Genomic DNA, 56007 nt, shown 5'->3' with positions numbered 1-56007 from the left:
TCGTACGACGACAGCTTGCGCACGAAGCCGAGTGCCTCGGGCGCCCCGACCAGGCGGTCCATGCCCGCGTCCTCCCACTCGACCGACAGCGGCCCGTCGTAGCCGATCGCGTTGAGCATGCGGAAGGCGTCCTCCCACGGCACGTCGCCGTGGCCGGTGGAGATGAAGTCCCACCCGCGGCGCGGATCGGCCCACGGCAGGTGCGAGGCCAGCCGGCCGTTGCGGCCGTTGGTGAGGCGCTTCTTCGTGTCCTTGCAGTGCACGTGGATGATGCGGTCGCGGAAGTCCCAGAGGAAGGCAACCGGGTCGATGTCCTGCCACACCATGTGCGAGGGGTCCCAGTTGAGCCCGAACGCCTCGCGATGGCCGATGGCCTCGAGGGCGCGCGTCGCGGTCCAGTAGTCGTAGGCGATCTCCGAGGGGTGCACCTCGTGGGCGAAGCGCACGCCGACCTCGTCGAAGACATCGAGGATCGGGTTCCACCGGTCCGCGAAGTCGCGGTAGCCGGCCTCGACCATCTCTTCGGTGGCGGGCGGGAACATCGCGACGTACTTCCAGATGCTCGAGCCGGTGAACCCGGTCACGATCTTCACGCCGAGCTTCGCCGCGAGCCGCGCGGTGTTCTTCATCTCTTCGGCCGCGCGCTGCCGCACCCCCTCGGGGGCGCCGTCGCCCCACACGCGATCCGACACGATGTCGCGGTGGCGCTGGTCGATCGGATCGTCGCAGACGGCCTGGCCCTTGAGGTGGTTGGCGATGGCGAACACCTTCAGCCCGTGGCGCTCGAGCACCTCGAGCCTGCCCTGCACGTACGCCTCGTCGTCCCAGCGCCACGGGTCGAGGTGGTCGCCCCAGCAGGCGATCTCGAGGCCGTCGTAGCCCCACTCTCCGGCGAGGCGCGCCACCTCCTCGAACGGCAGGTCGGCCCACTGGCCGGTGAACAGCGTGATCGGTCGCGTCATTGCGTTCGTCCTCTCGGTCTCGGTCAGGATGCCGCGTAGGCGCGGTCGTCGGCGGGAACGTCTGCGGGGGCGGGGTCGGCCTCGACACCGGTCCAGACGCCGTCGGCGTCGGAGCTGCGTGTGACGGCGTCGAGCACCTGCTGCACGTGCAGGCCGTCGGCGAACGACGGCCGCGGGTCGTGGGAGGCCGCGACGGCCTCGACGAAGTCCTTCGCCTGGTGCGAGAACCCGTGCTCGTAGCCGATCATGTGACCGGCCGGCCACCACGCGCTCATGTAGGGGTGCTCGGGCTCGGTGACGAGGATGCGTCGGAACCCCTGCTCGGTCGCGGGGGCGGTCGCGTCGTAGAACTGCAGCTCGTTGGGGCTCTCGAGATCGAACGCGAGCGAGCCGAGCGCGCCCGAGATCTCCACGCGCAGGGCGTTCTTGCGCCCCGTGCGGAAACGGGAGGCCTCGAACGAGGCCAGGGCTCCGCCGTCGAAGCGGCCGAGGAACAGAGCGACGTCGTCGACCGTGACGGCGGCGCGCTCGGCACCGGCCGACCCGGAGAGGCCGGAGCGCTCCGCCAGCACGGGGCGTTCCGAGACGATCGTCTCGACGACGCCGGCCACGCGGGTCAGGCGGCGTCCGGTCATGAACTCGGCGATGTCGATCGCGTGGGCGCCGATGTCGCCCAGGGCGCCCGAGCCGGCGCGTTCCTTCTGCAGGCGCCACGTGAGCGGGGCCTCTGCGTCGCTGAGCCAGTCCTGCAGGTACTCGGCCCGCACCTGGCGGATCTCGCCCAGGCGGCCGTCGGCGATGAGGTCGCGGGCGAAGGTGGCCGCGGGAACGCGGCGGTAGGTGAAGCCGACCATCGAGCGCACGCCTGTCGAGCGAGCGGATGCCGCGGCCCCGGCCATGCGCCGCGCCTCGGCGACGGTGTTGGTGAGGGGCTTCTCGCACAGCACGTGTTTTCCGGCTTCGAGGGCGGCGATGGCGATATCGGCGTGCGAGTCGCCGGGGGTGACGATGTCGACGACGTCGATGTCGTCGCGCGCGATCACCTCGCGCCAGTCGATCGAGCTCTCGGCCCAGCCCCAGGTGTCGGCGGCGGATCGGGTGCGCTCGGCGTCGCGGCCGACGAGCACGCTCATGCGGGGAGTGAGGGGGAGGTCGAAGAAGCGGGGTGCGACGCGCCATCCCTGGGAGTGCGCGGCGCCCATGAATCCCGCGCCGATCATGGCGATGCGAAGGTCCTGGGTCACGGTGGGGTCTCTCTCTGCGAAAGGGTGCGGGGCGCCCGCGGTTGCCGCGGGCGCCCCACGGTGGTCAGGACTCGAACGAGAGGTCGATGAAGTCCGCCACGTTGTCCTTGGTGACGACGGGCGCATCGAGCACGATGCGGTTCGGCACGCTCGGGGTGATGAGGTCGCCCGCGGTCTTACCCTGCGCGATGAGGCGGGCCAGCGCGATGCCGTCGGCGGCCTGCGTCGACGGGTAGATGACGGTGGCCTGCAGGGGAGTGTCTCCGGCCTGGATCGCCTCCATGGCGTTGCGGCTGCCCGCGCCGCCGACCATGAAGAACTCGTCGCGACCGGCGGCGGTGATGGCCGCCAGCACGCCGATGCCCTGGTCGTCGTCGTGGTTCCAGATCGCGTCGATCTTGGGGTTGGCCGACAGCAGCTGCGAGGTCACGGACTCGCCGCCCTGCACCGTGAAGTCGGCGGCGACGCGGGGGCCGACCTTCAGGCCGCAGTCGTCGAGGGCGTCGGCGAATCCGGCCGAGCGGTCCTGCGTGAGCGGGAGGGAGTCGATACCGGCGATCTCGGCCACGACGGCGTCGCTCTGGCCGCTGAGCTGACCGCAGATGTAGGTTCCGGCGCTGACGCCCATGCCGTAGTTGTCGCCGAGCACGGTGGAGCGGGCGGCGAAGGGGCTCGAGAACTCGCGGTCGACGTTGATGACGGGGATGCCCGCCTCCATCGCCTTGGTGGCGACCTCGGTGAGGGCCGCGCCGTCGCTGGGCAGCAGCACGATGGCATCCACCTTGTTGTTGATGAAGGTCTCGACCGCGGCGATCTGCGCGTTGACGTCGTTGGTACCCTCCGCGACCTGCAGGTCGACGTCGGGGAAGCTGTCGGCGGCGGCGAGGGCGCCGGAGTTGATGGCACCGAGCCAGCCGTGGTCGGCGGCGGGGCCCGAGAAACCGATCGTGACGGTGTCGCCGGTGGCGGCGTTCTCTTCGGTGGTGGTGCCCTGGTCGACGATGTTCTCGGCGTCGTCGTTCGAGCCGGTGCAGCCGGCGAGCAGGGTGGCCGATGCGAGTACGGCGACGCCGGTGAGAACCAGACGCGAGCGCGACTTCAGCTGTGAGCGCATGTACTTCCTCCTTGAAATGTGATGCGGCAGGCGCCATCGCAGGCCCCCGAATCGAGGAGGTGTCCACGGTGACGCGGCTCACGCTAGCAGAAAGGTTTTGAAAGCAGTCAACTTTTGTTCGCTAAATGGCAGAAGCAGAAAGACGGGCCGCGTCGGGTGTTTTCTCGTTGCGTATTGCGGCCTTCGCGCCGTGATAACGATCCTCGCCAGGCGATGACGGGCGTGTTATGGTCGCCGCGTGATCAAAGTTGACCATGAACCGCCATTACTCGCCGTGCGAGGCGTGACGAAGTCCTTCTCCGGGGTCCAGGCGCTCCGCGGCGTCGACCTCGAGGTGCGCGCGGGCGAGGTGCACTGCGTGCTCGGCCAGAACGGTGCGGGCAAGTCGACGCTCATCAAGACGCTCGCCGGCGTGCACCGCCCCGACGGGGGTGAGATCAGCTGGCAGGGCGAGGGCGTCGAGATCGCCGACCCGCAGGCGGCCATCGACCTCGGTATCGCCACGATGTACCAGGAGCTCGACGTCGTCGACGGCCTGACCATCGCCGAGAACATCTTCCTGGGCCACGAGATCGCGCGCGGAGGGTTCACCAAGCGCTCCGCGGCGGCCAAGCAGACCACCGAGCTGCTGCGCCGGCTCGGGCATTCGAGCCTCTCGCCGCACACCGAGGTCGGCTCGCTGAGCGCCGCCAACAAGCAGATCGTCAGCATGGCGCGCGCGCTGTCGCACGACATCAAGCTGATCATCATGGACGAGCCCTCGGCCGTCCTCGACAGCGAAGAGGTCAAGAACCTCTTCGCCGTCGTGCGCGAACTCACCGCGGAGGGCATCGCGGTGGTCTACATCACGCACCGCCTCGAAGAGATCCGCGCGATCGGCGATCGCATCACGGTGCTCAAAGACGGGCGCACCACCGCGGTGGGGCTGCCCGCCGCCGACACCCCGACCTCCGAGCTCATCCGTCTGATGACCGGCCGCGAGATCACCAACGTCTTCCCCGAGCGCGTCCCGGTCGCCGTCGATGCGCCCGTCGTGCTCGAGGTGAGCGACCTCGCCCTCGCCGGGGTCTTCTCCGACGTGTCGTTCTCGGTGCGCGCGGGAGAGGTCGTGGGGCTCGCGGGCCTGGTCGGCTCGGGACGGTCCGAGATCCTCGAGACGGTCTACGGCGCGCGGCGCTCGAGTGGCGGCAGCGTGAGCGTCCGCGGCCGGACCCTCACGCGCGGGTCGGTGTTCGACGCCGTGAAGGCGGGCGTCGGTCTCTCGCCCGAGGAGCGCAAGAGCCAGGGTCTGGTGCTCGACGAGCCGATCTTCGTCAACGCGACCCTCGCGACCATGACGCGCTTCGCGAAGGGCGGGTTCCTCGACGACCGATCGGCACGGCGCGCCGCGCGCGAGCAGCTCGAGACGCTCGAACTGCGCCCGGCCGACCCCGACCGCCCCGCGCGCACGCTCTCCGGCGGCAACCAGCAGAAGATCCTGCTCGCGCGCTGGCTCATCCACGGCACGAACGTGCTGCTGCTCGACGAGCCGACCCGCGGGGTCGACGTCGGCGCCCGCGCCGAGATCTACGCTCTCATCCGCGACCTCGCCGCCGCCGGCAATGCCGTCGTCGTGGTCTCGAGCGAGATCGAAGAGGTGCTCGGACTGGCCGACGTCGTGCTCGTCGTGGCCGACGGCCGGATCCTCCGCACGCTCCCCTCCCACCAGATCGATGAGCACGGTGTGCTCGACCTCGTCATGAAAGGATCCGCCGCGTGAGCGAGCCGACCACCCCGACCCGTGCGCGCACGGTTCCCGCCGAGGCCGGCCAGGCGCCGTCCTCCTCGTCCGCGGGCTCTCCCGTGCGGGCGTTCTTCTCCGGCTCCGCCGGCCGCAACATCGGTCTCGTCGTCGCCCTGGTGGTGATGCTCATCGTCGGCGCCATCACGGCTCCCGGAACCTTCCTCACGGTCGACAACGTCTTCGTGATCCTCCGCCAGGCCTCCATCACCGGGGTCGTCGCGATCGCCATGACGCTGGTGATCATCGCCGGCGGGATCGACCTCTCGGTCGGGTCGGTCGTGGGCCTGGCATCCGTCGTCGGCACCCTCGCCGTCGTGCAGGACCTGGCCGACTCGATGCACTGGATCGTGTTCGTGATCTTCGCGCTCGCGGTGGGGGCGGCCGCCGGCCTCATCAACGGCATCGTCATCGCCTACGGCAACGTCGTCGCCTTCATGGCGACCCTCGCCATGCTCGTCGGGGCCCGCGGTCTCGCCGAGATCCTCGCCGAGCGCCGCACCCTCGTGGTCGAGGACCGCAGCTTCATCACCTTCATGAACGCCGACATCCTCGGCGTCAACATGCTGATCTGGATCTTCGCGATCGTCGCGGTGCTCGGGTGGGTGCTGCTGAACCGCACCACCTTCGGCCGTCGCACGGTCGCGATCGGCGGCAACCGCGAGGCCGCGCGCCTGGCCGGTATCAACGTCAAGCGCCACGTCATGTGGCTCTACGTGCTCGCGGGGCTGGCCTCCGGCATCGCCGGGGTGATGTTCCTGGGCCGTACGACCGCCGGGAGCTCCACGAACGGCCAGCTGCTCGAGCTCGACGTCATCGCCGCGGTGGTCGTGGGCGGCACCCTGCTCGTCGGCGGACGCGGCACCATCACCGGCACCGTGTTCGGCGTGCTGATCTTCGCCACCCTCACCAACGTCTTCATCCAGAACAACCTGTCGTCGTCGGTGCAGGCCGTGGCCAAGGGCGTCATCATCGTCGTCGCGGTGCTGCTGCAGCAGCGCTTCTCGAGGCCGCCCGGGCGCGGCTGACGAACGTCGACCGGCGGCGGCTGCGTAATGTGCGCAGCCGCCGTCGGCCTATGGATGGAACGCATGTCTGGTGATGGTGTACTGAGGGCGTGAGAAGGATGACCACAGATGCGGTGCAGACGGGCAACGGCGTGAGCCAGCTGTTCCAGCTGCTGCGAGACGGGGTTCCGCGCACGCGCGCGGAGCTGGCGAAGTCGACAGGTCTCGCCCGCTCGACCGTCGCGGTGCGCGTCGACGAGCTCATGCGCATGGGCCTCATCACCCCCGTGGCCGAAGCGGCCTCCACCGGGGGGCGCCCGCCGTCGCAGTTCGCGATCAATCCCGCCGCGAAGGTGGTCGTGGCCGCCGACGTCGGCGCCTCGCACGCCACCGTCGCCATCTCCGACCTCGCGGGAACGGTGCTGGCCGAGAAGACGACCGACCTCGACGTCGCTCTCGGTCCGGTTCCCGTGCTGACCTGGTTGGTCGAGGGGGCGCTGCAGCTGCTCGCCGACTCCGGGCGCACCTCCGCCGACGTCGCCGCGATGGGCATCGGCGTCCCCGGCCCCGTCGAGCACTCCACCGGGCAGCCGGTGAACCCGCCGATCATGCCGGGGTGGGACCGCTTCGACATCCCCGCGTGGGTCTACCAGCACCTGCCGGTTCCCGTGCTCGTCGACAACGACGTCAACATCTCGGCGCTGGGCGAACGCGCGACGGCATGGCCCGCGGTCGAGCACCTCTTGTTCGTCAAGGTCGCCACAGGCATCGGCACCGGCATCATCTCCGACTCCCGTCTCCTGCGCGGGGCGCAGGGCATCGCCGGCGACATCGGTCACGTGCAGGTCGCCCGCGGCGCCGACATCCCCTGCCAGTGCGGCAATCGCGGATGCCTCGAGGCCTTGGCATCCGGCCCCGCCATCGCCCGCGCGCTGCGCGCTCAGGGCATCGAGGCGCACACCGGCTCCGACGTCGTCGACCTCGTCAAGCGCGGCAACGTCGACGCGATCCAGGCCGTGCGCCAGGCGGGCCGCGACATCGGCGAGGTGCTCACGACCTGCGTCAGCGTGATGAACCCCTCGGTGATCGCGGTGGGCGGCTCGATGGCCCGGGTGGGCGAGCACCTCATCGCGGGCGTGCGCGAGGTTGTCTACACGCGCTCGACGCCGTTGGCCACCGAGTACCTCTCGATCGTGCAGTCGGTCGCCGCCCAGCAGGCCGCCGTGATCGGGGCGAGCATGCTCGCGATCGAGCACGCCCTGTCTCCCGAGTCGCTGACCGCCGCCTTCCTCTCGGCCTGAGCCGACGCCTCGCTCCTCGCGAGGACGTTTCCGGATGCCGTTCGGCCGGCGTCCCGCCGACGGCGCGGTGTTCTGGCGCCCGCGGACTCGTCAGCGGGCGGCGGTCTCGACGGAGGTCGGGATCCCGCCGGTCGTCCCCGAGCGCTCCGCCGCGCGCGCGACCGCGACCAGCGCCGCCAGCACCCGGCGCACTGCCGCGTAGGCGAGCGCGTCGGGGCGGGTCAGGGCGTCGACGTGGCGCACGAGGTCGAGGTCGACCAGCGGCCGCAGCACGAGGCCGTCGACGGCGAGGGGGGTCGAGGTGGTGCGCGGCATGATGGCGATCGCGGCGCCCGCGCGCACGACCTCGGCCGTCACCGAGAACTCGTTGATGCGGTGGGCGATGCGCAGCGGCCGCCCCACGTGGGCGGCGAGGTGGTCGAGCACTCCGGCCAGGGGGAAGCCCTCGTGCACCGACACCCAGGCCTCGTCGGCCACATCGGCCGCGTGCAGCACGCGGCGCGCGGCGAGGGGATGCGTGGCCGGGAGCGCGACGTCGAGCGGTTCGGTCAGCAGCGGGGTCGTCACCACGCGATCGGCCGGCCAGGGCTCGTCGTGCGCGAGGCGGTGCGCGAGCACGATGTCGTGGTCGGCGGTCAGACCGGGAAAGTCGCGGTGCGCCACGTCGGCGTCGGCGAGGTGCAGGGGCGGTGTCCCGGCGAGCTCTCGGAGCAGCGGGCCGAACAGCGCGAGCCCCGCGCTGTGGAACGCCGACACGCGCACGGGGCGGTCGGCGCTCTCGACGAAGGCGCCCACCGCCTCGCGGGCCTCGGTCAGCGCTTCGTCGACGCGGGTGCCGGCGGCCGCGAGCGCCTCACCGGCCGAGGTCAGAGCGAGCACGCGACCGCTGCGGGTGGTCAGCGGCACGTTCACGCGCGCCTGCAGCGCGGCGAGCTGCTGCGACACGGCCGACGGCGATACGTGCAGGGCGGCGGCGACGGCGGCCACGCTCCCACGGTCGCGGAGCTCGCGCAGCAGGCGCAGGTGGACGACATCCATAAGTCCGAACTTACGACACAATGAAGAAGCTTGGCGTTGTTCTTCCGGGTGGCCTCCCGCACGCTGGAGGCGTGACCCGCCGAACACCCGAACTCCTCGTCGACATCCTGCTGATCGCGGTCGCCGCGGTGTGGGGCGCGAGCTTCCTCGCCGCCAAAGACCTCGCCGCCGAGACCGGGGTCGCCGCGGCGGTGTCGCTGCGCTTCCTCGTCGCCGCGCTCGCCCTCGGCGTCATCTGCCTCGTGAGGAGAGAACGGATGCCGCGCGGTCGCGGCCTCGCGATCGCCGCCCTCCTGGGCTGCTCGCAGGCGGCGGTCATCGGGCTCGAGACCGCCGGCGTGCACCTCACCTCGGCGACGAACGCGGGCCTTCTCATCAGCCTCGCGCTCGTGTTCACCCCCGTGCTCGAGAGCGTCGCGGCACAGGCCTGGCTGCCGCGGTCGTACTTCGTCGCCGCCGTCGCCGCGATCGTCGGCGTCGCCCTGCTGGTGTCGGGCGGAGGGCTGCGCACCCCTTCGATCGGCGACGCGCTCGTGATCGCCGCCGCGGTCGTCCGCGCCGTGCACGTCACCGCGAGCGCGCGTCTCATCCGCGGACGCCACGACAGCACCCTCGCGGTCGTCTTCGTGCAGATGCTCGTGTGCGCCGCGACCTCGTCGGCCGTGGCCGGCGCGCAGCTGCCGCGCGCGGTCGCCGGCCTCACGGCATCCGGATGGCTCGACGTCGTCTTCCTCGGCGTGATGTGCTCGGTCTTCGCCTTCGTGGTGCAGCTGTGGGCGGTGCGGCGCACCTCGGCGACCCGCGCGAGCATCCTCATGGGCACCGAGCCGGTGTGGGCGCTCGCCGTGGGCGTCGCGATCGGCGGCGAGGCCGTGGGCCTGCCCGGCTACCTCGGGGCCGCGCTCATCATCGCCGCGTCGTACGCCGGCCAGGCGATCGAGCGCCGCCATCGCCGCTCCGTCGCCGCGGCCGCCTCCCGCCCCACCCCGCCCGCCGGTTCCGCCGCGCCCGCCGCCCCGCGGGCGGCCTCGACCCCCGAGACTGCATCTTGCTGACATCCCCGCGTCAACCTGACACGGACTCGTCAGCGAGATGCAGTCTCGCGCTCGCCGGCGGTGCCTCGGCGGCGCCCCGGCCCGGCCCGCTCCGGCCCCCGCGCGGCGACCGCCGCCGTGGTCGGGCCCCCGCCGCCGTAGGCTGGAGGCATGCACGGCGAGTACAAGGTCCCCGGCGGAAAACTGGTCGTCGTCGACCTCGAAGAGCGCGAGGGCCGCATCCACGGCTTCCACCTGGCGGGTGACTTCTTCCTCGAGCCCGACGATGCCCTCGACGACATCGATGCGGCCGTCAACGGCATGCCGGTCGAGTCCGACGTCCCCACGCTCGCCGCGGCGATCCGCGCGGCGCTGCCCGAGGGGGCGCAGCTGCTCGGATTCACCCCCGAGTCGGTCGCCACCGCGATCCGCCGCGCCCTCGTCACGGCCCCCGGCTGGGGCGACTTCGAGTGGGAGGTCGTGCACGACGGCCCCGTCTCGCCCCGCATGAACCTCGCGCTCGATGAGGTGCTCACCGCGCGCGTGGGTGCGGGGCTGCGCAAGCCGACGCTGCGCCTGTGGGAGTGGAACGAGAACGCCGTCGTCATCGGATCGTTCCAGTCGCTGCGCAACGAGGTCGACCCCGAAGGCGCCGCGAAGCACGGCTTCGACGTGGTGCGCCGCATCTCGGGCGGGGGCGCCATGCTCATGGCCGCCAACTCGATCGTGACGTACTCGCTGTACGTTCCCGCGTCGCTGGTGGCGGGCATGACCTTCGCCGATTCGTACGCCTTCCTCGACGACTGGGTGCTGCAGGCCCTGCGCTCGCTCGGCATCGACGCGGTCTACCAGCCGCTGAACGACATCGCCGGTCCTCACGGCAAGATCGGCGGCGCAGCGCAAAAGCGCCTCGCCAACGGCGGAGTGCTGCATCACGCGACCTTGAGCTACGACATGGACGGCCAGGTGCTCACCGAAGTGCTGCGCATCGGCCGCGAGAAGCTCAGCGACAAGGGCACCGTGTCGGCCGCCAAGCGCGTCGACCCCCTGCGCAGCCAGACCGGTCTGCCGCGCGACGAGGTCATCGACCGCTTCATCCAGACCTTCACCACGCTCTACGGCGCGACCGAGGGTCACATCTCCGACGAGGAGTACGCCGAGGCCGAAGCCCTGGTCGCCTCCAAGTTCTCGACCGAGCAGTGGCTGCAGCGCGTCCCGTGAGCGTCGACGCCCTGCCCGACGCCCCCGCCCCCGGCAGCGTCGCGATCCACCACGCCGACAACCTTGCGGTGACCCCGGGCCTGGCCGACGGCAGCTTCGCCCTCGTCTACCTCGACCCGCCGTTCAACACCGGCCGCACGCGCTCCAAGGCGGTCGAGTCGGCGACGCGCAAGCTCTCGGCCGAAGAGGCTCCGGATGCCGAGGAGCCCGACGCCGCGCCCGAGACCGCGGCATCCGTCCACGATCCCAACATGCTCGACTTTCCCGAAGAGGAGCCGCCCCCGCCGCCGGTGGTGCAGCGCGGCTTCCACGGCCGGGAGTACGCGCGCCTGCGCGGCGACCTGCGCACCTACGACGACCGGTTCGACGACTACTGGGGCTTCCTCGAGCCGCGGCTCGTCGAGGCCTGGCGCCTGCTCGCCGACGACGGCACGCTCTACCTGCACCTCGACTACCGCGAGGTGCACTACGCCAAGGTCATGTGCGATGCGCTGTTCGGTCGCGACCACTTCTTGAACGAGCTGATCTGGGCCTACGACTACGGCGCCAAGACCAAGCGCCGCTGGCCCACCAAGCACGAGACGATCCTCGTCTACGTCAAGAACCCGTCGGCGTACTTCTTCGACTCCGACGCCGTCGACCGCGAGCCGTACATGGCCCCGGGTCTCGTGACGGCCGAGAAGGCCGCGCGCGGCAAGATGCCCACCGACGTCTGGTGGCACACGATCGTGCCGACCACGGGTCGCGAGAAGACCGGCTACCCGACGCAGAAGCCCGAGGGGGTGCTGCGCCGCATGGTGCAGGCCTCGTCGCGCCCCGGCGACAGGGTGCTCGACATGTTCGCCGGCAGCGGCACGCTGGGTGCGGTGGCCGCGCCCCTCGGGCGCGACAGCGTGCTGATCGACGACAACGCCGACGCGGTCGCCGTGATGCGCAAGCGTCTCGCGGCCTTCGGCGACTGACCCCTCAGGCCCGCGAGCCCACGAGCGCGTCGACGAGTCCTTCGATCTCTTCCTCGCCCACGGCGTAGGGCAGCACGGGGTGGCCGCTCGTGGCGATGAGTACGGCGACGGGGCGCTGCGAGCCGATGTCGAGCGCCTGCGCGAGTGCGCCGCCGAGGTCGAGCGCGGCGCCCGTGCGGGGGCCGTCGGCCTGGCGGGCGGGGGCGTTCCAGTCGAGCCCCGGCCCCACCGCGTAGACGATGCGGGCGTCCATGAAGCCGGCCAGCGCGTCGTGGTGCCGGTCGAGCACGGCGGCCGCGCGCTCGCACTTGCCGCAGAGCGGCTGCGTGAACAGCAGCAGTTGCGCGCGCCCGCGCACGGCCTCGGTCACGACGTCGATCACGAGCCCGTCCGCGCGCAGCAACGGCGGACGGTGGTTCAGGATGTCGGGTGAGGGCAGGCCCCCGCGTCGGCCGGCGCGGGCAGCCACGAACCCCGCGACCACGAGTGCCACGCTCGCGCCGAGGGTCAGCGCGCTCGCCACCGGGGCGACGACGAGAAGCGTGACAGCGGAGGGCACGCCCGCCGCGGAGGCGGCGGAGGCGGCACCCGCCATCACCAGCGCGCCCAGCGTGAAGACGCCGTTGCGGCGCACGAGGGCCGCCGACACGGGCGTATCGGCCCACCTGCCGAAGCATCCGCAGTCCTCGGCCGACCCGCGCTCGACCGCACGCGTGACCACGACCGTGAACGCCGCGAGCAGCACCACCACGGCGCCGGCCGCGGCGACCCGCACGAACCCGTCGCCGATCGCCAGCGCGACGCCGAGCACGATCTCGACCACGGAGACCGCGGCGACGCTCGCGAGCGCGGCCCTCTGGGGCAGGCGCAGTGCCGAGAGCGTCCGCGGGGCGTCGTCGAGGGCGACGAGCTTGGCGATGCCGCTGGTCACGAGTGCGGGAGCGGCGATGCAGACGAGGGCGAGGATGACGGGGGCGAGGGCGGACGTGGACGGCGTCATGATCCCCAGGATGTCGCCGCGCGGGAGGCCCACCGGTCGTGGCGCCCCTCGGTTCACCCGGCGGGGTCGCTCACCTCGCCCGCCCCGCCCGGATTCGGCCTCCGACCGGCCCCGCGATCGTCGCTCGGGCCTAGGGTGAGGCCATGGACTTCGGCATCTTCGTTCCGCAGGACTGGCGCTTCGACCTCGTGGGGATCGACCCCGCAGAGCACTGGCGGGTGATGAATTCCCTCGCCCAGAGCGCCGACGACGGCCCCTGGACCTCGCTGTGGGTCTACGACCACTTCCACACCACCCCCGTGCCCAGCAGCGAGGCCACGCACGAGGCGTGGACGCTCATGGCCGCCTTCGCCGCCGCGACCGACCGCGTGCGCCTCGGCCAGATGTGCACGTGCATGGGCTACCGCAACCCCGCCTACCTCGCGAAGGTCGCGGCGACGGTCGATGCGATCTCGGGCGGTCGCGCCGAGATGGGCATCGGCGGCGGCTGGTACGAGCACGAGTGGAAGGCCTACGGCTACGGCTTCCCGCCCATCGCCGAGCGCCTCGGGCGCCTCCGCGAGGGCGTCGAGATCATGCACCAGGCGTGGACCACCGGCGAGGCCACCCTGTCGGGGAAGTTCTACGAGGTCGACGGCGCGATCGTGCAGCCGAAGCCCCTGCAGCCCGGCGGCATCCCGCTGTGGATCGCCGGCGGCGGTGAGAAGGTCACGCTCAAGATCGCGGCCAAGTACGCCTCGTACACCAACTTCGGCGGCTCGCTCGAGGAGTTCGACCACAAGTCCGAGGTGCTGCGCGGGCACTGCGAGACCCTCGGCCGCGACGCGTCCGAGATCACCCGCTCGACGAACTTCAACACGATCGTCGCCGCGACCGAGGCCGAGGCCTCCGATCGCCTGGCCGCCGTCGTCGCGCGCCTGCGTCCGCACGTGGGCGACGAGCGGGCGGATGCCATCGAGGCCGACTACCGCTCCTCCGACGCGTTCGGCACGCCCGAGCAGATCGTCGAACGCCTGCGCGAGCGGGCCGACCACGGCCTCGGCTACGCGATCCACTACTTCCCCGAGGCCGCGTACGACACCTCGGGCATCTCGCTGTTCGAGCGCGAGGTCATCCCGCAGCTCTGATCGTCGTCCCCTCGCGCGTGAGGGGTCGCTTCCTGTCGCCGCGCAGACGCCTGAGCGACAAGAAGTGACCCCTCACGCCGGAGATCGCGGGTTCGACCAGCGGTGCGACGTCGGCGTACGCGTCGGTCTCGACGGCGGGGGCGGATGCCGCGGCGCCGAACACCCGCGCGCGCCGGGTCGTGGCATCCCACGCCGGCCACCCCGGATCGCCGTCGCGCGCGAACGCGACCGCCGCGGCGTGCATTTCGGCGGCCAGAGCCGCCGGGGGAATCTCGCCCGCGATGCGATCGACTCCCTCTGCGCCCAGGCGGTCGAACCAGAACGGCACGTCGAGGCAGTGCCCGGCAATCCCCAGCGACGGCGACCGCCACGCGAAGCGGTAGAGCCAGGTGGCGGCTCCCGCGCGGGCCCGCGCCGCACGCAGCACCGTCGCCCGGATCACGCGATCGCTCGCGTACCCGCCGAGCACGGCCGCGGCGCCCCGGCGTTTCGTGCGCTCGAGGTAGGCGCGGCGGCGCGAGCGCCCGAGCCCCAGCACCGCCAATACGAACGGAACCGGCACCAGGCGCAGCACCGCCCGGAACCGGGCGGTCAGCCCGGTGAACTCGTCGTCCGTCGACCCGATCACCAGCGGGATCTCAGCCGAGGCGCCCTCGGCCAGAGCGTCGAGAGGGGCCGCCGGCAGCAGTTCGCCGTCGACGACCGGCCCTAGGGGCAGCCCGTCGTCGAGCAGCGCGGTGAGCCCGGTCAGACGCGCCCCGCGCTCGGGCTTCTGCGCCGCGCGCTGCAGGGCGAGGAGGCGCTCCTCGGGCACCCCGGCGAACCCGTCGCGGTCGGCCGGGACCCCGGCCAGCCGCGCCACCCGGTCGGCGAAGCGGCGCGCTGTCGATCCCGCGACGGCGCCCACGGCGGGCGAGATCGCCATCGCGGCGTGGAAGAGTCCGGATGCCGCGGGGCTGGCCATCAGCGCGAGCACCGACCCGCCGCCCGCGGACTGGCCCGCGATCGTCACGCGGGCAGGGTCGCCGCCGAACGCGCGGATCTCGTCGCGCACCCACTCGAGCGCGGCGATCTGATCGCGCAGACCCCGGTTCGCGGGTGCGCCCTCGATGGCGCCGAACCCGTCGAAGCCCAGGCGGTACGAGAGCACGACCGTCACGACGCCGTCGCGCGCGAACGCGTCGCCGTCGTACCAGCGGCTGGCAGGCGACCCCGACACGAAGCCGCCGCCGTGGATCCACACGAGCACCGGCAGCGCGGCATCCGGAACCGCATCGGCGGGAGCGAAGACGTTGACGTTCAACGTGGCCTCGCCCGGCACGCTCGGCTCGGGGATCAGCGTGATGCCGGCGTCGCCGCGTTGCGTTGTGGCGCCGTAGGTCGTGGCCTCGCGCACCCCGTCCCAGGCCTCGACGGGCTCGGGGGCGGCGAAGCGCAGCGCACCCACGGGGGCCTTCGCGAACGGGATGCCGAGGAACACGGCCGTCCCACCCCGACGGAACCCCCGGACCTCACCCTTCGACGTGTGCGCGAGCGGAGCGGCATCCATGCCCCTCATCCTGCCCCGCATCCCGCGTGAGGGGTCGAGAAGCGTCGCTTCCGCACTCCCCGAAGCGACAGAAGACGACCCCTCACGCCGAAGCGCGCGCGCCGTCCCACCAGCGCAGCACGCGCAGCGCGAAGAGGGTCAACCATCGCGAGGGCTCACCCGCGGGCACGTCGACCGGGAACCACACGGCGCCGTCCATCGGATACGCCTGGTGCCACGTGCCGTCGGGGTCGCGCGAGGCGCGGAGGCGATCGACGGCCTCGGACAACCGCGGATCGGGTGCCTCGCCGTCGTGCAGAGCGGCGGCGCGGAAGTGGTCGAGGGCGCGCAGCGCGCTGTACCGGTGGCGGAACGGGTAGCCGAGGTGGTGCGCCCACACGTGACGCTCGCCGGTTGACAGCCGGTAGAGCAGGCGTCGCTCGAGCAGGTACTCCTCACCGGCCTTGCGGGCGGCGTGCAGTTCGGCTGTGCCGCCGCTGCGCCACTCGTCATCGAGGATCCCGATCACCGCGTTGAGCGTCGAGTGGAACGACGACCTCGTCGAGCCCTCCACCCACTCGCAGTTCCAGCCGCCGTCCGGCAGGCGGTGCGTGACGAACCAGTCCCGGATGCCGCTGACGTCCGCCCCGAGCCATGCTCCGCTCGCGAGGGTGAAGGCGTTGATGCACGCGTCGACCTCACCGTCCCAGAAGGGGAGGTCGTCGTACTCCCAGCGGGCGTTGCGCTTCAGGAGCCCGGCCGTGTCGGGGCGGAGGGCATCGGCATCCACCCCCCATTCCCGAAGACTCATGAGCGACCACGACGTCGCGGTCCAGGGCTGCGGCTCATCTTCCGAGAAGTCGGCGGGGAAGTGCGCGCCGCCCGCCCAGAGTCCGTCTTCGCCCTGCGCGGCGAGCAGCTGCGCCCCGAAACCCTCGTGGGCGACACGGGCGCGGGCGGCCTGCCAAGTCGCCTCGGGTTCATCGAGAAGGTCGCGCTCGACCTTCCACCGCAGGCTCGGGTCGCTGTCGCGCAACCAGGCCAGTACCTCGTCGTCGCCCATGCGGGCAGGGTACGCCCGGGCCCCCGCAGGCGGTACACAACCCAGGAGATTCGCGTCGGTTCCGGGCCCGGGGGAGGCGGATGGGCCGGTGTGCGGCCGAATCTCCGGAGTTGTGTACGCGGCGACCGGGCGGCCGGTCCGGGTTTCGCGTGGGCCCGCCGTCAGGACGCGTCGGCGGCAGACGCGCCACGGCCGGTACACAACTCAGGAGATTCGCGTCGGTTCCGGGCCCAGGAGAGGCCGATGGCCCGGTTTTCGGCCGAATCTCCGGAGTTGTGTACGCGGTGACCGGGCAGCCCCGCCGGCCGGTCACGCGTCGCGGCGGGCGCCCTCCGAGGGGGTCACGGTGAAGACGTTCGGGGCGCGGTATCCGGAGGCCGAGAACGCGGCGTGCACCGCGTCGGTCGCCGCCTCGATGAGCCCGACCGGTATGAGGGCGATGGCCGCCCCGCCGAAGCCGCCGCCGGTCATGCGGGCACCGAGCGCACCGTTCACCAGCGCCGTGTCGACGGCGAGGTCGAGCTCGGGCACCGAGATCTCGAAGTCGTCGCGCATCGAGACGTGCGAGGCGACCAGCAGGTCGCCGATCGCGGAGGGACCGTCGGCGTCGAGGGCGGCCACGGTGTCGAGCACGCGCTGGTTCTCGGTGATCACGTGGCGGACGCGGCGGAAGGTGACGTCGTCGAGCAGCTCCTGAGCGCGCGGCAGGTCGTCGACGGTGAGATCGCGCAGCGAGGCCACGCCGAACGCGGCCGCTCCCCGCTCGCAGGCCTCGCGACGCTCGCGGTACCCGCCGGTCGAGTGCGCGTGCTCGACGAGGGTGTCGACGACGAGGATCGACAGACCGGCGTCGGCGAAGCCGAGCGGCACGGGGCGCGTGTCGAGCGTGCGGCAGTCGAGGAAGGTCGCGGCGTCGGCGACGCCGAGCATCGAGGCCATCTGGTCCATGATCCCGGTGGGCGCGCCCACGGCGTCGTTCTCGGCGACGCGGCCGACGCGGGCGAGGGCGACCTTGTCGAGACCCGTTGCCCAGACGTCGTTCAGGGCGGATGCCACGGCTCCCTCGATCGCCGCCGACGACGACAGTCCGGCTCCCACCGGAACCTCCGAGGCCAGGGCGATGTCGACGCCGCGGGTCACGGCATCCGGAACCTCACGACGCAACGCCCACGCCACACCGAGCGGATACCCGGCCCAGTCGAGGCCGCCGGCGGCGATGCGGTCGTCGAGCTCGGCGAGCGAGACCTCGACGGGCGCGTCGGCGAACGTCGAGCTCACGCGGATCACGTCGTCGTCGCGCAGGGCCACGGCGGCGGCGGTGCGCTGGGCGATCGCGAAGGGGAAGACGAAGCCCTCGTTGTAGTCGGTGTGCTCGCCGATGAGGTTGGCGCGGCCGGGGGCCGACCACACTCCCGCGACGGGCGCGTCGGTCAGGGTGGCGAGAAGGGCGCGGGCGTCGTCGACGGCGGTCATGCCGTCACCTCCGGAACGGTGTCGAGGGCGGCGCGCAGGCGCTCGGCCTGCGACTCGGGGGTCACGTCGCCGATCCAGGCGCCCATGGCGGACTCGGATCCGGCGAGGTACTTCAGCTTGTCCGCGGCGCGGCGCGGCGAGGTGATCTGCAGGTTGAGGCGGATCGCGTCACGCGCGCGGTCGACCGGGGCCTGGTGCCACGCGGCGATGTAGGGCGTGGGGGTGTCGTACAGCGCGTCGATGCCGCGCAGCAGTCGCAGGTAGAACGGCGCGAGTTCGTCGCGCTCGACGTCGGTCGTCTCGGACAGATCGGCGACGTGGCGGTGCGGCAGCACGTGCACCTCGACGGGCCAGCGGGCGGCGAACGGCACGAACGCCGTCCAGTGCTCGCCTCGCAGCACGACGCGCTCGCCGGCCTGCTCGAACTCGAGGATGCGGGCGAACAGATCGTCGGAGGTGCGCGAGATCGTGTCGAGCAGGCGCTGCGTGCGCGGCGTGACGTAGGGGTAGGCGTAGATCTGGCCGTGCGGGTGGGGGAGGGTGACGCCGATGTCCTTGCCGCGGTTCTCGAAGGGGAACACCTGACGGATGCCGGGGAGCTGCGACAGCGCGGCGGTGCGGTCGGCCCACGCCTCGATGACGGTGCGGGCGCGCGTGCGCGACAGCGAACCGAACGACCCCTCGTGCTCGGGGCTGAAGCAGACGACCTCGCAGCGACCGACCGAGGTGCGGGTGCGGCCGAGGCCGAGGTGCTCGAGGTCGTCTGCGCCGCGCGGGGGATCGACGGCTGCCGGGGCGTCGCCGACCGCGGCGTCGAGAGCGGGGCCGAACGAGGGCGACTTGTTCTCGAAGACCGCGACGTCGTAGAGCGAGGGGATCTCCGACGGGTTGGTCGGTGTCTGCGGCGAGAGCGGGTCGAGGTGCGCCGGGGGGAGGAACGCCCGGTTCTGACGATTGGATGCCACGGTGATCCAGTCACCGGTCAGCACGTCTTGACGCATGGTGGCGGTGGCGGGCCGCGGGTCGAGGGTGCGGGCGTCGACCGCGCGCTCGGCGCCGAGCGTCGTGCCGGGATCGTCGAAGTAGATCAGGTCGCGGCCGTCGGCGAGGCGCGTCGGTCGCTTGACGACGCCGGCGCCCAGCTCGATCGCGGTGGGGGTCTCCGTGTTCACGATAACACGCTACATCTGGCGCGTGATATCGTCAACATGGAGGGGGCGCAATGCGTGTATCCATGGCCGACGTGGCCGAAAAGGCCGGGGTTTCGGCGCAGACGGTGTCACGCGTGGCCAACGGCAGCCCCCGCGTCGACCCCGCCACCCGCGTGCGCGTCGAGAAGGCCATGGCCGACCTCGGCTACCGCATGCACCGGGCCGCGCGCGCCCTGCGCACCGGGCAGACCTCCACGATCGGCCTCGTCGTGTCGACCCTCGCGTCGGTCGGCAACTCGCGCATGCTGCAGGCGATCTCCGAGGCCGCGGCCGAGCGCGAGTACGCCCTCGCCGTGGTGACCGTCGGCGAACGCGGCATCCGCGACGCCTTCGCACGCCTGCGGTCGCAGGGTGTCGACGGAGCGGTCGTGCTCAACGAGGCGACCGAGCTCGCGCGCGACGTCGAGCCGCCCGCCGACCTGCACCTCGTCGTCGTCGACTCCCCGCCCGACGCTCGCTTCTCGATCGTGCAGACCGATCATGCCGGGGGAGCGCGGGCCGCGACCGCGCACCTGCTCGGCCTCGGGCATCGCACGGTGCACCACCTCGCCGGGCCCGCGGGGTCGTTCGCCGCGGCGGAGCGCGAGCGCGGATGGCGGGGGGCGCTGCTCGAGGCCGCCGCGACGGTGCCCGCACCCGTCCGGGGCGACTGGACCTCGGCATCCGGTCACTCGGCTGCGGCCGCCCTCGCGGGCGCCACCGCGATCTTCGTGGCCAACGACCAGATGGCGCTGGGGGCCCTGCGCGCCCTCGCCGACGCGGGCCGGCGGGTGCCCGACGACGTCGCCGTGGTCGGCTTCGACGACATCGCGGATGCCGCGCAGTTCCGCCCGCCGCTGACCACTGTGCGACAGGACTTCGACGCCCTCGGTCGTCGCGCGGTCGCGGCCCTGATCGCCGCGATCGAGGGCGGGCAGCCGATCGCCGAGTCGGTGCCCGCGGCGCTGGTGGTGCGCGAGAGCAGCACGGCGGTCTGACCCGCCCAGGTGGTACACCGGACACCTCGGTGGTACACTCGGCGCATGCCGACGACCCGACTGCGCACGCAGGTGACGCACACGCGCGACGTCGAAGAGGCCCTCCGCATCGCGCGTTCGCTCTGGCCCGACGAGTCGCCGAGCGCACTGCTCCTGCACCTCGTCGTGAGGGGCGGCCAGGCGATCCGCGACGAGCAGGCGCAGCGCGCACGCACCCGTCGCGGGGCGGTGGATGCAGCCGTCGAGCGGTTCGCGGGGATCTACCCCGAGGGGTATCTTCGTGAGCTCCGCGCGGACTGGCCCGAGTGATCGTGCTCGACGCCGGTGTCGTCATCGCCCTGTTCAGCCCCGGCGACGCGCACCACGACCGGGCGAAGACCCTGTTCGCGGAGCAACCCGGCCCCTTCCTCATGCACTCCCTGACCGCGGCGGAGGCTTTGGTCGCCGCCGCCCGCGTCGGGCGCGAAGAAGAGCTGTGGGGTGCCCTCCGCGATCTCGGGGTGGACGTCGCGCCGATGGGTCCCGACGAACCGCTCGTTCTCGCTCGGCTGCGCGCGCGGCACGCGGTCAAGATGCCCGACACGTGCGTCCTCGCGGCGGCGGTGCACCATCGCGTTCCGCTCGCGACATTCGATGCGCGTCTCGCCGCCGTCGCCGGAGAGATGTCGCTCGGACTCGCCGTGCCGGCGGTCGACTGACCACCGCGTCCGCCCGCAGCCCGCGGCATCCGGAAACGAAGAACGCCCGCGGATGCCGGAGCATCCGCGGGCGTCTCTCGTGGGGAGAGTCTGTTACTTCTTGACCGGGATCGACTGCGACTCGAGCGTGCTGATGGTCGAGTCCTGACCCTTCTGCAGCGCGTCGGCGAGGGTGCCGCTGCCGCTGACCGCTGCCTTGAAGCCGTCGGAGACATCGGCGTAGGTCTTGGTCATGGTCGGGCCCCACACGAAGTCGGGGTTCACCTCGGTGGCCGCCTTCGCGAAGACGTCGTAGATCTTCTGGCCGCCGTAGAAGTCCACACCGTTGGCCAGCGAGGGGAGCTTGAGGCCCTCGGTGGTGGCCGGGTAGAGGTTGGCCTCTTCGTTCAGCGCGGTGAGCGCCTCTTCCGAGGTGTTCAGCCACAGGGCGAACTTCGTCGCCTCGTAGGGGTGCTCGCTGCCCTTGAGCACGGCGATCGACGATCCGCCCCAGTTGCCCGCGACGTTCTCACCGGCCGACCACTGCGGCAGGTCGGAGACGGCCCAGCCGCCCGCGGTGTCGGGAGCGCCGCTCGAGATGGAGTTGGCACCCCACACGGCGGAGTTCCAGGTCCAGACCTGGCTCGAGTTGTAGGCGTTGTTCCACTCGTCGGTCCACGCGGGGTAGGTCGAGACGAGGTCCTGGTCGATCAGCGACTGCCAGTAGTCGGCGACCTTGGTCGAGGCGGGGTCGGTCAGCGAGACGGTCCAGCCCTCGGAGTCGTTGCCGAACCACTGTCCGCCGGCCTGCCAGACGAAGCCGGCGAACTGGTTGATGTCGGACTGCGAGAAGTTGGTGATGTAACCGCCGAGCGCGCGGATCTTCTTCGCGGCCTCGGTGTACTCGTCCCACGTGGTGGGGATCGCGATGCCATTCTTCTCGAAGAGGTCCTTGCGGTAGAACAGCGCCATCGGGCCGATGTCCTGGGGGATGCCGTAGACGGCGTCGTCCTGACCGAGCGCGACCTGGTTCCAGGCCCACGGCACGAACTGGTCCTTCGCGGCGACCACGTCGGCGCAGCCGGCGATGTTCTCGATGCCGTCCTGCACGAGGAAGTTCGGGAGGGCGTCGTACTCGATCTGGCCGAGGTCGGGGGCGTTGCCGGCCGCGATCTGGTTGAAGAAGTTCTGGTAGGTGCCGCTGTTGCCGTTGGGGCCGGTCTGCACCTTGACCTGGATGTCGGGGTTCTCCGCGTTCCACATATCGACGACCTTCTCGATACCGGGGATCCACGAGGTGAACTCGAGCGTGACCTGTCCGTCGGCCGGAACGCAGTCGGCTGCGGACGCGGCGCCGTCGCCGCTTCCGCCGCCGGCGCAACCGGCCAGGAGCAGAGCCGACAGCGCGACGCCCGAGGTCGCGGCGAGGATTCTGTGCTTCATGGGAATGCCTTTCTCTGGGTGCCCGGGCGGGCCATTCCGCCCGGGATGAGGGGCGGCCGGAGCCGCCGGAGGGTTTACTTCAGGGCGCCGGTCCCGAGACCGTTGCGCCAGAAGCGCTGGAGGAGCAGGAAGATGACGATGAGGGGGATGACCGACAGCAGGGCGCCGATCAGTACGAGTCCGCGGAGCTCGGGGATCTGGTTGAGCTGGTTGTTCCAGCCGTACAGGCCGAAGACCACGGGGAACAGCTCTTCGCTGCGCAGCATGATCAGCGGCAGGAAGAAGTTGTTCCAGATCGCGACGAACTGGAAGAGGAACATCGTGACCAGCGCGGGGCTCATCAGACGCAGGCTCACGGTGAAGAACGTCCGGATCTCGCCCGCGCCGTCGAGGCGGCTGGCCTCGAGCAGTTCGTCGGGCACCGACGAGGCGGCGAAGATGCGCGCGAGGTAGACCCCGAACGGGCTGACCAGCGAGGGCAGGAACACGGCCCAGAAGGTGTTGGTCAGCTGCACCTGGCTGAAGATGAGGAACAGCGGCAGAGCCAGGGCGGTCGCCGGCACCAGCACGCCGCCGAGCACGACGTCGAACACCAGCTCGCGGCCCGGGAAGCGGTACTTCGCCAGGGCGTAGCCCGCCATCGCGGCCAGCAGCGTCGCCACCGCTCCGCCGAGGCCGGCGTACAGCAGGGAGTTGCCGAGCCAGCGCAGGAAGATGCCGTCGCGGTAGGCGAACAGGTCGCCGATGTTCGAGAACAGGCGCATGTCGGCGAACCACAGCGGGTTCGTGGTGAGGATGTCGCCCGTGCTTTTGCTCGAGGCCACCAGAAGCCACCACAGCGGCAGCAGGAAGTAGACCGTGAACACGGCCATGACGAGCATCGCCGAGGTGCGCGAGACGAGGGGTTCGCGCACGGCGCCCGAGCGGATGCCGGCCGGGCGGGAGGAGCCCGAACGGGGGCTGCGCGCGGGGCGGGGGGTGGTGACGGCGCTCATGCGTTGCCCTTCTTCTGCATCCACTTCATGAAGCCGAACGACAGCACGAAGGTGGTCACGGCCAGCACCACCGAGAACGCGGCGGCGAGATTGGCGTTGGGGATGGATGCCGTGGCGTAGACGGTCATGTTGGGGGTGAAGGTGCTGGTGACGGCCGAGCTGAAGGACCGGAACACCTGAGGCTCGGCGAGAAGCTGCAGCGTGCCGATGATCGAGAAGATCGCGGTCATCACGATCGCCGGTCGCACGAGGGGGATCTTGATCGACCAGGCGATGCGGAACTGCCCGGCACCGTCGAGGCGGGCGGCCTCGTAGATCTCGCTGGGGATCGACAGCAGCGACGAGTAGATGATCAGCATGTTGTAGCCCACGTAGACCCACGTCACGACGTTCGCGATCGACCACAGCACGAGGTCGGCTCCGAGGAAGTCGACGTTCTTGGTCAGCGCGGTGAAGGGCGAGAGGTTCGGCGAGAACAGCGAGCCCCACATGATCGCGGCGATGACGCCGGGGACGGCGTAGGGCACGAAGAACGCCAGGCGGAAGAAGCGCTTGCCCTTGAGCAGCGGCGAGTCCAGCAGCAGGGCGAAGGTCAGCGCGAGGCCGAGCATGACCGGCACCTGCACGACGCCGAAGGCGAGCATGCGCAGCATCGACGACCAGAACGCCTCGTTCTGGAACACCTGCACGTACTGAGACAGGCCGCCGAAGACGAGCTCGGCCTTGCCGAAGGTGCCCTCGCGGCGAACCACGAGCAGCGACTGCACGATCGCGAAGATGATCGGCAGCACGTAGAACAGCACGAACAGCACCGCGAACGGGGCGAGCAGGATGAGGATCGCGCTCTTGAACGGCACCCGCGGGCGTCGTGGCCGCGGTGCGTTCTCGCGCGCGGCGCGCGGCGGGGCGGAAACGGTGGTGGTCACGAGGCCTCCTCGATGATGCGGACGGCACCGCCGGCGACGACGACGGTGCCGTCGACGGCCTCGTCGGTCATCGCATCGCGCCCGTGCGCTGCGATCTCGACCGACTCGGTGGTGTGGTTGATGACGAAGACGAACGAGCGGTCGTCGCTCGCACGGCGGATGATCTCGACCCCGGGGAGAGCGTCGACGGTGCGGATGCCGGCGTCCTGGGCGACCCGCGACAGCAGCTCGCGGTAGGCCGCGGCGGCGGGGAGGGTGGCGAGGTACCAGGCGGACCCGGCGCCCACCCGGCGGCGGGTGCGGGCGGGCAGGCCCGCGGCGGGACCGTCGACGAAGCGGGCGTCGACCTCGGCGTCGACGGGGCGCAGGCGCTCCGACCAAACGGCGCCGCTCGTGCCGTCGTCGAGGGCGACGACCTGGCCGGGGCCGAGGGGCGAGAACTCCTCCGACACGATGCCGAGCAGGTCGCGGAACGCGCCGGGGTAGCCGCCGAGGCGCACGCGGTCGTCCTGGTCGACGATGCCGCTCGCGAAGGTGATCACGGCGGTGCCGCCGTCTTCGACGAAGCGCGCGATCGCGTCGGCGTCGGCGTCGCGCACGAGGTGCAGCGCTGGCACGACGACCAGGCGGTAGGCCGACAGGTCGGCGGAGGCCGAGACGACGTCGGTCGAGATGCCGGCCGCGGCGAGGGCCGCGTGCGCCGCGTGCACCTGGTCGAGGTAGCGCAGGTCTTCACTCGGGCGACCCTCGTTCTCGATCGACCACCAGCTCTCCCAGTCGAAGAGCACGGCGGCATCCGAGGCCACTCGTGTTCCGGCGATCGGCTGCAGCCGGCGCAGGGTGCGTCCCACCTCGAGCACGCTCCGCCACTGGGCGGTGTCGGTGCCGGCGTGGGGGAGCAGGGCCGAGTGGAACTTCTCGGCGCCCTGGGCCGAGGCGCGCCACTGGAAGAAGCAGATGCCGTCGGCGCCGCGCGACACGTGCGAGACGACGTTGCGCAGCAGCTCGCCTTCGCCCTTGGCGAGGTTGTGCGGCTGCCAGTTGACGGCGCCGGTGGAGGTCTCCATCAGCAGCCAGGGGGCGCCGTCGGCGAGACCGCGCGTGAGGTCGGCCGCGAACGACAGCTCGGCGAGGGGTTCGGGAAGGCGTCGGTCGAGGTAGTGGTCGTTGGCGATGACGTCCATCTCGCCGGCCCACGAGAAGTAGTCGAGCGCACGGATGTGCGCGGTCACCATGAAGTTGGTCGTGACCGGCGCGGTGCTGAGTTCGCGGATCACGCGTGCCTCGGCGCGGTACAGCTCGAGCTGCTGGTCGGACGAGAAGCGCTGGAAGTCGAGCAGCTGCGCCGGGTTGCGCAGCGAGAGCGCGGCCATCGGCGGCAGGATCTGGTCCCACGCGCTGTAGCGCTGGCTCCAGAACGAGGTGCCCCACGCGGTGTTGAGAGCGGCGATCGTGCCGTATCGGGCCTCGAGCCACTCGCGGAAGGCCGTGGCGCTGGCGTCGCAGTAGCAGAGGGCGTTGTGGCAGCCGAGCTCGTTCGACACATGCCACATCGCGAGGGCGGGGTGACCGGCGTAGCGCTCGACCACGCGACGGCTGAGCTCGGCGGCGTACCCGCGGAAGATCGGCGAGCTCGGGCAGTAGGCCTGACGTCCGCCGGGGTAGCGGCGCGTGCCGTCGACGCTTACGGGGAGGATCTCCGGATGCCGCGTGGTCACCCACGGGGCGGGGGAGGCGGTCGCGGTGCCGAGGTTGACCCGGATGCCGTGGGCGTGGGCGAGGTCCATGACCTCGTCGAGCTCGGCGAAGTCCCACTCGCCGTGCGCGGGGTTGATCCACGACCAGCCGAAGATGTTGATCGCGATGAGCCCGACGCCCGCTTCGACCATGAGGCGCATGTCGTCGTCCCAGACGGCGCGGTCCCACTGCTCGGGGTTGTAGTCGCAGCCGAAGACGAGACCCTCGCGGGTCAGCTCGGCCAGACGGTCGCCCGCGCGGGTCGGGTCGGTCGCACGATCGCTCTCGCGATCGAGCGGGGCCAGATGGTCGACGGCAAGCATCCGGGAGGCGCTCCTTTGCGTGATTCTGTGAACGTGCACACAGTCACGCGCCGAAAGACAGGGGCGCTAATGTGTGAACGTGCACATAGTGACACGGACCGCGGTGCATCGTCAACTCGCACGCCCGATAGGCTGACGATATGACGCCTCCTCCGCCCGGGCGCCGGCGCAGCACCGTGCACGACGTGGCCCGTGCCGCCGGGGTGTCGAGGGGCACGGTCAGCCGCGTCCTCAACGGCGGCTACGTCTCGGAGCACGCCCGCGAGGCCATCCAGACGGCCATCCGCGAGGTCGGCTACGTGCCTAACAACGCCGCCCGCACGCTCGTGCGCCAGCGCACGCAGGCCGTCGGCTTCATCGTGCACGAGCCGCACTCGCTCTTCCTCGAAGACCCCAACATCGGCGGCATCCTGCTCGGTGCCAACACCGCGCTGTCGAAGGCCGATTACCAAATGGTGTGCCTCGTGATCGACACCGATCGCGACACCGAGCGGGTCGCGCGCTACCTCAGCGGCGGCTTCGTCGACGGCGCGGTCATCGTGTCCGCGCGTCACCACGACCCCATCACCGACGTGGTCGAGCGCCTCGGACTCCCCGTCGCCTACGTGGGCCACCCTCCCGGCATTCGTCGCCCCTGGGTCGGCATCGACAACCTCGGCGCCGCGCGCGCGATCACCGCACGCGTGCGTGCGTCGGGGCGTCGCCGCATCGGCATGATCGCCGCCGCCCTCGACCGCGACTCCGGCAGCGACCGACTGGCGGGCTTCCGCGACGCACTCGGCGAAGACTTCGACGAGTCACTGGTCGAGCCCGTGCCGCTCTATGCCTTCGCCGACGGCGAGGTCGGCATGCGGCGCCTGCTCGAGCGCGCGCCCGACATCGACGCGGTGTTCGGCGCCTCGGATGCCGTGGCCGCCGGCGCCGTGCAGGCCCTTCGCGCGGCCGGGCGACGCGTGCCCGACGACGTCGGCGTGGTCGGCTTCGACGACAGCGCGTGGGCGGTGCGCACCGACCCGCCGCTCACCACGGTCGACCAACCCGCCGAGGGGCTGGGCGCCGCCGCTGCTGAGGCCGTGTTGCTGCAGCTGTCGGGTGGCGTGGCCGATGCCGGCGGCATTCTGCTCGACGCCCCGATCGTCTGGCGCGCCTCGGTCTAGCGGCGCCGGCGCGCACTCTCGCCGTCGGTCGCGATGCCCCGGTTCGGGGCGAGATCTGCAGCTTGGGGCGTGAATTCTCCGCCCCGACCGACGGAATCCGCCCCAAACCGCCGTGCTGTCGCGCGCCGGTCGCTGTGGTGGGTTTGGGGCAGGATCTGCAGGTTGGGGCGTGAATTCTCCGCCCCGAGCGACGGAATCCGCCCCAAACCGCCGTACTGTCGCGCGTCGGTCGATGTGATGGGTTTGGGGCGAGATCTGCAGGTTGGGGCGTGAATGGTCCGCCCCGAGTGACGGAATCCGCCCCAAACCGCCGCCCGGCCCCAGCGTCAGCGCGGCTCGCGCCATCCCCGCTCGAGGATGCGGAAGCCCGCCTCGATCGTCTCCGCGGCGTCGTCGTGCTCGAACGCGAGGATCTGCAGCTGCAGCACCATGCGCGCGTAGACCCGGGTCTCGGCATCCGGTGCGCTCTGCCCCGTCGTCTCGGCGATCGCCAGGGCGAGGGCGTCTTCGTGGCGGAGCCACATGCGCGAGGCGTACTCGTGCAGGGCGGGGGTCTCGGTGATCAGCTTCATGAACTGCCGGCGGTGATCGCCCGTGGGGTCGAAGGCCAAGCCGATGAGCTCGCGCCGGTAGAGCTCGCGCAGGGCGTCCGACACCGAGGTGCCCGGAGCGCGGTCGCGCACGGCGCCCACGAGCAGGTCGCGCTGGGCATCGTCTTCGTCGAAGACGAGCGCCTCCTTCTGCGGGAAGTGCGCGAACACGGTGGTCGGCGACACGTCGGCGGCGTCGGCGACCTCGCGGATGCTGACCTCGTCGAAGCCCCGCTCGACGAAGAGCATCGTCGCGGCGTCGGAGATGGCCTTGCGGGTGGCGGCCTTCTTGCGCTCTCGGCGACCCACGTCTGTGCTCATGTGGGGCAGTCTACCGGTACCGATCGGAAACTGTATTGACAACGAAACTGGTACGAGTACAGTTACGGCGTGACTTCACTTCCTCCTTCCCCTCAGCAGGGTCGCCGCTCCTGGATCATGCTCGTCGTCATCACGACGCTGACCACCGCCGGGATGACCGTCGTGTTGCCCGTGCTGCCCTTCGTCGTGCTCCGCTACGTGTCGAACCCCGCCGACCTCGCCGTCTGGGTCGGCATCCTCGAAACCGTCAACGCGCTCTGCGCCTTCCTCGTCGCCCCCTTCCTCGGGCGCATCTCCGACCGCTTCGGTCGCCGACCGGTGATCATCGTCGCCGGATTCGGCGCCGCCCTCGGCTTCCTGCTCTTCGGCATCGGCGGGGCGCTCTGGGTGCTGCTGCTCGGCCGCATCGTGCAGGGCGTCACCGCCGGCGACCTTCCCGCCCTCTTCGCCTACCTCGCCGACATCACCCCGCCCGACAAGCGCGCCCGCCGCTTCGGCGTGCTCGGTGCGACCGCCGGCATCGGCACGATGGTCGGCCCCGCCCTCGGCGGCACCCTCGCCGCGATCGACGTCGACCTGCCCGTCTTCGTCACCGCGGGACTCGCGCTGACGGTCGCGATCCTCAGCATCCTCCTGCTGCCCGAGAGCCTCGCTCCGGCCAAGCGCATCACCTCGCTCGACCTGCGGGCCGTGCACCCGTTCGCGGTGTTCCGTGGGGTGTTCCGCCGGCCCGAGCTGCGCGGGATCATGATCGGCCTGATCCTCGTGGGGCTGCCGTTCGGGTTCTTCGTCAACAACTTCAGCGTGCTCGCCCTCGACGCCATCTCGTGGAACCCCACCGCGATCGGCCTGCTCACCGCGTGCGTCGGCATCATCGACATCGCGATCCAGGGCGTGCTGCTCGGATTCCTGCTGCCGCGCATCGGCGAGCGGGGCGTCGTGGTCAGCGGCATCGTCACCCAGGCGGTCGGACTCGTCGCCCTCGCCGGGGTCGCGTCGCTGCTCGCCCAGCCGTGGCTGTTCGTCGTCGGTGCCCTGACGCTCGCGGCGGGCCAGGGTGCAGCCCAGGCCACGATGGACGGCCTGCTCTCCAACGCCGTCGGCGACGACGAGCAGGGCTGGATCGCCGGAGCCGCGCAGTCGCTCAACGCCGCGGTCGGAACCGTCGCCCCACTCGTCGCGGGCCTGCTCTACGCCCACGTGGCCCACGCCGCGCCCTACGTGCTGGGCGCTGCGCTCATGGTCGCCGCCGCCGTGGTCATCGGGCGGGCGCGCTTCACGAGCCCCTCGCTCACGGCGAAGGTTCCGGATGCCGCGGAGCCCGTGCCCGTGACGGAGTGACGCTCCCGATCGAAGGGTGATTCCGGATGCCGCGCGCCGCGGCATCCGGAATCTTCTACGCCGAAGGGCCCCAGGGCATCGGCCGCTCGGGGTCGCGCGTGCTGTCGTCGGGGATGTGGGGGAGGGCCTCGCCGCCCGCACGGATGCAGAGCCAGCGCAGCTCGCCGTCGCTCTCGGGCAGCGCGCGCCAGGTGCGCCACACGTCCTGCCCGACCCGCACGACGCTGCCGGGGTCGACGTCGACCACGTCGTCGTCGAGGCCCATCTGGCCGCGCCCTTCGAGGAACACGTACAGCTCCTCGACGCGGGTGTGCGTGTGCCAGTACCCGGCCTCCTCGCCGGGGGCGAGGGCGTTCGCGGTCATGCCGATGAACTGCATCGTCAGCTCGTGGTCGACCACGCGGCGCCCGTCGCGCGAACGGGCGGGGGCGAAGCCGCCGAAGTGGTCGCGCCAGGCGTCGAGCCCGCCGATCTCGGTGATCTCGTAGTCGCTCATCGGTTCTCGCTCTCGGGGGAGGTCAGCTGCCAGCCGTCGTCGGTGCGACGGTAGATCGTGCGGAGGTGCTTGCGGTCGGAGGAGCCCTGCCAGAACTCCACGCGGTCGGCGACCAGGCGCCACAGCACCCACTCGCCCGGGCCGATGCCGTCGCGCGCGGCGGCCGAGCGCGCGGCGAGATCCGCCGCCGACTCCTCGGCCGAGGCCTCCACCACGCGCCCGCGCACGCGCACGGAGCGCAGCACCGCCGGCCACCAGAAGGTCAGCGCCGCCGCGGGATGAGCGGCGAGCTGCGCCGCCTTCGCCGAGGCGCGCGGCCCGGCGAAGGCCCATCCGCCGGGTCCGAGGTCTTTGAGGATCAGCGTGCGGGCGTCCGGGATGTCGTCGGCATCGACCGTCGCGAGAGTGGCACCGTGCGCCTCGGCCACGCCGGCGTCGACGGCCTGCCGGATCCACCGCTCGAACAGCTCCTCCGGCTGGTCGGGGAGGGGCTCGGCATCCGGAGTCGGAGCGGTGCCGGTGAGGGAGGGGAGCGAGCGGAGCCAGGGGGCCATCGTCATGCCTCCATCCTGCTCCTCCTCGGGCGTGCTCCGCGTGGGCCGTGTCACGAGGACAGGACGCCGCAACGAGAACAGGCCGATCCGCGGGGGACCGGCCTGTTCTCGACGCACGCGCCTGTTCTCGTGACGTGTTACTCCTCGAGCTGCCCGAGTGACGGGGCGGCGACGAAGCGCGCGACGGGCTCGACCGCGTGCTCGAGCTCGAGCACGACGATCTCGTTCGCCCCGGCGCGGGTCGCGGGGCCGGGCACGTAGAGCGTGTTCTGCGGCACGGTGTTCCAGTAGCGGCCGAGGAAGAAGCCGTTGACGAAGGCGAAGCCCTTGCCCCACCCCGTGGTGTCGAGGAACAGGTCGGCGGGGGCATCGAGGTCGAACGATCCGCGCAGGAACGCCCGGCCGATCGAGCCGGTGCCGGCGCCTTCGACGGTGTCGAGGTCGATGGGCGACGCGGTCCAGCCCGTGAGCGGTTCGCCGTTCAGGGTGACTGCGCCGATCAGTCCCTTCGCCTCGCCGAGGCGGTCGGCGTAGTTCACCCGGCCTTGGTCCTCCACGAGCACCGTCAACCGCGAGCCGGCGGGGATCGTCAGCGCACGCTCGTGCAGCGCGCGCGACAGGCGACCGACGGGAGTGCCGTCGACGTGCACCCACGCGAGGTCGCGCACCTCGTCGAACACCACCGCCGCGGGGCCCGAGAACGCGGGCAGGTCGACGTCGTAGCGCACGAGGGGCCCGAGGTGCGCGAGCTGCTCGAAGGTCGCGGGAGCGGGCGAGACGGGACCGGTGGCTGCCGGCATCCACTCGCCCTCGCCCGACAGGGCGACCTCGAAGACGGGCGCATCGGGCCGGGGCTCGGGGACGAGGTCGGGCACGGGCGCGTACTTGGCGATGACCTCGCGGAACGCGTGGAACTTCGCCGTCGGGTGGCCCGACTCGTCGATCGGGGCGTCGTAGTCGTAGGACGTGACGATGGGGTCGTAGCGGCCCTTGTCGTTCGCACCGTTCGTGGTGCCGAAGTTCGTTCCGCCGTGCACCATGTAGATGTTCACCGAGGCGCCCGCGGCGAGCAGCACGTCGAGGTCGTGGGCGGATGCCGCGGGGTCGGTCGTGTGGTGGATGCTGCCCCACCAGTCGAACCACCCGTCCCAGAACTCGCTGCACATCAGCGGGCCGGTGCTCTGGTGCTCTCGGAGGGTCGCGAGGCGGTCCTCGCTGCGTGAGCCGAACGAGCCGGTGAGGTGCAGTTCGGGCAGGCTCCCGGCCTCGAGCATCCACGGCATCGGCTGGTCGACGGTGGTCAGCGGCACCGTGATGCCGGCGTCCTTCGTCACCCGCACGAGCTCGCGCAGGTAGTCCTTGTCGGAGCCGTAGGCGCCGTATTCGTTCTCGATCTGCACGAGCACGACGTTGCCGCCGCGGTCGATCTGGCGCGGGGCGACGATCTCGTACACGCGACGGAGGTACTCCGACACCGCCTTTATGAACTGCGGTTCGGAGCGACGGATGCCGATGCCCGGCGTCGACGTCAGCCACACGGGCAGCCCGCCGTTGTGCCACTCCGCGCAGATGTAGGGGCCGGGTCGCACGATCGCGTGCAGGCCCTCTTCGGCGATGAGGTCGAGGAAGCGGCCCAGGTCGTTCCACCCGGTGGCATCCCACTCGCCGCGGACCGGCTCATGCGCGTTCCACGCGACGTAGGTCTCGATGGTGTTCAGCCCCATCGCCTTGGCCGTGCGGATGCGGTCGGCCCAGTGCTCGGGGTGGATGCGGAAATAGTGCAGGGTTCCGGAGATGACCTGGTGGGGCTTCCCGTCGAGCAGGAAGTCGGTCTCGCCGATGGAGAAAGTCGTCACGGTGTCTTTCGGGTCAGTCGATGAGGCGCGCGGTCAGGCGCACCCAGGCGAGGGCGGGGAGGGTGAAGCGCAGGATGCCGTCGGAGCCGGCCTCGACCGCGAGGGTCGCCGGCGCGACGGGCTCGCCGTCGGCGGAGTTGGTGGTGTGGCGGTCGCCGCCTTCGGGGATCGTGACCACGACCGCCTCGACGTCGGCGACACGGCCGAGGTCGAGCTCGACGGGGGTCGCCGCGTCGAGGGCGCGGTGCGCGAGGAACACCGACACGGCATCGCCGTCGACGGTCGCCACGGCGTCGACCGCGTCGACGGTGCCGTGGCGGGCGGTGTCGATCGTGTCTCCCTCGACGCGGGGGTGCACGACCCGACCGGTGGCGGCCGGGGCCGTCAGGGCGAAGGGGTGGAACGTGCTCTGCCGCCAGGCGGCGCCGCCACCGGGCTCGGTGCGGATCGGCGCGATGACGTTGACCAGCTGCGCGAGGTTCGCCATCGAGACGCGGTCGGAGCGGCGGATGAGCGTGATGAGCAGGGAGCCGACGACGACCGCGTCGGTGACGGTGTAGTCGTCTTCGATGAGGCGCGGGGCGATCGGCCAGTCGCCGGTGAACACGCGCGGCTTGTCGACCTCGTTCCAGCGGGTCTGGTTCCAGACGTTCCACTCGTCGACGCTGATGCCGATCGTGCCGCCATCGGGGGTGGTCGCGCCGACCTCGTCGATGATGTCGGCGACCTCGCCGATGTAGCGGTCGAGGGCTGCGCCGCTGGCGAGGAAGCTCGCCGGGTCGGAGGGGTCTTCCTCGTAGTACGCGTGCACCGAGATGTGGTCGACGAGACCCGCCGTGTGGCGCAGCACGCTGCGCTCCCACGCGCCGAACGTCGGCATCTCGTGGTTCGAACTGCCCGCGGCGACCAGCTCGATCGAGGGGTCGAGGAAGCGCATCATGCGCGCGGTCTCGGCGGCGAGGCGGCCGTACTCGTCGGCGGTCTTGTGGCCGATCTGCCACGGGCCGTCCATCTCGTTGCCGAGGCACCACAGGCGGATGCCGAAGGGCTCTTCGCGGCCGTTCTCACGGCGACGGTCGCTGAGCGCGGTGCCGGAGGGGTGGTTCGCGTACTCGAGCAGGTCGGCGGCCTCGGCCACACCGCGGGTGCCGAGGTTGACGGCCTCCATGACCTCGAGCCCCGCGGCATCCGCCCACTCGGCGAACTCGTGCAGGCCGACCTGGTTCGTCTCGGTGCTGTGCCACGCCGCCTCGAGGCGCACGGGGCGCTGGTCGCGGGGGCCGACGCCGTCTTCCCACCGGTAGCCCGAGACGAAGTTGCCGCCGGGGTAACGCACGACGGTCGCGCCGAGCTCGCGCACGAGCTCGAGCACGTCGGCGCGGAAGCCGTTCGCGTCGGCGGCGGCGTGCTCGGGGGAGTGGATGCCGTCGTAGACGCAGCGACCCATGTGCTCGACGAACGAGCCGAACAGGCGGCGGGGGACCTCGGCTCCGAGCGCCGTGCGGTCGACCGAGATGCGGGTGGGGGAGGTCATTCGGGTCTCTCCTGCTGGAAGGGAAGGGCGGGTCGCATGCGTGCACGCGACCCGCCCCGGTGTTCTGCTGACTTACTTGTTGACCGAGAAGCCCTGGTCGTTGCCGTACTGCACGAGCTGGTCCTGCCAGGTCGAAAGCCCCGCGTTCAAGTCGCTCTTGTTGGCGTAGGCCTGGCCGACGGTGTCGCTGAAGATGCTGTTCGCGTAGACCTGGAAGGGCAGGTAGCTCCAGCCCTCGCGGACCTCGCTCGAGGCCTGGGTGAGCACCTCGTTGATCTTCTGTCCGCCGAAGTAGTCCGAGGCCTGGTCGACGAACTCCGAGTCGCTCAGCTGAGCGGTGGTGGAGGGGAAGCCGCCCGACTCCGCGAAGATCTTGATGCTGTCTTCGTCGTTGTTCAGCCACTTCAGGAAGCCGGCCGCGAGAGCGGGGTTCTTGCTCTGCTTGACCACGGCCTGACCGCCGCCACCGTTCTCGGCCGTGACGGGCGTGCCGTCGTAGGTCGGGATGGGCGCGACGGCCCACTTGCCGGAGCCCTCGGGAACCGAGGCCTCGAGCGAGCCGGGCATCCACGCGCCCGTGATGAGCGTCGCGATCGAACCGTCACCGAGGCCCTTGAACCACTCGTCGCTCCACGCGGGGGTGTCGGCGAGCAGGCCGCCCTCGATGAAACGGTTCCAGTTGTCGGCGAAGGTCTTCGAACCCTCGTCCTGCAGGTCGACGGTCACGTCGGTGCCGGAGGTCTTGAAGGGGGTGCCGCCGGCCTGCCAGATCATGCTCGTGGCGAAGCCGGAGTCGCCGGTGTCGGAGGTGATGTACTTCGACGGGTCGGCGGCGTGCAGCTTCTGCGCTGCGGCGTAGTACTCGTCCCACGTGGTGGGCACGGAGATGCCGAACTGGTCGAAGACCTCCTTGTTGTAGAACAGGGCCATGGGGCCCGAGTCCTGCGGGAGGCCGTAGATCTTGCCGTCGAACTGCACCGAGTTCCACGGCCCCGAGCTGTAGTCGCCCGAGAGGTCGCCGAAGCCGTAAGACGACAGGTCGAGCAGCGAGTCGGAGAGGGCGAACTGCGGGAAGGCGTAGTACTCGATCTGCACGACGTCGGGGGCGCCCGAGCCGGCCTTGATGGCGTTCTGCAGCTTGGTGTACTCGTCGGTGTTGGTGCCCGCGTTGACGAGGTTGACCTTGACCTTGGGGTACTTCTCCTGGAAGGCCTTGACCTGCGCCTCGGCCGAGGGGGTCCACGACCAGTACGTGATCTCGCCGCCGGCCTCGAGGGCCTTCTCGATGTCGTCGGCCGAGCCGGCGGCACCACCCCCGGCGCCACCTCCCGAGCACGCGGTGAGCGCGCCCACCGACAGGGCGGTGGCGGCGACGGCGAAGACGGCCCGCCGCGCGGCGGATCCCTTGCGCATGAATGTCATCGGATTCCTCTACTTCGTTGTTGTGGATGTGGTGCGGGTGCAGGTGCGGCGACCCGGAACGGATGCCGCGGGGAGGGGAGTCAGGGGGTCACTGCTTGACGCTGCCGGCGCTCAGGCCCGACTGCCAGAAGCGCTGCAGCACCAGGAACGCGGCGACGATCGGGATGATCGACAGCAGGGCGCCGGTGATGACGAGGTTGTAGATCGGCTGGGCGCCGACGCCGGTCGCCTGGGCGTTCCACTGGTTGAGTCCGACGGTCAGCGGGTACCAGGCCGGGTCGCTCAGCATGATCAGCGGGAGGAAGTAGTTGTTCCACGTCGCGACGACGGCGAACAGCAGCACGGTGACGATGCCGGGGGTCAGCAGCCGGATCGAGATGGTGAAGAAGGTGCGGAACTCACCCGCGCCGTCCATGCGCGCCGCCTCGAGCAGTTCGGTGGGGATGGCATCCGAGGCGTAGACCCAGATGAGGTAGAGCCCGAACGGGCTGATGAGCGAGGGGATGATGATCGCCCACGGGGTGTTGGTGAGTCCCAGCTGGCTGAACAGCAGGAAGGTCGGCACCGCCAGCGCGGTTCCGGGCACGGCGATCGCGCCGAGCACGACCGCGAAGACCGCCTTGCGACCGCGGAAGTTGTACTTGGCCAGGCCGTAGCCGGCGAGGGTGGCCAGCAGGGTCGCCCCGCCCGCGCCGACGACGACGTACAGCAGCGTGTTGCCGAGCCAGCGCACGAAGATGCCGTCGCGGTAGGTGAGGGTCGCGGCGATGTTGTCGAACAGGGCGAAGCTGTTGCCCGGGCCCAGGCCGAACGTGGTGAACAGGTCGGGCTGGGTCTTGGTGGCGTTGATGAGCAGCCAGGCCAGCGGCACGAGCGTGTACAGCAGGTACAGGCCCATCACGATGCTCAGCACGACCGACTTCTTGCTGCGCGGCGTGGAGCTGCGGGCGAAGCCACGGGGACGGCGGGCCGCGGGGGCGGTCGCGCTGACGGTATCGGTGCGGGGTGCGGTCGCGGTGGTCATCGCGCCTCCTGACGTGAGCCGCGCAGCTGCACGACGTAGGCGATGACGGCCGTGACGATGCCCATGATGATGGCGATCGTGGCCGCGTAGTTGTACTGCTGACCGGCGAACGAGAGGTTGTACGCGTACATGTTCGGCGTGAAGAACGTCGAGATCGTGTTCGGGGCCAGGGGCTTGAGGATGTTCGGCTCGTTGAAGAGCTGGAAGCTGCCGATGATCGAGAAGATCGTCGCGATCACGATCGCGCCGCGGACCGCGGGGATCTTGATCGAGAAGATGGTGCGCCACGCTCCGGCACCGTCGATGGATGCCGCTTCGTACAGCTCGTTCGGAATCGTCTTGAGCGACGAGTAGAAGATCAGCATGTTGTAGCCGACGAACTGCCAGGTGACGATGTTGCCGATCGACACCAGCATCCACTCGGGCACGAACGGCTGCACGACGTTGCCGCCGAGCAGGTCGTTGAGGTTGCGGGTGAGACCGAACTGGTCGCCGTAGATGTACCCCCACATCAGCACCGCCACGACGGCGGGCACGGCGTAGGGCAGGAAGATCACGATGCGGTAGAAGCCGGCGGCGTGCAGGCGCGCGCTGTCGATGGCGAGCGCCGCGGCCAACGCGAGCAGCAGCATGACCGGCACCTGCACGACGAGGAAGATCGCCACGCGCCCCAGGCCGTCCCAGAACTTCTCGTCGCCGAGGGCGGTGACGTAGTTGTCGAGGCCGACGAAGGCGTTGCCGCCGATCAGCTGGTCGCGGAACAGGCTGAGGTAGATCGAGAACGCGAGCGGGGCGAGGAACACCAGCGCGAATACGAGCGCGAACGGTGCCACGAACAGCCAGCCGCGGTCGTCGATACGGGAGCGCCGCTTGCGTTTCGGGGTGCGCAGGGCGGGCGGGGGTGCCGCGGTGGTCGTCATCGTCCGGTGCCTCTTCGTTGGTGCGCATCCGAGTCGGGGTGGCTCGGATGTTGACGTAAACATAACCAGGTTCGCGCTAGGGTGTCAACGTCAACATCCCAGAGGGGGCCCGCATGAGCGAGACGACGACGACGTCGCCCGCGATCCCGGCGCGAGGGCGCCGCCGCGAGGTGTCGATGGCCGATGTGGCTGCGGCCGCGGGCGTGTCGGGCCAGACGGTCTCGCGCGTGGCGAACGGTCGCACCAACGTCGACCCCGACACCCGGCAGCGCGTGCTCGATGCGATGGCGACCCTCGGCTACCGCCCCAACAGCGCGGCGCGGGCGCTGCGCTCCGGGCGCTTCCGCAGCATCGGCGTGATCATGTTCTCGCTCAGCTCATACGGCAACACGCGCACCCTCGACGCCCTCGCGTCGGTGGCCGCGGCATCCGGATACTCCATCACGCTCATCACGCTGCACTCCGCGTCGCAGTCCGACGTGTCGGGGGCCTTCCTGCGCCTGCGCGAACACGCCGTCGACGGCATCGTGATCCTCATCGAGACGCACCGCCTCGGCGAGAACGAGCTGTCGATCCCCTCGGGGTTGCCGGTCGTGGTCGTCGACTCCAGCGCCGACTATCCCTACGCGGTCGTCGACAACGACCAGGCGCAAGGCGCCCGGCTGGCCACCGAGCACCTGCTCGACTTGGGCCACGAGAGCGTCTGGCACGTGTCGGGCCCGCTCGAATCGTTCGCCGCCGAGCGTCGTCGCGTCGCCTGGCGAGCGGCCCTCGAGTCACGCGGATGCCGCGTGCCCGACGTGCTCATCGGCGACTGGACCGCGGAGTCGGGCCATCGCATCGGCGCTGATCTCGCGCAGCGACCCGAGGTGACGGCGGTGTTCGCCGCGAACGACCAGATGGCGCTCGGGGCGATCCGCGCCTTGCACGAGGCGGGTCGAGCCGTGCCGGGCGAGGTCAGCGTGGTCGGTTTCGACGACATGCCCGAGGCCGCGAACTTCTGGCCCCCGCTGACCACCGTGCGTCAGCGTTTCGAGCGGGTGGGCGAAGAGGCCATGAGCGCTTTGATCGCCGACATCGAGGGATCCGGCGGCGAGCACGCCCGCACCCTCGTCCCCACCTCGCTGGTCGTGCGCGCGAGCTCCGGCCCGCGCTGACGCCCCGGACGACGCGGGTTCCGTGGGGCCTCGCGCGGGCCTCAGAGCGGTGCCGGCTCGGGCCGGTGCACCCCGCGCGGGCGAAAGCCCAGGGCGTCGGAGGCCTCGAGCAGGTCGGCGAGGTGCCAGACGATGGTGAGCCACATCTCGGTGCCCTGCAGCCCCGGATCGTCGGCGTCGAGGCGGAACGCCGCGCCGGCGCCCTCGCGCCAGCCGGTGAGCGCGTGACGCAGCAGCTCGCCCGCCAGTTCGCGCACCTCCGCGCGGCGGTACCCCGTCTGCCGGGTGAGCCAGAGGGGGTGGGCGATGTCGAGCACCGTGCACGCGTCGCGGCGGTCGGGGCGCATCCACCGGTCATCGCGCGCGTGGCGCAGCACGGTGTCGATGACGGCTTCGGGGTGGGCGGGCGCGACGCCGAATTGGGCGAGGGTCCCGCGCGAGGCGCGGTAGAAGCCGTTGACCACCAGCCGCAGTCCCTCGTCGGGCCGGGCGGAGCCCCACATGCCGGTGCCGGGATCCGCGCGCAGCGCGAGCCACCCGAAGAGGGCCTCCGCCGTCCCGGGGGCGACGGGGTCGCCGCGCCGGCGGCTCCACCGCAGGGCGGTGCCGAACGCGTCGACGTGATGGCCGGCCCGCCAGGGATCGTCGGTCCACGGCAGGTCGTCGAGTCGCGCGACGACGGCAGCCGCGTCGTCGGCGACGTCGACGAACGGATGCCGGAACCCGGCGCCCAGCAGATCGAGGGCGTACCCCGCGCTGAGTACGCCGTAGGCCGCCTCGGGGTCGTCCCAGAGCGAGGCGGCATCCGTCATCAATCCCGTGTGCGGTCGCTGCTGCCCCGCGATGCGTTCGACCCATTCGTCGCGCGAGCCGCCCGGCGGAGGCTCCGCCGTCAGCAGGTCGCTCAGTTCGACCGCGTCGCACAGCGCCCGCAGTGACGAGGCGGCGCCCGCGCGATCGCGGAAACCGTCGTCGGTCGCGCTCGCCGCGAGGATCGCGGGAAGGTCGGCGCGCGCGGTGTCGGCGAACCGGCGCAGGTCGTCGTGCAGGGAGGGCGCAGCGGATGCCGGCTGCACGCGCCACCGCAGCAGCCGGGCCGGATTGCCGCCCACGATCGCGCCCGCCGGCACGTCCTTCGTCACGACCGCCCCCGCCGCGAGCACCGCGTGGTCGCCGACCGAGACGCCGTCGAGCACCACGACGTGCGAGCCGATCCAGACGTCGGAGCCGATGCGCACGCCGCGCGAGGTCAACGGTTGGCGGAAGACCTCCACCCCCGGCTCGAACGAGTGGTTGAACCCGATGATCGAGGTGTGCGCCCCCACGCGCACCGCATCGCCGAGGTGCACGTCGCCGCGCACGACCGTGTACGGGTTGATCGAGCAATCGGCACCGATCCGCAGCGACCCGGTGAGGTACGCCCCCGTCGCGATGTACGAGCGGTCGCCGAGGGTGAGGTCGTCGGCATCCACTCCTGCGTGCTCCGACACGAACACCCCGTCGCCGAGCGACCACCCCGGGTGCGCGGTGCGCAGCTCGTCGAGGTGCGCGCCCTGGCGCCGCCGTTCGGCGGGTGACGCCGCGCCGGGGAACGTCCACGGCGAGAAGTCGTGGGCCGCAGGGCCTGTCATGACCGCGGGGCCGCCGTCGAGGCGCGGATGTTCAGGCGCGGGCTGAGCTGCACGCGGTGCACGGGACGGTCGGGCTCGGCGATGCGCCGGGCCAGCAGCTCGACGGCCGCCTCGCCGACGCTCGCGCGCGGCGGGCTGACGGCGGTGAGAGCGGGGGTGAACAACTGCGCCACCTCGTCGTCGTACGCGATGATCGACAGGTCGTCGGGCACCGAGATGCCGCGGGTCAGGGCCAGGTCGACGAAGGCCATCGCCTCGGGGTCGGAGTGCACGAGCAGAGCCGTCACCCCGGTCGCGAGCGCCGAGTCGAGTGTGGCGTTGACGACGGCGGAGAAGTCGGGGCTCGTGCGGTCGGGCAGGGTCTGCTCGAAGTGATCGGCCGGCGTGAGCTCGAGCTCCTCGCACGCCGTCTGCCAGCCGCGCGCGATCTTGCGCGAGGTGGGGGAGTGGCGCGACAGGATGAGCCCCACCTTGCGGTGGCCGAGGGTGGCGAGGTGGCGTGCGGCCAACAGCGCGCCGAGGGCGTGATCGGTGGTGACCGACTCCATCGGCGTCCCGCCGGGCTCGAGCACGGCGTCGCGTTCGACGAGCACGCTGGGCACCGGGCAGTCGGCGAGCCAGGCCATGACATCGCGGGCGTGGGCGGTGTCGGTGTTGGGCGCGACGATCAACCCGCGCACGTCGCCGCCGGTCACGAGGCGCTCGAGCACGGGGCGTTCGTCCTGCAGCTCGTACGAGGCGCCGCGCAGCAGCATCTTGTACCCGAGCCGGCCGGCCGCGTCTTCCATCCCCCGCACCACCCCGGGCCAGTAGTAGGCCAGTGAGGGCACCAGCACGGCGATCGAGCCGACAGCGGTGTCGGCGCCGTCGGCGTCGTGCGCGGACCGCGCGGGCGCGGTCTCGCCGGGCACGGCGCCGCCGTGCACGCGGCGCAGCACCCCCTCCTTCTCGAGCTGGGCGAGGTCGCGCCGCAGCGTCACGGTGGCCACACCGAGGTCTTCGGTCAGCTGCGAGATGCGCACGGCTCCCTCGGTGCGCAGGGCGCTCACGATGTGGTCGCGACGCTCTGCGGCCAGGGGCGCATGCGGGGTGGTGTCGGTCATGGGGTGTCCTCGGTCGGTGTGTCCAGTTCTACCGTGAGCCGGAACGTGGTGCGGGATGCCAGGGGCAGGGCGAGCCGCGTGAGTCGCGGTCCCCACACCTCGGTGAGCAGGGGGTCGTCGAGATCGCGCACCTCGGCGCGCGCGTCGATGTCGTCGGGCCACCGCACGCGGACGGCGCGGCCGTCGGCGATCGGGCGGACGAGCGCCGCGCCGGTATCGAGGTCGACGTCGCCGGCGACGACGAGGTGCAGCACCGTGTCATCGCTGGTCGAGGCGCCGTCGTCGAACCGCCAGTCGTCGGCGATCTCGACGCGTGCGGCATCGCGGTCGAGCTCGGCGCGTCGTCGCCACTCGGCGAGCCCGGCGTCGGGATACGCCCCGGCCAGGTCGACGGAGAAGACCGAGCGGTCGTCGCCGATCACGGCTGCGGCGTCGCGGGCCGCGGCATCCGCCCCCGGAGGCTGGTCCGTTCCGCGCACGACGGGCACGTTGTGCCACGCGCTCTGCATCGTCCAGATGTCGTAGCGGTCGGGGCCGAAGGTGGCCGCGGTGTAGGTGGGGCGCCCGGCATCGACGATCACCGGCACGCCGTCGACCGCGATGACGAACGAGCCGACGTCGTTGTGGTTGTGGTGCTCGCCGTTGTGGCCGCCCTTGGCGACGAGCGCGAGTCCGCGCGGGGTTCCCGCGCTCTCGCGGGCGAGGAAGACCTGGGTCGAGGGGAGCCATACGTCGCGGGGGAGAGGCGCCTCGGTCGGAGCCGCCGCGAGCCAGTCCGGGTCGGTGAGCCCGCGCAGCAGCCGTCCGAGGCCCTCCCGCTCGGTCGCCGCCGGTGCAGCGGGGAGGCGATGCGAGGCGGCCAGGGCGGCGGCATCCGCGTCGCCGAACCGGCGTGCCGCGCGGTGCAGGGCGTGCCAGGGCTGGTCAGCCGGCGGACGGGCCTGCCCGTCGGCGTGGTTGACGTACCAGTCGCCGCCGAGATGGCTGCGGTGCGGAAAGGCCACGGTCTCGCGCAGGGCTCCGATGCCGGTGGCGTCCCAGGCCCCGTCGGTCGCGTGGGCGAGCACGTCGAGCACCTCAAGGGCACGGCAAGCGCCGTTCCACCAGTAGGCGTAGCCCTCGTCGATCGCGCCGTCGGCGGGGAGGGAGGCGACGTAGCGGTCGAGTCCCTCGACGGCGAGGGCGATGATCGCCGCCCGTTCCTCCCCTTCGTCGGGCTGGTCGAGCAGGCGGAGTGCTGCGACGACGATGTTGCCGTGGATCCACGGATTCCAGTTGTGCACGTCGCCGTCGAGCCCGATCCAGTGCCAGTCGCGCCGTCGCAGGAACGGCTCGAAGATCCGCGTGCGCGCCTCGTGCCGCACGCGGGCGCGCAGGCCCGGGGCACGCTCGTCGAGGGCGGAGGCGAGCAGGTGATCGATCCAGGCGAGCTGCGCCACCGCTTCTCCGGCACCGAGGTCGACGAACGGGTCGGTGACCGTGGCGAGCACGGACCCGTGCATGCGGAAGCTGTCGTCGTGCGCGGGCCAGCACCACGAGCTCTGCTCGCACAGCATCACGACCCCGTCGACGACCTCGTCGATCCAGGTCTCGTCGAGGGTCACGGCGGCCAGAGCCGTGACGCGGCTCAGCCGGCGCTGGCGGGCGAAGGCGGCGTCCTCCCAGGCCGTGCGGTCGCCGTCGCGGTGCACGCGGGCGGCGTCGCTCGCGCGGGGGTGGGGCCAGGCGGTCGTCCGCTCGGCCTCCGCGATCGAGCGAACGGCCTCGATGCCGGGGGCGTCGATGATGCCCCCGCGAGCCCAGGTGTCGCGGTCGGTCGCCGGGCGGAGGGGGAGCGCCTCATCGGGGTCGCGCAGCACGGTCGCAGCGGGCGCCGTGAACGCCTCGGCGAGGGGCCCGCGGAACACGGGGGACGGGAACGACATCGATCTCCTTCAGCGGGGTGGGCCGCTAAATCGATCATAAACGATCAGGACCATTCAAGAAACATGTTGTGGTGTTCTTTTTTGGTTGATACGCTCGCCATCGTTCACTCACACCCGCGGGTGGACGACGGTCTTCAAAGGAGAACCCGCGGCGATGAACGCCCTCCCCCGCCTCGCCGGCGGCCAGCGCGACGACTGGCTCGCCGTCGCCGACGCGCTGCTCGGCGCCGCGCAGGAGCACGCGACGCCCGGCCACGGACGCATCCAGTTTCCCGGAGACGAGGGCGGCTACGGTCGCGACGTCGACGGCCTCGAAGGCTTCTCCCGCGTCTTCCTCCTCGCGGGTCTGCGCATCGCCGGTGCCGAGGGCCAGGGCGTCGACGACCTCATCGCCTTCTTCACGCGCGGCGTGCGCTCCGGCGTCGACCCCTCGGCCCCCGACCGCTGGGTGCGCATCGACGAGCACGCGCAGGCCAAGGTCGAGGCGGCCTCCCTCGCCCTGGCGCTCGATCTCACCCGCCCCTGGATCTGGGACCGGCTCGACGAAACCACCCGCACTCGGGTCATCGCCTATCTCGCGCCCGTCGTGGGCGACGACACCTACCCGCAGACCAACTGGGTCTGGTTCCGCATCGTGGTCGAGACCTTCCTCCGCTCGGTCGGAGGCCCCTGGTCGGCCGACGACATCGCCGCCGACCTCGACCGGCACGACTCGTTCGTGCGCACCGACGGCTGGCTCGCCGACGGCGAAGAGCGCGCGTTCGACCACTACGTCGGCTGGGCGCTGCACGTCTACCCGGTGCTGTGGCCGCGCATGACCGGCGCCGCCGAGCTCGCGGGCGGCCGCACCACGGCAGACGTCGCGCGTCTCGATCGCTTCCTCCTCGACGCCCTGCACCTCGTCGGCGCCGACGGCTCGCCCCTGCTGCAGGGCCGCAGCCTCATCTACCGGTTCGCCGCCGCGGCGCCGTTCTGGGCCGGCGTGATGGCCGAGGTTCCCTCGACCAGCCCGGGGCGCCTGCGCGGAGCCGCCGCACGCATCATCGACCACTTCACCGGGAACGGGGCTCCGGATGCCGAGGGCGTCCTCACCCTCGGGTGGCACGGTCCGTGGCGCGCGCTGGCGCAGTCGTACTCCGGCCCCGGTTCGCCGTACTGGGCGGTCAAGGGCCTGCTCGGCATCTGCCTGCCCGCCGACCACCCCGTCTGGGCCGCAGCCGACGAGCCGCTGCCCGTCGAAGAGGGCGACGACCTGCGCGCGATCGACGCGGCCGGGTGGATCGTCTCGGGCACGCGTTCCGACGGCATCGTGCGCGTGTTCAACCACGGCACCGACAAATCGCTCCCCGGCGCGCGCACCGCGGACTCGCCCCTGTACGCCCGCATCGGCTACTCGACCGCCACCTCGCCCCTGCTCGACGACCTCGCGTGGACCGAGTCGCTCGAGCAGTCCGCCGCGCTGGTCGACGCCGCCGGGCGGGCCACGCACCGCACCGCGCTCGAACCCCTCGGCGTGCGCGTCGTCGACGGCGTGGGCATCGCCTCGAGCGTGTCGGACGTGCACTGGGTCGAGCCCTCGCCCACCGGCCACCGCCACGGTGCGGGGCTCGCGGGCGAGATCCGTTCGGCGGGCCGCATGAGCGTGCACTCCCTCGTGCGCGGCCCGTGGGAGATCCGCATCGTGACGGTCGACGAGCTCTCCGACGACCTCGACGCGTCGGATCTGCGCCTGCGCATGGGCGGGTGGCCGATCGCGGCCGCCGAGCCCGCGCACCTCACCTCGACCGGCGCCGCCGAGGCGCGCGCGAACGACCGGGTCTCCGGCATCCGGGCCCTGGTCGACGACGCGACCTCGCAGGTGGTGGTCCGCCGCGACGCCAGCCCGCTCGGTGTCGTTGCGGCCGTGCCGGTGCTGTCGTGGGACGCGCGCGTCGGCGTTCCCTTCGCGGCTCTCGTCTCGCTGGCCGCCGAGCCGGTCGAGACCGTCGCGACCCTCGACCTCGACGAGATCACCGGGACCGCGCTGGTGACGTGGCCCGACGGGCTGCGCACGCGCACCCCCCTCACAGACTCCGGAGCCTCCCGTAGGGCGCACCGGCACTCTCGGGCCCGAAGCGGCGCCCGGAACGCAATCGCAAAGGAGCAGCACGCATGAAGCGCAAGATCATCGTCGCGACCGGGGTGGGCATCGTCGCCGCCCTGTCGCTGACCGCCTGCAGCGGCGGATCGTCCGAGGCGCCCGCCGAGTCGGGCCCCGTCACCCTGTCGATGTCGGGCTGGAGCCTCAGCACGACGCCGGAGTTCCAGGCCCTCGCCGATAAGTTCCACGAGGAGAACCCCGACATCACCGTCGAGGTCAAGGAATACGACGCGACCAACTACGACACCCTGATGACGGCCGACCTCGCCGCAGGCACCGGCCCCGACATCATCACGCAGAAGAACCTCAAGTCGTTCATCACCTACCAGGCCGGCAACCAGCTGGCCGACGTCTCCGACGTGAGCCTGCCCGACGGCATCGGCGGCGCCGGCGCGTTCCAGGTCGACGGCGCGACGTGGGCGGTGCCCTACCGCCAGGACTCGTGGGTGCTTTTCTACAACAAGGACCTCTTCACCCAGGCCGGCGTCGCCGAGCCCGACGGTTCGTGGACGTGGGACGACTACGAGAAGGCCGCGAAGGAGCTCACCACCAAGCTCGGCGCCGCCGGCTCCGCAGCCCTCGGCACGTACCAGCACAGCTGGCAGTCCACCGTCCAGGGCTTCGCCAACGCGCAGACCCCCGACGTGAACATCCTCGACGGCGAGTACGACTACATGAAGCCGTACTACGAGCGCGTGCTCGACCTGCAGTCGGCGGGTGCGCAGGTGGAGTACAACACCGTCACCGCCAACAAGCTGACCTACCAGGCCGAGTTCGGCAAGCAGTCCGCCGCGATGATGCCCATGGGCACTTGGTACGTCGCGACCCTCATCGCCCAGCAGGCCAAGGGCGAGGCCGACGCCTTCTCGTGGGGCTTCGCGCCCATCCCGCAGTTCGACTCCTCGACGACGAGCACCTCCGAGACCCCGGTGACCTTCGGCGACCCGACCGGCTTCGCCGTGAACAAGGCGGCGGATGCCACCAAGCTGGCCGCCGCGAAGAAATTCCTCGCCTTCGCCGCCGGTGAAGACGGCGCCCAGGTGCTCGCGGGTCTGGGCATCACCCCCGCGCTGACCAGCGAGTCCGTCGCCGACACGTATTTCGCCGTCAAGGGTGCTCCGACCGACGAACTGTCGAAGTTCGCCTGGTCGACGCACGACACCAAGCCGGAGAACCCCACCTCGGCCAAGACCGCGGCCGTGCAGAACATCCTGCTCGACCTGCACACCGCCGTGATGTCGGGGTCGACGTCGATCGACGACGCCATCAAGACGGCTCAGGACCGCGTGAAGAGCGAGGTCGGCGTCGGCTGACGCCACCCCCTGGTGGCCGGTCCGCTCCCGGGCCGGCCACCCCTGAGACCCCCTCGAGACCTGGAGACACCATGGCGACCATCGCCGACACCCGCAAGCGGGCGCTGAAGACCGGGCCGGACCGGCCGCGGAGCCGCTCCCGTCTGACGCTGCGCAGCACCCTCATCGGGTGGAGCTTCATCCTCCCCAACTTCGTGGGGTTCGCCGCCCTCACGCTCGTGCCCGTCGTGACGTTGTTCTACATGTCGATGACGAACTGGAACGTCTTCGGGTCGTCCGCGTTCGTCGGGATCGCGAACTTCCAGCGGCTCCTCGGCGACGGCAGCTTCCGCATCGCCCTGTTCAACACGCTGTACTACGCCGCTCTGCACATCCCGCTGACGATGATCGTCGCGCTGGGACTCGCCCTGCTGCTGAACAACAAGCTGCGCGGAGTCGCTTTCTTCCGCACCGCGGCGTTCTTCCCTTACATCACCTCTATCGTCGCGATCGCGGTCGTCTGGAACCTGCTCTTCAGCCCTGAGTACGGGCCCATCAACGAGATCCTGCGGTTCTTCGGCCTGCAGAACCCGCCGGGGTGGCTCACCTCGTCGGAGTGGGCGATGCCCGCCGTCGTCATCATCAGCACGTGGCGCGACATGGGCTACTACATGATCCTGTTCCTCGCGGGCCTGCAGACCGTGCCGCGCGAGTTGCACGAGGCCGCCCGCGTCGACGGAGCCAACGTCTGGCAGCGCTTCGTCAACGTCACGCTGCCGTGCCTGCGCCCGACGACCTTCTTCGTCACGGTGATGCTGACGATCAACTCGTTCAAGATCTTCGATCTGATCCTGGTGATGACCCAGGGCGGACCCGGCCAGTCGACCCTCGTGCTGTCGCAGTTCATCTACCAGAAGGGCTTCCAGGAGAACCAGTTCGGGTACGCCTCGGCGGCCTCGATCGTGCTCTTCCTCCTCTGCATCGTGGTGACCCTGGTGCAGTTCTTCATCAACAAGAAGCGGGACGCCTGATGACCGACCTCCTCGTTCCCGACGCCACCCGCACGCTCGTCACCGCGGGGGCGAAGCCGCCGCGCCGTCGTCCCGTCGCGGGGGCGAAGCGCCCCGCGCGCCGCATCGGCCGCGTCATCGGCTACGCCGTGATGATCCTCGCCGCGGTGGCGCTGCTCATGCCGTTCTTCTGGATGATCATGAGCTCGCTCAAGACGCCCAACGACGTCTTCAGCGCCCCCGTGAAGTGGTTCCCCGAGACGTGGGTGTGGAGCAACTACGTCGACATCTGGACGCAGTCCGGCATGCTGACGTGGATCCGCAACACGCTCGTGCTGGCGGTGGTCGTCACCTTCCTGCAGGTGCTGACCGGCTCGTTCGCCGCTTACGGGTTCTCGCGCATGCGCTTCCCGGGCCGCGATGTGCTGTTCCTCGTCTACATCGGCACGATCGCCGTGCCGTGGCAGTCGTACATGATCCCGCAGTTCATCCTGCTCTCCAACGCCAAGGTCTCGAACACCCTCTGGGCGATCATCCTGATCCAGGCGTTCGGCGCCTTCGGGGTGTTCCTGATGAAGCAGTACTACGACACCATCCCCGAAGACCTCTCCGAGGCTGCGCGGCTCGACGGACTGAGCGAGTACGGCATCTGGGCCCGCATCATGCTGCCTCTGTCGGTCCCCGCGATCGCGAGCCTCACGCTGCTGACCTTCGTGAACACGTGGAACGACTACCTCGGGCCGCTCATCTACCTGCGCAGCCCCGACCTGTGGACCATCCAGCTGGGGCTCCAGAGCTTTGTGAGCACCTTGTACGACGCCAACTACGCCCTGCTGTTCGCCGGGCTCACCATGTCGGTCGTCCCGATCGCGATCGTCTTCCTCTTCGGACAGAAGTACTTCGTCGAGGGCATCGCGACCAGCGGAATGAAGGGCTGAGCCGTGCGCCGCATCTCCCACGACACGTACGCGAGCGTCTTCGCGACGGTCTACCTCGGGCTGATCGTCAACGTGATGCTGGCCGTCGCGTGCGCGCCGTTCCTCATCGTCGCCATGACGACCGACCCCGCGGCATCCTGGCCGCTGCTGCTGCTGACCGCGCCCCTGTGCGCACCGGCGCTCGCGGGGGCCCTCACCGCGTTCCGTGCGCACGGCATGGGGGAGGGGCGCGTCGTGCGCGTCTTCTGGGCCGGATGGCGCCGGACCGCCGGCAAGTCGCTCGCGATCGGCGCTCTCGCCGCCGTCGTGGTGACGCTGGCGCTGATCGACGTGCGCGCCGTCGCCACGGCCTCGTGGGGCGTGCTCGTCGTGCCGTTGTGCCTGTGCGTCGTGCTGCTCGCGCTGGCCGTCGCGCCGGTCGCGCTGACCGCCCTGGTCGAGGCTCCCGGCACGCCGCTGCGCGTGCTGCTGTCGACGGCCGCGGTGTTCGCCGTACGCCGCTGGTATCTCAGCGCCGTCAGCCTGCTGGTGCTCGCGGGGCAGGCCGTGCTCTTCACGACCTCCCCTGCGCTGGCCCTGGGCCTGACGGCCGCCCCCGCTCTCTACCTGGTGTGGGCCAACGCCCGCTTCAGCCTCCGTCCCGTGCTGCCGGCCGACGCCGCCGTGGCCGTCTGACCTGAAGGATCCCCCGATGACGACCTCCCTCCCCACCGCTCGCGTGGACACCGACCGCGCGATCGCGCAGGTGCTGGCCACGGTGCGGGCCAACATCGACGCCTTCGGCGCGCGGTACCCCGATGACACGACCCGTGAGAACCGCTATCCGCTGCGCCCCGCCGTGCCCGGCTTCGCCGAGGGCGCGAACCGCGGCTGGACCACGAGCTTCTGGCCGGGCATGCAGTGGATCGCCTACGAGCTGACCGGCGACGACGTGTTCCGCGACGCCGCGCTCGGCCACGCCGCCGACTTCGGTCGCCGCGTGCGCGACGAGGACGACCTCGACACCCACGACCTCGGCTTCCTCTACACGCTGTCGTGCGTGGCGCCCGCGCGCCTCCTCGACGACGCCGAGGCCCGCGCGAGCGCCCTGTCGGCGGCCGAGCACCTCATGACGCGCTACCTGCCCTCGGCCGGGATCATCCAGGCCTGGGGCGACCTCGCCGACCCCGCGCAGCGCGGTCGCACGATCATCGACAGCCTCATGAACATGCCGCTGCTGACGTGGGCGGGCGAGCAGACCGGCGACCCGCGCTTCAGCGAGGTGGTGTCCCGGCACACGGCCGAGCTGCGCACGCGCATCCTGCGCCCCGACGGCTCGACCTTCCACACCTTCTACTGGGACGCCGAGACGGGCGAGCCGCTGCGCGGAGCGACCGAGCAGGGCGCGTTCGACGATTCGTGCTGGGCGCGCGGACAGGCCTGGGGCATCTACGGCTTCGCGCTGAACCACCGCGCCACCGGCGACGAGGCGCTGCTCGAGGCCTCCCGCACGTGCGCCGAGTACTTCCTCTCGCACCTGCCCGCCGACGACGTCCCCTTCTGGGACCTCGTGTACAACGACGGCGCCGAAGCCCCGCGCGACAGCTCCTCGGGCGCGATCGCGGTGTGCGGACTGTTCGAGCTGGCCGAGGCCGACCCCGAGAACGCGCCCCGCTGGCGCGCGGCGGCCGAGCGCATCCTCACCTCGCTCATCGCCCACTACACCCCGGCCAGGGCCGACGACGCCGACACCGTGCTGCTGCACAGCGTCTACGACCTGCCCAAGAACGTCGGCGTCGACGAGGGAACCCTCTGGGGCGACTACTTCTACTTCGAGGCGCTCGCGCGCGCCTCGCGTCCCGACTGGCGGCCCGTGTGGTGAGGCTCGCGCGCATCGACGGCGGCGCCGGCGAGCGGTCGGTGGCGGTCGTGGCGGGAGCGACCGGCGAACACGTGCTCGACCTCGGCCCGCGACCGCTGAGCGAGCTCTTCGCCGAGCTCGACGGCATCCGGGATCTGATCGAGACGACGGATGCCGAGACCCTGCCGACCCTCGACCCCTCGAGCCTGCGCGCGCCGGTGCGGCCGCGCATCCTCGCCTGCCTCGGGTACAACTACCGCGGTCACGTGCCCGACGGCGTCGACCCGACCACCGACGACCCGGCCACGCCCGACGTGTTCGTGAAGACGGTGAACACGCTCGGCGGGCCGAACGATCCCGTCGTGGTCCCCGCCGTCGCCGACGACGTCGACTACGAGGGAGAGGTGGCGGTGGTCATCGGGCGCCGCGCGCACGCCGTGCCTCTGGCCGAGGCGATGTCGTACGTCGCCGGGTACACCGTGCTCAACGACGTGTCCGACCGCTCGTGGCAGCGCAAGCAGAGCCAGTGGGCGCTCGGCAAGTGCTTCGACGGCTTCGCGCCCCTCGGCCCGTGGCTCGTGACCGCCGACGAGGTCGACCCGCAGGACCTGCTCGTCGAGGTCGTGCGCGACGGGGTCGTGACCGTCTCGCAGTCGACGGCGACGACCGTCTTCTCGGTCGCCTTCGTCGTGCATCACCTGAGCCAGGTCATGACCCTCGAGCCCGGCGACGTCGTCTCGACGGGCACGCCGCAGAAGCTCCCCGACGCCCAAGAGGCGCACCGGCCCCTCGCCCCCGGCGACGCGGTGACCGTGCGCATCTCGGGCCTCGGCGAGCTCACCACCACCTTCGTCGCACCCCCGGGAGACTCCGCATGATCCTCGACACCTTCCGCCTCGACGGCCGCGTCGCCGTCATCACCGGTTCGAGCCGCGGGCTCGGCCAGGGCGCGGCCCTCGCGCTCGCCGAGGCCGGAGCCGACCTCGTGCTGATCGACCGCGGCGACGCCTCGCACACCGCCGAGCTCGCGCGCGGCCTCGGGCGGCGCGTGCACACGGTGCAGCGCGACTTCGCCACGGCCACGCCCGCCGAGCTCGCCGCCGCGATCGACGAGGCCGCCGATGCCCTCGGCCGTGTCGACATCCTCGTCAACAACGCCGGCACGATCCGTCGCGCCCCCGCCGCCGAGCACGCGACGAGCGACTGGGACGAGGTCATGGCGGTCAACGTCGACGCGGTGTTCTACCTGTCGCAGGCCGCCGGTCGCCGCATGATCGACCAGGGCTGGGGGCGCATCGTCAACGTCGCCTCGATGCTGTCGTTCCAGGGCGGCATCCTCGTCCCGGGCTACGCGGCGAGCAAGCACGCGGTCGCGGGGCTCACCAAGGCGCTGGCGAACGAGTGGGCGGCATCCGGAGTCACCGTCAACGCGATCGCCCCGGGCTACATGGCCACCGACAACACCGCGCCCATCCGCGCCGACGCCGATCGCGAGGCGTCGATCCTCGCCCGCATCCCCGCCGCCCGCTGGGGCACCCCGGCCGACCTGCAGGGTGCCTTCGTCTTCCTCGCCTCCGATGCCGCCGCGTACGTCACCGGCGCGGTGATCCCCGTCGACGGCGGGTGGCTGGTCCGCTGACGCACGCCGCCGCCCGCCCCTTCCACCCCCGATCCAGGAGATTCGCATGACCGCCTCCATCCCCCAGCGCTACGCCACCCACCCCGAGCAGATCCCCGGCATGGACACCGCGCAGCTGCGCGAGCGCTTCCTCATCGACGACGTCTTCGTCGCCGGCGAGGTGCGCCTGACGTACACCCACCACGACCGCATCGTGCTGGGCGGAGCGGTGCCCGCCGGCTCGCCCCTGCCGCTCACGGGCTACCCCGAGATCCGCAGCGAGTACTTCCTCGAGCACCGCGAGCTCGGCATCGTCAACGTGGGCGGCGCCGGAACCGTCACCGCCGACGGCGAGGTGTACGAGCTCGTCACCGGAGCCTGCCTGTACCTCGGTCGCGGCATCCGCGACGTGGTCTTCGCCGATGGGGCGGATGCCGCGGGCGCGCAGTTCTACCTGTTCTCGGCCCCCGCGCACACGGCCTACCCCGCCGCCCTCGTCTCTCCGGGCGAAGGCACGGTCCGCGAGCTGGGCGACCAGCTCACGAGCAACCGCCGCACGCTCAACCAGTACATCCACGAGAACGGCGTGAAGAGCTGCCAGATCGTGATGGGTGTGACGCAGCTGCATCCGGGATCGATGTGGAACACCATGCCGGCCCACACCCACGACCGCCGCACCGAGTGCTACCTCTACTTCGACCTGCCCGAGGAGGCGCGCGTCGTGCACCTCATGGGCGAGCGCGAAGAGACGCGTCACCTCATCGTCGGCGACCGCCAGGCGATCATCTCGCCGAGCTGGTCGCTGCACTCGGGAGTCGGCACCGCCGCGTACTCGTTCGTGTGGGCGATGGCGGGCGAGAACCAGTCGTTCGACGACATGGATGCCGCGCCCATCACCGACCTGCGCTGATGAGTCCCGTGCTGCTCGCCGTCGGCGAGACGATGGCGATGCTCGCGCCCGCCGACGGGGCGGGAGTGGTCGAGGCGACCGGCTTCCTCGTCGACGCGGGCGGAGCCGAGTCGAACGTCGCCGCGCACGCCGCGGCCCTCGGCGTGACCGCACGCTGGTGGAGCCGCCTGGGCGTCGACGCACTCGGTGACCGCGTGCTGCGGCAGGTCGCGGGCCGTGGTGTCGACGTCTCGCTCGTCGAGCGCGACGCGGCGCACCCCACCGGGCTGTACGTGAAAGACCCGGGGCGCGGGGTGAGCTATTACCGCCGGGGCTCCGCGGCGTCGTGCTTCTCGAGGGCGGATGCCGCGACCCTGGCCCTCGACGGCGTCGACGTGCTGCACGTCTCGGGCATCACCGCCGCGTTGTCCGACACCGCGCGCGACTTCCTCGACGCCGCGATCGGCCGGGCGCGCGACGAGGGCGTCACCGTCAGCTTCGACGTGAACCACCGCGCCGCGCTGTGGTCGGCGGCCGAGGCCGCGCCCGTGCTGCGTGCCCTCGCCGCTCGGGCCGACCTCGTGTTCGTCGGCCGCGATGAGGCCGAGGTGCTCTGGGGTACTCCCACCGACGCCGACGTGCGCGCGCTGTTCCCCGAGGTCGCCGAGCTGGTCGTGAAGGACGGCGACGTCGGCGCGACGGTGTTCGCGGGCGAGGAGCGCGTCTTCGTCCCCTCGCTGCCCGTCGAGGTTCTCGACGCCGTGGGAGCGGGTGACGCCTTCGCCGGGGGATACCTCGCCGCGCGGGCGATCGGCGCCACGGCATCCGATCGCCTCCGCTCCGGCCACGAGCGCGCCGCGCTCACCCTCCGCACCTACGGCGACTCGCTGCACGACGCCATCCACCCCGACAGGACGCCCGCATGACCCCTCCCGATGCCACCGCCGCCTGGTTCGACGACACCTTCGCCTCCGCCCCGCTCATGGCGATCCTGCGGGGGATGGGCCGCCAGCGTTCGCTCGCGCTCGCCGCGACCGCGTGGGACCTCGGCATCGACAACGTCGAGGTTCCCCTGCAGACCCCCGCCGACGAAGAGGCCCTGCGCGCGGTGTGCGCCGCGGGAGCCGAGCGCCGGCGGATCGTCTGCGCCGGCACGATCATCGACCCCGCGCAGGTGCCGATCGCCGTCGCGGCCGGTGCACGCTACCTCGTCTCGCCCGGGCTCGACCCCGCTGTCGTCGCCGCGGCCCGAGCGCACGGCATCCCGATCCTCCCGGGCGTCGCGACCCCCAGCGAGGTGCAGCTCGCCGTCTCGCTCGGGCTGCGCTGGCTCAAGGCGTTCCCCGCGACCTGGCTGACCCCGGCGTGGTTCCGCGTGATCCGCGGACCCTTCCCCGACGTGCGGTTCGTCGCGACGGGCGGTCTCGACGCCGGCAACGTCGCCGACTACCTCGACGCCGGGGTGCGCGTGGCAGCCGTGGGCTCGGCCCTCGAGGACTCCTCGCAGCTGCCGCGCCTCGCCGCCCTGTTGTCGCCCGCCGCCTGAGGCCCTCCTCCTCTGACACTTCGCGCACATCCGTGCAAGCCCGTCCCTCGGCGGCGTCGGCGGGAGAAGATTGACCGTCCGCAACGATCCCCCACTGAGGAGACCCATGCACGTCAACGCCTACGCGGCGTCGTCCGCGACCTCACCCCTCGAGCCCACGACCATCGAGCGCCGCGACGTCGGCCCGAAGGACGTCCTGATCGACATCGCCTACGCCGGCATCTGCCACTCCGACATCCACACCATCCGCGGCGAGTGGGGCGACGTGCCCTACCCCCTGACCGTCGGCCACGAGATCGTCGGTACGGTCGCCGAGGTCGGTTCCGAGGTCACCAGCCACAAGGTCGGCGACCGCGTCGGCGTCGGCTGCATGGTCAACTCGTGCCGCGAGTGCGAGAACTGCCTCGCCGGCGAGGAGCAGTACTGCGAGAAGGGCAACATCGGTACGTACGGCGCGAAAGACGTCGACGGCACGATCACCCAGGGCGGCTACAGCGAGAAGATCGTCGTCGACGAGCACTTCGTGCTGCGCGTTCCCGAGTCGATCCCCTACGAGAAGGCCGCGCCGCTGCTGTGCGCCGGCATCACGACCTACTCGCCGCTGAACCACTGGAACGCCGGCCCCGGCAAGAAGGTCGCCGTCGTCGGTCTCGGCGGACTCGGCCACATGGCCGTCAAGATCGCCCACGCCATGGGCGCCGAGGTCACCGTGCTCTCGCAGACCCTCAGCAAGAAGGACGACGGCCTGAAGATGGGCGCCGACCACTACTACGCGACGAAGGACGACGAGACCTTCGACAAGCTCAAGAAGAGCTTCGACCTGATCATCAACACCGTCAGCGCCCCGCTCGACCTCAAGCAGTACCTGGGCCTGCTCGCCCTGAACGGCACGATGGTCAACGTCGGCGCCCCGCCGGAGCCGCTGCCCATCCAGGTCTTCACGCTGTTCACCAACCGTCGTTCCTTTGCGGGTTCGTCGATCGGTGGCATCCGCGAGACCCAGGAGATGCTCGACTTCTGCGCCGAGAACGGCATCGCGCCCGAGACCGAGCTCATCTCGGCCGACCAGATCAACGAGGCCTACGAGCGCGTGCTGAAGAGCGACGTGCGCTACCGCTTCGTGATCGACGCGAAGACCTTCGCCCCCGCCTGATCCCGGCTTCGGCCCCGGATGCCACGGCCCCGACGTTCTCCGGAGCGTCGGGGCCGCGGCGTTCCCGGCCCGGTCGGGCGTCCCGTCCCGTCCGGCCCCGCCCCTTACGGCGGCCCGCCCGCCCCGCCGGGTGCCGTCCTGCGGAGTTCGAGGCCGACACGCCGGTCTGCGGGCCCGGGGTCGCGGCGTGTCGCCGTCGACTCCGCACGACGGTTCCTGAGGGGGCGGTCGGCGCGGTGCCGTCCCCGTCCCGTCCCGGTCCCGTCCCCGTCCCGGTCCCGTCCCCGTCCCGATCCTCCCGCCGCCCCGCCGCCCCGCCGGGTGCCGTCCTGCGGAGTTCGAGGCCGACACGCCGGTCTGCGGGCCCGGGGTCGCGGCGTGTCGCCGTCGACTCCGCACGACGGTTC

General features: G+C 71.3%; 49 protein-coding genes (1 of these 49 cut by a window edge). 25 read left to right on the top strand and 24 right to left on the bottom strand.

Translation table 11 applies throughout. The annotated features are described in order from the left end of the window. From LPW41_RS14850 to LPW41_RS14840, 3 genes are all read right to left on the bottom strand, one after another. Positions 1–962, bottom strand: the 5' portion of a protein-coding gene (locus tag LPW41_RS14850) for a sugar phosphate isomerase/epimerase (protein WP_154097637.1). It extends 43 nt beyond the left edge of the window; only the first 962 of its 1005 coding nucleotides appear in the window; it begins with the start codon at positions 960–962; its stop codon lies off the left edge, out of view. Between the two features lie 23 nt (positions 963–985). After that, positions 986–2182, bottom strand: coding sequence for a Gfo/Idh/MocA family protein (locus LPW41_RS14845; RefSeq protein ID WP_230705341.1), 1197 nt, complete (start codon positions 2180–2182; stop codon positions 986–988). Between the two features lie 88 nt (positions 2183–2270). Then, the gene (locus tag LPW41_RS14840) at positions 2271–3320 is read right to left on the bottom strand and encodes a substrate-binding domain-containing protein (RefSeq protein WP_154097636.1); all 1050 of its coding nucleotides are present in this window, start codon (positions 3318–3320) and stop codon (positions 2271–2273) included. A 283-nt stretch (positions 3321–3603) separates the two neighbouring features. Between LPW41_RS14840 and LPW41_RS14835 the strand changes: the two genes are divergently transcribed. The 3 genes from LPW41_RS14835 (at position 3604) to LPW41_RS14825 (ending at position 7408) form a co-directional block, all read left to right on the top strand. Continuing rightward, positions 3604–5079 carry a sugar ABC transporter ATP-binding protein gene (locus LPW41_RS14835; protein ID WP_154097635.1) on the top strand — a complete coding sequence of 492 codons (1476 nt, stop codon included), beginning with the start codon at positions 3604–3606 and terminating at the stop codon, positions 5077–5079. Then, positions 5076–6128, top strand: a complete 1053-nt coding sequence (locus tag LPW41_RS14830; protein ID WP_144834560.1) for an ABC transporter permease — start codon at positions 5076–5078, stop codon at positions 6126–6128. Before LPW41_RS14835 ends, LPW41_RS14830 begins: the two co-directional genes overlap by 4 nt. A 98-nt stretch (positions 6129–6226) precedes the next feature. Next, positions 6227–7408, top strand: a complete 1182-nt coding sequence (locus LPW41_RS14825) for an ROK family transcriptional regulator (RefSeq protein WP_230705271.1) — start codon at positions 6227–6229, stop codon at positions 7406–7408. A 90-nt stretch (positions 7409–7498) separates the two neighbouring features. Here the strand turns inward: LPW41_RS14825 and LPW41_RS14820 are convergent, their stop codons facing one another. Next, positions 7499–8446 carry a LysR family transcriptional regulator gene (locus tag LPW41_RS14820; RefSeq protein ID WP_230705270.1) on the bottom strand — a complete coding sequence of 316 codons (948 nt, stop codon included), beginning with the start codon at positions 8444–8446 and terminating at the stop codon, positions 7499–7501. 71 nt (positions 8447–8517) lie between these two features. Here LPW41_RS14820 and LPW41_RS14815 point away from each other — a divergent pair, with 71 nt between their 5' ends. The 3 genes from LPW41_RS14815 to LPW41_RS14805 all read left to right on the top strand — a co-directional run bounded on the left by LPW41_RS14815 (position 8518) and on the right by LPW41_RS14805 (position 11663). Beyond that, a complete protein-coding gene (locus LPW41_RS14815) occupies positions 8518–9501 on the top strand; it encodes a DMT family transporter (RefSeq protein ID WP_230705269.1) in 984 nt (327 codons plus the stop codon). A gap of 150 nt (positions 9502–9651) precedes the next feature. Further along, positions 9652–10701 (top strand): biotin/lipoate A/B protein ligase family protein, encoded by a 1050-nt coding sequence (locus LPW41_RS14810; protein WP_230705268.1) that lies wholly within the window; start codon positions 9652–9654, stop codon positions 10699–10701. Next, the gene (locus LPW41_RS14805; protein ID WP_230705267.1) at positions 10698–11663 is read left to right on the top strand and encodes a site-specific DNA-methyltransferase; all 966 of its coding nucleotides are present in this window, start codon (positions 10698–10700) and stop codon (positions 11661–11663) included. The genes LPW41_RS14810 and LPW41_RS14805 overlap by 4 nt, the downstream gene beginning before the upstream one ends. A gap of 4 nt (positions 11664–11667) precedes the next feature. Here LPW41_RS14805 and LPW41_RS14800 read toward each other — a convergent pair whose 3' ends face one another. After that, positions 11668–12663 (bottom strand): MauE/DoxX family redox-associated membrane protein, encoded by a 996-nt coding sequence (locus tag LPW41_RS14800; protein WP_230705266.1) that lies wholly within the window; start codon positions 12661–12663, stop codon positions 11668–11670. 143 nt (positions 12664–12806) lie between these two features. Between LPW41_RS14800 and LPW41_RS14795 the strand changes: the two genes are divergently transcribed. Beyond that, positions 12807–13790, top strand: a complete 984-nt coding sequence (locus LPW41_RS14795) for an LLM class F420-dependent oxidoreductase (protein WP_230705265.1) — start codon at positions 12807–12809, stop codon at positions 13788–13790. Here LPW41_RS14795 and LPW41_RS14790 read toward each other — a convergent pair. The 4 genes from LPW41_RS14790 to galT form a co-directional block, all read right to left on the bottom strand. Next, complete coding sequence (locus tag LPW41_RS14790; RefSeq protein ID WP_230705264.1) at positions 13774–15339, bottom strand: carboxylesterase/lipase family protein; 1566 nt, start codon at positions 15337–15339, stop codon at positions 13774–13776. The two genes, LPW41_RS14795 and LPW41_RS14790, sit on opposite strands and share 17 nt — an antisense overlap. 82 nt (positions 15340–15421) lie before the next feature. Further along, positions 15422–16381, bottom strand: a complete 960-nt coding sequence (locus tag LPW41_RS14785) for a squalene cyclase (RefSeq protein WP_230705263.1) — start codon at positions 16379–16381, stop codon at positions 15422–15424. 309 nt (positions 16382–16690) lie between these two features. Beyond that, positions 16691–17854 (bottom strand): galactokinase, encoded by a 1164-nt coding sequence (gene galK / locus LPW41_RS14780; RefSeq protein ID WP_144834577.1) that lies wholly within the window; start codon positions 17852–17854, stop codon positions 16691–16693. Beyond that, positions 17851–19026, bottom strand: coding sequence for a galactose-1-phosphate uridylyltransferase (galT, locus tag LPW41_RS14775; protein ID WP_230705262.1), 1176 nt, complete (start codon positions 19024–19026; stop codon positions 17851–17853). Before galT ends, galK begins: the two co-directional genes overlap by 4 nt. Before the next feature lie 50 nt (positions 19027–19076). Between galT and LPW41_RS14770 the strand changes: the two genes are divergently transcribed. From LPW41_RS14770 to LPW41_RS14760, 3 genes are read left to right on the top strand one after another with little or no spacing between them, the layout of a single operon-like run. Next, a complete protein-coding gene (locus LPW41_RS14770) occupies positions 19077–20042 on the top strand; it encodes a LacI family DNA-binding transcriptional regulator (protein ID WP_144834580.1) in 966 nt (321 codons plus the stop codon). A 45-nt stretch (positions 20043–20087) separates the two neighbouring features. Continuing rightward, positions 20088–20351 carry a hypothetical protein gene (locus LPW41_RS14765; protein WP_230705261.1) on the top strand — a complete coding sequence of 88 codons (264 nt, stop codon included), beginning with the start codon at positions 20088–20090 and terminating at the stop codon, positions 20349–20351. Continuing rightward, positions 20348–20740 (top strand): PIN domain-containing protein, encoded by a 393-nt coding sequence (locus LPW41_RS14760; RefSeq protein WP_230705260.1) that lies wholly within the window; start codon positions 20348–20350, stop codon positions 20738–20740. Before LPW41_RS14765 ends, LPW41_RS14760 begins: the two co-directional genes overlap by 4 nt. Before the next feature lie 93 nt (positions 20741–20833). Here LPW41_RS14760 and LPW41_RS14755 read toward each other — a convergent pair whose 3' ends face one another. The 4 genes from LPW41_RS14755 to LPW41_RS14740 form a co-directional block, all read right to left on the bottom strand. After that, on the bottom strand, positions 20834–22162 hold the full coding sequence (locus LPW41_RS14755) for an ABC transporter substrate-binding protein (RefSeq protein WP_230705259.1): 1329 nt from the start codon (positions 22160–22162) through the stop codon (positions 20834–20836). Between the two features lie 74 nt (positions 22163–22236). Continuing rightward, the gene (locus LPW41_RS14750) at positions 22237–23157 is read right to left on the bottom strand and encodes a carbohydrate ABC transporter permease (protein ID WP_222123939.1); all 921 of its coding nucleotides are present in this window, start codon (positions 23155–23157) and stop codon (positions 22237–22239) included. Then, the gene (locus LPW41_RS14745) at positions 23154–24083 is read right to left on the bottom strand and encodes a carbohydrate ABC transporter permease (RefSeq protein WP_154097622.1); all 930 of its coding nucleotides are present in this window, start codon (positions 24081–24083) and stop codon (positions 23154–23156) included. The genes LPW41_RS14750 and LPW41_RS14745 overlap by 4 nt, the downstream gene beginning before the upstream one ends. Continuing rightward, positions 24080–26143, bottom strand: coding sequence for a beta-galactosidase (locus LPW41_RS14740; protein ID WP_230705258.1), 2064 nt, complete (start codon positions 26141–26143; stop codon positions 24080–24082). Before LPW41_RS14740 ends, LPW41_RS14745 begins: the two co-directional genes overlap by 4 nt. Positions 26144–26283: 140 nt before the next feature. On the opposite strand from LPW41_RS14740, the gene LPW41_RS14735 reads away from it, so the two are divergent. Next, a complete protein-coding gene (locus LPW41_RS14735) occupies positions 26284–27300 on the top strand; it encodes a LacI family DNA-binding transcriptional regulator (protein WP_230705257.1) in 1017 nt (338 codons plus the stop codon). A gap of 326 nt (positions 27301–27626) precedes the next feature. On the opposite strand, the gene LPW41_RS14730 is transcribed toward LPW41_RS14735, so the two are convergent. After that, positions 27627–28211 carry a TetR/AcrR family transcriptional regulator gene (locus LPW41_RS14730; RefSeq protein WP_144784378.1) on the bottom strand — a complete coding sequence of 195 codons (585 nt, stop codon included), beginning with the start codon at positions 28209–28211 and terminating at the stop codon, positions 27627–27629. Positions 28212–28280: 69 nt separating this feature from the next. Between LPW41_RS14730 and LPW41_RS14725 the strand changes: the two genes are divergently transcribed. Further along, positions 28281–29552 (top strand): MFS transporter, encoded by a 1272-nt coding sequence (locus tag LPW41_RS14725; protein ID WP_230705256.1) that lies wholly within the window; start codon positions 28281–28283, stop codon positions 29550–29552. A 55-nt stretch (positions 29553–29607) separates the two neighbouring features. Here the strand turns inward: LPW41_RS14725 and LPW41_RS14720 are convergent, their stop codons facing one another. The 7 genes from LPW41_RS14720 to LPW41_RS14690 all read right to left on the bottom strand — a co-directional run bounded on the left by LPW41_RS14720 (position 29608) and on the right by LPW41_RS14690 (position 37358). Next, entirely contained in the window at positions 29608–30048 is a 441-nt protein-coding gene (locus LPW41_RS14720) for a cupin domain-containing protein (RefSeq protein ID WP_230705255.1), read from the bottom strand. Next, positions 30045–30608 carry a pyridoxamine 5'-phosphate oxidase family protein gene (locus LPW41_RS14715; RefSeq protein WP_144834595.1) on the bottom strand — a complete coding sequence of 188 codons (564 nt, stop codon included), beginning with the start codon at positions 30606–30608 and terminating at the stop codon, positions 30045–30047. Before LPW41_RS14715 ends, LPW41_RS14720 begins: the two co-directional genes overlap by 4 nt. A 131-nt stretch (positions 30609–30739) precedes the next feature. Then, positions 30740–32458, bottom strand: a complete 1719-nt coding sequence (locus LPW41_RS14710) for a beta-galactosidase (protein WP_144834597.1) — start codon at positions 32456–32458, stop codon at positions 30740–30742. 13 nt (positions 32459–32471) lie between these two features. Next, the gene (locus LPW41_RS14705) at positions 32472–33992 is read right to left on the bottom strand and encodes an alpha-N-arabinofuranosidase (RefSeq protein WP_154097616.1); all 1521 of its coding nucleotides are present in this window, start codon (positions 33990–33992) and stop codon (positions 32472–32474) included. A gap of 72 nt (positions 33993–34064) precedes the next feature. After that, positions 34065–35414 (bottom strand): sugar ABC transporter substrate-binding protein, encoded by a 1350-nt coding sequence (locus LPW41_RS14700; RefSeq protein ID WP_230705254.1) that lies wholly within the window; start codon positions 35412–35414, stop codon positions 34065–34067. 88 nt (positions 35415–35502) lie between these two features. Next, positions 35503–36438: a carbohydrate ABC transporter permease gene (locus LPW41_RS14695; protein ID WP_187358484.1), complete on the bottom strand. Its 936-nt coding sequence runs from the start codon at positions 36436–36438 to the stop codon at positions 35503–35505. Next, positions 36435–37358 (bottom strand): carbohydrate ABC transporter permease, encoded by a 924-nt coding sequence (locus tag LPW41_RS14690; protein ID WP_144834602.1) that lies wholly within the window; start codon positions 37356–37358, stop codon positions 36435–36437. The genes LPW41_RS14695 and LPW41_RS14690 overlap by 4 nt, the downstream gene beginning before the upstream one ends. Positions 37359–37471: 113 nt before the next feature. Between LPW41_RS14690 and LPW41_RS14685 the strand changes: the two genes are divergently transcribed. Beyond that, on the top strand, positions 37472–38515 hold the full coding sequence (locus LPW41_RS14685) for a LacI family DNA-binding transcriptional regulator (protein WP_187358483.1): 1044 nt from the start codon (positions 37472–37474) through the stop codon (positions 38513–38515). A 41-nt stretch (positions 38516–38556) separates the two neighbouring features. On the opposite strand, the gene LPW41_RS17120 is transcribed toward LPW41_RS14685, so the two are convergent. Genes LPW41_RS17120 through LPW41_RS14665 form a run of 3 tightly spaced genes read right to left on the bottom strand, consistent with a single transcriptional unit; the run spans position 38557 to position 43174 of the window. Beyond that, positions 38557–40146, bottom strand: coding sequence for a DapH/DapD/GlmU-related protein (locus LPW41_RS17120; RefSeq protein ID WP_154097615.1), 1590 nt, complete (start codon positions 40144–40146; stop codon positions 38557–38559). Continuing rightward, positions 40143–41249, bottom strand: a complete 1107-nt coding sequence (locus tag LPW41_RS14670) for a substrate-binding domain-containing protein (RefSeq protein ID WP_230705253.1) — start codon at positions 41247–41249, stop codon at positions 40143–40145. Before LPW41_RS14670 ends, LPW41_RS17120 begins: the two co-directional genes overlap by 4 nt. After that, positions 41246–43174: a heparinase II/III family protein gene (locus tag LPW41_RS14665; RefSeq protein ID WP_230705252.1), complete on the bottom strand. Its 1929-nt coding sequence runs from the start codon at positions 43172–43174 to the stop codon at positions 41246–41248. The genes LPW41_RS14670 and LPW41_RS14665 overlap by 4 nt, the downstream gene beginning before the upstream one ends. Before the next feature lie 154 nt (positions 43175–43328). Here LPW41_RS14665 and LPW41_RS14660 point away from each other — a divergent pair, with 154 nt between their 5' ends. The 12 genes from LPW41_RS14660 (at position 43329) to LPW41_RS14605 (ending at position 55600) form a co-directional block, all read left to right on the top strand. Beyond that, the gene (locus LPW41_RS14660) at positions 43329–45329 is read left to right on the top strand and encodes a DUF2264 domain-containing protein (RefSeq protein ID WP_230705251.1); all 2001 of its coding nucleotides are present in this window, start codon (positions 43329–43331) and stop codon (positions 45327–45329) included. Then, a complete protein-coding gene (locus LPW41_RS14655) occupies positions 45326–46627 on the top strand; it encodes an ABC transporter substrate-binding protein (RefSeq protein ID WP_230705250.1) in 1302 nt (433 codons plus the stop codon). Before LPW41_RS14660 ends, LPW41_RS14655 begins: the two co-directional genes overlap by 4 nt. A gap of 71 nt (positions 46628–46698) precedes the next feature. Continuing rightward, positions 46699–47637, top strand: a complete 939-nt coding sequence (locus tag LPW41_RS14650) for a carbohydrate ABC transporter permease (protein ID WP_230705249.1) — start codon at positions 46699–46701, stop codon at positions 47635–47637. Further along, a complete protein-coding gene (locus LPW41_RS14645; protein WP_230705248.1) occupies positions 47637–48554 on the top strand; it encodes a carbohydrate ABC transporter permease in 918 nt (305 codons plus the stop codon). The genes LPW41_RS14650 and LPW41_RS14645 overlap by 1 nt, the downstream gene beginning before the upstream one ends. A 3-nt stretch (positions 48555–48557) precedes the next feature. After that, on the top strand, positions 48558–49229 hold the full coding sequence (locus LPW41_RS14640) for a ferredoxin-NADPH reductase (RefSeq protein WP_230705247.1): 672 nt from the start codon (positions 48558–48560) through the stop codon (positions 49227–49229). A gap of 16 nt (positions 49230–49245) precedes the next feature. Continuing rightward, positions 49246–50415 (top strand): glycoside hydrolase family 88 protein, encoded by a 1170-nt coding sequence (locus LPW41_RS14635; protein WP_230705246.1) that lies wholly within the window; start codon positions 49246–49248, stop codon positions 50413–50415. Then, positions 50412–51272 carry a fumarylacetoacetate hydrolase family protein gene (locus tag LPW41_RS14630; protein WP_230705245.1) on the top strand — a complete coding sequence of 287 codons (861 nt, stop codon included), beginning with the start codon at positions 50412–50414 and terminating at the stop codon, positions 51270–51272. The genes LPW41_RS14635 and LPW41_RS14630 overlap by 4 nt, the downstream gene beginning before the upstream one ends. Next, positions 51269–52033 carry a 2-dehydro-3-deoxy-D-gluconate 5-dehydrogenase KduD gene (gene kduD / locus LPW41_RS14625; protein WP_230705244.1) on the top strand — a complete coding sequence of 255 codons (765 nt, stop codon included), beginning with the start codon at positions 51269–51271 and terminating at the stop codon, positions 52031–52033. Before LPW41_RS14630 ends, kduD begins: the two co-directional genes overlap by 4 nt. A gap of 46 nt (positions 52034–52079) precedes the next feature. Further along, the gene (gene kduI / locus LPW41_RS14620; protein ID WP_144834622.1) at positions 52080–52922 is read left to right on the top strand and encodes a 5-dehydro-4-deoxy-D-glucuronate isomerase; all 843 of its coding nucleotides are present in this window, start codon (positions 52080–52082) and stop codon (positions 52920–52922) included. Further along, positions 52922–53827 carry a sugar kinase gene (locus LPW41_RS14615; protein WP_230705243.1) on the top strand — a complete coding sequence of 302 codons (906 nt, stop codon included), beginning with the start codon at positions 52922–52924 and terminating at the stop codon, positions 53825–53827. The genes kduI and LPW41_RS14615 overlap by 1 nt, the downstream gene beginning before the upstream one ends. Next, the gene (locus LPW41_RS14610; protein WP_230705242.1) at positions 53824–54447 is read left to right on the top strand and encodes a bifunctional 4-hydroxy-2-oxoglutarate aldolase/2-dehydro-3-deoxy-phosphogluconate aldolase; all 624 of its coding nucleotides are present in this window, start codon (positions 53824–53826) and stop codon (positions 54445–54447) included. Before LPW41_RS14615 ends, LPW41_RS14610 begins: the two co-directional genes overlap by 4 nt. Positions 54448–54553: 106 nt before the next feature. Then, the gene (locus LPW41_RS14605) at positions 54554–55600 is read left to right on the top strand and encodes an NAD(P)-dependent alcohol dehydrogenase (protein WP_230705241.1); all 1047 of its coding nucleotides are present in this window, start codon (positions 54554–54556) and stop codon (positions 55598–55600) included. The last annotated feature ends 407 nt before the right edge of the window (positions 55601–56007 follow it).

Source organism: Microbacterium sp. JC 701 (genome assembly GCF_021026215.1).
GTDB classification, from domain to species: Bacteria; Actinomycetota; Actinomycetes; order Actinomycetales; family Microbacteriaceae; genus Microbacterium; species Microbacterium algihabitans.
Note: the sequence above shows the minus strand (reverse complement) of the source record. Positions and strands in the feature narration are given on the sequence as shown.

What these genes read in the sequence shown, in the direction of transcription:
- LPW41_RS14845 (WP_230705341.1), bottom strand. Translation starts at nt 2,182, where the DNA reads ATGATCGGCGCGGGATTCATGGGCGCCGCGCACTCCCAGGGATGGCGC.
- LPW41_RS14840 (WP_154097636.1), bottom strand. Translation starts at nt 3,320, where the DNA reads ATGCGCTCACAGCTGAAGTCGCGCTCGCGTCTGGTTCTCACCGGCGTC.
- LPW41_RS14825 (WP_230705271.1), top strand. Translation starts at nt 6,227, where the DNA reads ATGACCACAGATGCGGTGCAGACGGGCAACGGCGTGAGCCAGCTGTTC.
- LPW41_RS14820 (WP_230705270.1), bottom strand. Translation starts at nt 8,446, where the DNA reads ATGGATGTCGTCCACCTGCGCCTGCTGCGCGAGCTCCGCGACCGTGGG.
- LPW41_RS14810 (WP_230705268.1), top strand. Translation starts at nt 9,652, where the DNA reads ATGCACGGCGAGTACAAGGTCCCCGGCGGAAAACTGGTCGTCGTCGAC.
- LPW41_RS14800 (WP_230705266.1), bottom strand. Translation starts at nt 12,663, where the DNA reads ATGACGCCGTCCACGTCCGCCCTCGCCCCCGTCATCCTCGCCCTCGTC.
- LPW41_RS14795 (WP_230705265.1), top strand. Translation starts at nt 12,807, where the DNA reads ATGGACTTCGGCATCTTCGTTCCGCAGGACTGGCGCTTCGACCTCGTG.
- LPW41_RS14790 (WP_230705264.1), bottom strand. Translation starts at nt 15,339, where the DNA reads ATGGATGCCGCTCCGCTCGCGCACACGTCGAAGGGTGAGGTCCGGGGG.
- LPW41_RS14785 (WP_230705263.1), bottom strand. Translation starts at nt 16,381, where the DNA reads ATGGGCGACGACGAGGTACTGGCCTGGTTGCGCGACAGCGACCCGAGC.
- galK (WP_144834577.1), bottom strand. Translation starts at nt 17,854, where the DNA reads ATGACCGCCGTCGACGACGCCCGCGCCCTTCTCGCCACCCTGACCGAC.
- LPW41_RS14770 (WP_144834580.1), top strand. Translation starts at nt 19,077, where the DNA reads ATGCGTGTATCCATGGCCGACGTGGCCGAAAAGGCCGGGGTTTCGGCG.
- LPW41_RS14765 (WP_230705261.1), top strand. Translation starts at nt 20,088, where the DNA reads ATGCCGACGACCCGACTGCGCACGCAGGTGACGCACACGCGCGACGTC.
- LPW41_RS14755 (WP_230705259.1), bottom strand. Translation starts at nt 22,162, where the DNA reads ATGAAGCACAGAATCCTCGCCGCGACCTCGGGCGTCGCGCTGTCGGCT.
- LPW41_RS14750 (WP_222123939.1), bottom strand. Translation starts at nt 23,157, where the DNA reads ATGAGCGCCGTCACCACCCCCCGCCCCGCGCGCAGCCCCCGTTCGGGC.
- LPW41_RS14740 (WP_230705258.1), bottom strand. Translation starts at nt 26,143, where the DNA reads ATGCTTGCCGTCGACCATCTGGCCCCGCTCGATCGCGAGAGCGATCGT.
- LPW41_RS14735 (WP_230705257.1), top strand. Translation starts at nt 26,284, where the DNA reads ATGACGCCTCCTCCGCCCGGGCGCCGGCGCAGCACCGTGCACGACGTG.
- LPW41_RS14730 (WP_144784378.1), bottom strand. Translation starts at nt 28,211, where the DNA reads ATGAGCACAGACGTGGGTCGCCGAGAGCGCAAGAAGGCCGCCACCCGC.
- LPW41_RS14720 (WP_230705255.1), bottom strand. Translation starts at nt 30,048, where the DNA reads ATGAGCGACTACGAGATCACCGAGATCGGCGGGCTCGACGCCTGGCGC.
- LPW41_RS14715 (WP_144834595.1), bottom strand. Translation starts at nt 30,608, where the DNA reads ATGACGATGGCCCCCTGGCTCCGCTCGCTCCCCTCCCTCACCGGCACC.
- LPW41_RS14705 (WP_154097616.1), bottom strand. Translation starts at nt 33,992, where the DNA reads ATGACCTCCCCCACCCGCATCTCGGTCGACCGCACGGCGCTCGGAGCC.
- LPW41_RS14700 (WP_230705254.1), bottom strand. Translation starts at nt 35,414, where the DNA reads ATGACATTCATGCGCAAGGGATCCGCCGCGCGGCGGGCCGTCTTCGCC.
- LPW41_RS14695 (WP_187358484.1), bottom strand. Translation starts at nt 36,438, where the DNA reads ATGACCACCGCGACCGCACCCCGCACCGATACCGTCAGCGCGACCGCC.
- LPW41_RS14690 (WP_144834602.1), bottom strand. Translation starts at nt 37,358, where the DNA reads ATGACGACCACCGCGGCACCCCCGCCCGCCCTGCGCACCCCGAAACGC.
- LPW41_RS14685 (WP_187358483.1), top strand. Translation starts at nt 37,472, where the DNA reads ATGAGCGAGACGACGACGACGTCGCCCGCGATCCCGGCGCGAGGGCGC.
- LPW41_RS17120 (WP_154097615.1), bottom strand. Translation starts at nt 40,146, where the DNA reads ATGACAGGCCCTGCGGCCCACGACTTCTCGCCGTGGACGTTCCCCGGC.
- LPW41_RS14670 (WP_230705253.1), bottom strand. Translation starts at nt 41,249, where the DNA reads ATGACCGACACCACCCCGCATGCGCCCCTGGCCGCAGAGCGTCGCGAC.
- LPW41_RS14665 (WP_230705252.1), bottom strand. Translation starts at nt 43,174, where the DNA reads ATGTCGTTCCCGTCCCCCGTGTTCCGCGGGCCCCTCGCCGAGGCGTTC.
- LPW41_RS14660 (WP_230705251.1), top strand. Translation starts at nt 43,329, where the DNA reads ATGAACGCCCTCCCCCGCCTCGCCGGCGGCCAGCGCGACGACTGGCTC.
- LPW41_RS14655 (WP_230705250.1), top strand. Translation starts at nt 45,326, where the DNA reads ATGAAGCGCAAGATCATCGTCGCGACCGGGGTGGGCATCGTCGCCGCC.
- LPW41_RS14650 (WP_230705249.1), top strand. Translation starts at nt 46,699, where the DNA reads ATGGCGACCATCGCCGACACCCGCAAGCGGGCGCTGAAGACCGGGCCG.
- LPW41_RS14645 (WP_230705248.1), top strand. Translation starts at nt 47,637, where the DNA reads ATGACCGACCTCCTCGTTCCCGACGCCACCCGCACGCTCGTCACCGCG.
- LPW41_RS14635 (WP_230705246.1), top strand. Translation starts at nt 49,246, where the DNA reads ATGACGACCTCCCTCCCCACCGCTCGCGTGGACACCGACCGCGCGATC.
- kduD (WP_230705244.1), top strand. Translation starts at nt 51,269, where the DNA reads ATGATCCTCGACACCTTCCGCCTCGACGGCCGCGTCGCCGTCATCACC.
- kduI (WP_144834622.1), top strand. Translation starts at nt 52,080, where the DNA reads ATGACCGCCTCCATCCCCCAGCGCTACGCCACCCACCCCGAGCAGATC.
- LPW41_RS14615 (WP_230705243.1), top strand. Translation starts at nt 52,922, where the DNA reads ATGAGTCCCGTGCTGCTCGCCGTCGGCGAGACGATGGCGATGCTCGCG.
- LPW41_RS14610 (WP_230705242.1), top strand. Translation starts at nt 53,824, where the DNA reads ATGACCCCTCCCGATGCCACCGCCGCCTGGTTCGACGACACCTTCGCC.
- LPW41_RS14605 (WP_230705241.1), top strand. Translation starts at nt 54,554, where the DNA reads ATGCACGTCAACGCCTACGCGGCGTCGTCCGCGACCTCACCCCTCGAG.